The 56,390-nt window shown below is 58.1% G+C and carries 44 protein-coding genes and 1 pseudogene (1 of these 45 running past the window's edge); 20 read left to right on the top strand and 25 right to left on the bottom strand.

What is annotated here, in order from left to right; all coding sequences use genetic code 11:
- The 5 genes from ACWR1S_RS01465 to ACWR1S_RS01445 form a co-directional block, all read right to left on the bottom strand.
- Positions 1–1,130 (bottom strand): ATP-binding protein (locus ACWR1S_RS01465; RefSeq protein WP_454562182.1); only part of this gene is annotated, 1,130 nt, incomplete at its 3' end.
- Positions 1,131–1,322: 192 nt separating this feature from the next.
- On the bottom strand, positions 1,323–2,288 hold the full coding sequence (locus ACWR1S_RS01460; RefSeq protein WP_454562181.1) for a TniB family NTP-binding protein: 966 nt from the start codon (positions 2,286–2,288) through the stop codon (positions 1,323–1,325).
- Entirely contained in the window at positions 2,285–4,219 is a 1,935-nt protein-coding gene (locus tag ACWR1S_RS01455; RefSeq protein WP_454562180.1) for an integrase, read from the bottom strand. The genes ACWR1S_RS01460 and ACWR1S_RS01455 overlap by 4 nt, the downstream gene beginning before the upstream one ends.
- 1,228 nt (positions 4,220–5,447) lie before the next feature.
- Complete coding sequence (locus ACWR1S_RS01450) at positions 5,448–6,191, bottom strand: SDR family NAD(P)-dependent oxidoreductase (RefSeq protein ID WP_034154032.1); 744 nt, start codon at positions 6,189–6,191, stop codon at positions 5,448–5,450.
- Between the two features lie 12 nt (positions 6,192–6,203).
- Positions 6,204–6,611 carry a DoxX family protein gene (locus ACWR1S_RS01445; RefSeq protein WP_077572855.1) on the bottom strand — a complete coding sequence of 136 codons (408 nt, stop codon included), beginning with the start codon at positions 6,609–6,611 and terminating at the stop codon, positions 6,204–6,206.
- Positions 6,612–6,707: 96 nt separating this feature from the next.
- Between ACWR1S_RS01445 and ACWR1S_RS01440 the strand changes: the two genes are divergently transcribed.
- Positions 6,708–7,088 (top strand): winged helix-turn-helix transcriptional regulator, encoded by a 381-nt coding sequence (locus ACWR1S_RS01440; protein WP_034154307.1) that lies wholly within the window; start codon positions 6,708–6,710, stop codon positions 7,086–7,088.
- Between the two features lie 640 nt (positions 7,089–7,728).
- Here ACWR1S_RS01440 and ACWR1S_RS01435 read toward each other — a convergent pair.
- Together ACWR1S_RS01435 and ACWR1S_RS01430 are read right to left on the bottom strand one after the other, a co-directional pair.
- Positions 7,729–7,842 (bottom strand): annotated as a pseudogene (locus ACWR1S_RS01435) (isocitrate lyase/PEP mutase family protein); the annotation flags it as partial.
- A 260-nt stretch (positions 7,843–8,102) separates the two neighbouring features.
- A complete protein-coding gene (locus ACWR1S_RS01430) occupies positions 8,103–9,032 on the bottom strand; it encodes a LysR substrate-binding domain-containing protein (protein ID WP_034154034.1) in 930 nt (309 codons plus the stop codon).
- Positions 9,033–9,261: 229 nt separating this feature from the next.
- Between ACWR1S_RS01430 and ACWR1S_RS01425 the strand changes: the two genes are divergently transcribed.
- Positions 9,262–10,548: a dicarboxylate/amino acid:cation symporter gene (locus tag ACWR1S_RS01425; RefSeq protein ID WP_077573066.1), complete on the top strand. Its 1,287-nt coding sequence runs from the start codon at positions 9,262–9,264 to the stop codon at positions 10,546–10,548.
- Between the two features lie 10 nt (positions 10,549–10,558).
- The gene (locus tag ACWR1S_RS01420) at positions 10,559–12,058 is read left to right on the top strand and encodes a cysteate racemase (RefSeq protein WP_034154035.1); all 1,500 of its coding nucleotides are present in this window, start codon (positions 10,559–10,561) and stop codon (positions 12,056–12,058) included.
- Positions 12,059–12,188: 130 nt separating this feature from the next.
- Here the strand turns inward: ACWR1S_RS01420 and ACWR1S_RS01415 are convergent, their stop codons facing one another.
- Both ACWR1S_RS01415 and ACWR1S_RS01410 read right to left on the bottom strand, forming a co-directional pair.
- Positions 12,189–12,845: a dTMP kinase gene (locus tag ACWR1S_RS01415; protein WP_034154036.1), complete on the bottom strand. Its 657-nt coding sequence runs from the start codon at positions 12,843–12,845 to the stop codon at positions 12,189–12,191.
- Positions 12,846–12,902: 57 nt separating this feature from the next.
- Complete coding sequence (locus ACWR1S_RS01410; RefSeq protein WP_371041998.1) at positions 12,903–14,084, bottom strand: XylR family transcriptional regulator; 1,182 nt, start codon at positions 14,082–14,084, stop codon at positions 12,903–12,905.
- Positions 14,085–14,259: 175 nt separating this feature from the next.
- On the opposite strand from ACWR1S_RS01410, the gene xylA reads away from it, so the two are divergent.
- The 4 genes from xylA to ACWR1S_RS01390 all read left to right on the top strand — a co-directional run bounded on the left by xylA (position 14,260) and on the right by ACWR1S_RS01390 (position 19,575).
- Complete coding sequence (gene xylA / locus ACWR1S_RS01405; RefSeq protein WP_454562179.1) at positions 14,260–15,576, top strand: xylose isomerase; 1,317 nt, start codon at positions 14,260–14,262, stop codon at positions 15,574–15,576.
- A gap of 149 nt (positions 15,577–15,725) precedes the next feature.
- Positions 15,726–16,727 carry a D-xylose ABC transporter substrate-binding protein gene (gene xylF / locus ACWR1S_RS01400; protein WP_064118124.1) on the top strand — a complete coding sequence of 334 codons (1,002 nt, stop codon included), beginning with the start codon at positions 15,726–15,728 and terminating at the stop codon, positions 16,725–16,727.
- Positions 16,728–16,881: 154 nt separating this feature from the next.
- Complete coding sequence (gene xylG / locus ACWR1S_RS01395; RefSeq protein ID WP_454562178.1) at positions 16,882–18,438, top strand: D-xylose ABC transporter ATP-binding protein; 1,557 nt, start codon at positions 16,882–16,884, stop codon at positions 18,436–18,438.
- Positions 18,439–19,575: a sugar ABC transporter permease gene (locus ACWR1S_RS01390; protein WP_454562177.1), complete on the top strand. Its 1,137-nt coding sequence runs from the start codon at positions 18,439–18,441 to the stop codon at positions 19,573–19,575. It begins immediately after the preceding gene.
- Positions 19,576–19,585: 10 nt separating this feature from the next.
- Here ACWR1S_RS01390 and ACWR1S_RS01385 read toward each other — a convergent pair whose 3' ends face one another.
- Positions 19,586–20,509, bottom strand: coding sequence for a LysR family transcriptional regulator (locus ACWR1S_RS01385; RefSeq protein WP_454562176.1), 924 nt, complete (start codon positions 20,507–20,509; stop codon positions 19,586–19,588).
- 94 nt (positions 20,510–20,603) lie between these two features.
- Positions 20,604–21,803 (bottom strand): MFS transporter, encoded by a 1,200-nt coding sequence (locus tag ACWR1S_RS01380; RefSeq protein ID WP_454562175.1) that lies wholly within the window; start codon positions 21,801–21,803, stop codon positions 20,604–20,606.
- Positions 21,804–22,098: 295 nt separating this feature from the next.
- On the opposite strand from ACWR1S_RS01380, the gene ACWR1S_RS01375 reads away from it, so the two are divergent.
- The 5 genes from ACWR1S_RS01375 to ACWR1S_RS01355 all read left to right on the top strand — a co-directional run bounded on the left by ACWR1S_RS01375 (position 22,099) and on the right by ACWR1S_RS01355 (position 28,578).
- Positions 22,099–23,379: a c-type cytochrome gene (locus tag ACWR1S_RS01375; protein WP_454562174.1), complete on the top strand. Its 1,281-nt coding sequence runs from the start codon at positions 22,099–22,101 to the stop codon at positions 23,377–23,379.
- On the top strand, positions 23,376–23,849 hold the full coding sequence (locus ACWR1S_RS01370) for a (2Fe-2S)-binding protein (RefSeq protein ID WP_454562173.1): 474 nt from the start codon (positions 23,376–23,378) through the stop codon (positions 23,847–23,849). The genes ACWR1S_RS01375 and ACWR1S_RS01370 overlap by 4 nt, the downstream gene beginning before the upstream one ends.
- Positions 23,846–26,080, top strand: coding sequence for a molybdopterin cofactor-binding domain-containing protein (locus ACWR1S_RS01365; RefSeq protein WP_454562172.1), 2,235 nt, complete (start codon positions 23,846–23,848; stop codon positions 26,078–26,080). Before ACWR1S_RS01370 ends, ACWR1S_RS01365 begins: the two co-directional genes overlap by 4 nt.
- A 170-nt stretch (positions 26,081–26,250) precedes the next feature.
- Positions 26,251–27,363, top strand: a complete 1,113-nt coding sequence (locus ACWR1S_RS01360) for an alkene reductase (protein WP_454562171.1) — start codon at positions 26,251–26,253, stop codon at positions 27,361–27,363.
- Positions 27,364–27,618: 255 nt separating this feature from the next.
- The gene (locus tag ACWR1S_RS01355; protein WP_454562170.1) at positions 27,619–28,578 is read left to right on the top strand and encodes an EamA family transporter; all 960 of its coding nucleotides are present in this window, start codon (positions 27,619–27,621) and stop codon (positions 28,576–28,578) included.
- A 126-nt stretch (positions 28,579–28,704) separates the two neighbouring features.
- Here the strand turns inward: ACWR1S_RS01355 and ACWR1S_RS01350 are convergent, their stop codons facing one another.
- The 7 genes from ACWR1S_RS01350 to ACWR1S_RS01320 all read right to left on the bottom strand — a co-directional run bounded on the left by ACWR1S_RS01350 (position 28,705) and on the right by ACWR1S_RS01320 (position 36,925).
- On the bottom strand, positions 28,705–30,195 hold the full coding sequence (locus ACWR1S_RS01350) for an aldehyde dehydrogenase (protein WP_454562169.1): 1,491 nt from the start codon (positions 30,193–30,195) through the stop codon (positions 28,705–28,707).
- Position 30,196: 1 nt separating this feature from the next.
- A complete protein-coding gene (locus ACWR1S_RS01345) occupies positions 30,197–31,099 on the bottom strand; it encodes a dihydrodipicolinate synthase family protein (protein WP_454562168.1) in 903 nt (300 codons plus the stop codon).
- 132 nt (positions 31,100–31,231) lie between these two features.
- Positions 31,232–32,548, bottom strand: coding sequence for an NAD(P)/FAD-dependent oxidoreductase (locus ACWR1S_RS01340; protein ID WP_454562167.1), 1,317 nt, complete (start codon positions 32,546–32,548; stop codon positions 31,232–31,234).
- 126 nt (positions 32,549–32,674) lie between these two features.
- Positions 32,675–33,733, bottom strand: a complete 1,059-nt coding sequence (locus tag ACWR1S_RS01335) for a GlxA family transcriptional regulator (RefSeq protein ID WP_454562166.1) — start codon at positions 33,731–33,733, stop codon at positions 32,675–32,677.
- A gap of 87 nt (positions 33,734–33,820) precedes the next feature.
- Positions 33,821–34,843: a glycine betaine/L-proline ABC transporter substrate-binding protein ProX gene (gene proX, locus ACWR1S_RS01330; RefSeq protein WP_185057871.1), complete on the bottom strand. Its 1,023-nt coding sequence runs from the start codon at positions 34,841–34,843 to the stop codon at positions 33,821–33,823.
- 43 nt (positions 34,844–34,886) lie between these two features.
- Entirely contained in the window at positions 34,887–35,840 is a 954-nt protein-coding gene (gene proW / locus ACWR1S_RS01325) for a glycine betaine/L-proline ABC transporter permease ProW (protein ID WP_077572874.1), read from the bottom strand.
- Positions 35,841–35,890: 50 nt separating this feature from the next.
- The gene (locus ACWR1S_RS01320; protein WP_454562165.1) at positions 35,891–36,925 is read right to left on the bottom strand and encodes a quaternary amine ABC transporter ATP-binding protein; all 1,035 of its coding nucleotides are present in this window, start codon (positions 36,923–36,925) and stop codon (positions 35,891–35,893) included.
- A gap of 367 nt (positions 36,926–37,292) precedes the next feature.
- Between ACWR1S_RS01320 and ACWR1S_RS01315 the strand changes: the two genes are divergently transcribed.
- From ACWR1S_RS01315 to ACWR1S_RS01300, 4 genes are all read left to right on the top strand, one after another.
- Complete coding sequence (locus ACWR1S_RS01315; RefSeq protein ID WP_007913217.1) at positions 37,293–38,252, top strand: LysR family transcriptional regulator; 960 nt, start codon at positions 37,293–37,295, stop codon at positions 38,250–38,252.
- Between the two features lie 141 nt (positions 38,253–38,393).
- Positions 38,394–39,767: an MmgE/PrpD family protein gene (locus ACWR1S_RS01310; protein WP_454562164.1), complete on the top strand. Its 1,374-nt coding sequence runs from the start codon at positions 38,394–38,396 to the stop codon at positions 39,765–39,767.
- An 81-nt stretch (positions 39,768–39,848) separates the two neighbouring features.
- Positions 39,849–41,084, top strand: coding sequence for an aromatic ring-hydroxylating oxygenase subunit alpha (locus tag ACWR1S_RS01305; RefSeq protein ID WP_454562163.1), 1,236 nt, complete (start codon positions 39,849–39,851; stop codon positions 41,082–41,084).
- Between the two features lie 140 nt (positions 41,085–41,224).
- Positions 41,225–42,376, top strand: a complete 1,152-nt coding sequence (locus ACWR1S_RS01300; RefSeq protein ID WP_454562162.1) for an MFS transporter — start codon at positions 41,225–41,227, stop codon at positions 42,374–42,376.
- A gap of 38 nt (positions 42,377–42,414) precedes the next feature.
- On the opposite strand, the gene yddG is transcribed toward ACWR1S_RS01300, so the two are convergent.
- Positions 42,415–43,359 (bottom strand): aromatic amino acid DMT transporter YddG, encoded by a 945-nt coding sequence (yddG, locus tag ACWR1S_RS01295; protein ID WP_454562161.1) that lies wholly within the window; start codon positions 43,357–43,359, stop codon positions 42,415–42,417.
- 279 nt (positions 43,360–43,638) lie between these two features.
- On the opposite strand from yddG, the gene ACWR1S_RS01290 reads away from it, so the two are divergent.
- Complete coding sequence (locus tag ACWR1S_RS01290; protein ID WP_454562160.1) at positions 43,639–44,982, top strand: MFS transporter; 1,344 nt, start codon at positions 43,639–43,641, stop codon at positions 44,980–44,982.
- 42 nt (positions 44,983–45,024) lie between these two features.
- On the opposite strand, the gene ACWR1S_RS01285 is transcribed toward ACWR1S_RS01290, so the two are convergent.
- Complete coding sequence (locus tag ACWR1S_RS01285; protein ID WP_454562159.1) at positions 45,025–46,140, bottom strand: aromatic ring-hydroxylating dioxygenase subunit alpha; 1,116 nt, start codon at positions 46,138–46,140, stop codon at positions 45,025–45,027.
- 84 nt (positions 46,141–46,224) lie between these two features.
- A complete protein-coding gene (locus tag ACWR1S_RS01280) occupies positions 46,225–46,836 on the bottom strand; it encodes a dTMP kinase (protein WP_454562158.1) in 612 nt (203 codons plus the stop codon).
- Between the two features lie 127 nt (positions 46,837–46,963).
- Here ACWR1S_RS01280 and ACWR1S_RS01275 point away from each other — a divergent pair, with 127 nt between their 5' ends.
- Both ACWR1S_RS01275 and ACWR1S_RS01270 read left to right on the top strand, forming a co-directional pair.
- Positions 46,964–48,097 carry an alanine--glyoxylate aminotransferase family protein gene (locus ACWR1S_RS01275; protein ID WP_454562157.1) on the top strand — a complete coding sequence of 378 codons (1,134 nt, stop codon included), beginning with the start codon at positions 46,964–46,966 and terminating at the stop codon, positions 48,095–48,097.
- A gap of 111 nt (positions 48,098–48,208) precedes the next feature.
- A complete protein-coding gene (locus tag ACWR1S_RS01270) occupies positions 48,209–49,021 on the top strand; it encodes a DUF1206 domain-containing protein (protein ID WP_454562156.1) in 813 nt (270 codons plus the stop codon).
- Positions 49,022–49,077: 56 nt separating this feature from the next.
- Here ACWR1S_RS01270 and ACWR1S_RS01265 read toward each other — a convergent pair whose 3' ends face one another.
- The 3 genes from ACWR1S_RS01265 to ACWR1S_RS01255 all read right to left on the bottom strand — a co-directional run bounded on the left by ACWR1S_RS01265 (position 49,078) and on the right by ACWR1S_RS01255 (position 52,258).
- Positions 49,078–50,199 (bottom strand): SMP-30/gluconolactonase/LRE family protein, encoded by a 1,122-nt coding sequence (locus ACWR1S_RS01265; RefSeq protein ID WP_454562155.1) that lies wholly within the window; start codon positions 50,197–50,199, stop codon positions 49,078–49,080.
- A gap of 186 nt (positions 50,200–50,385) precedes the next feature.
- A complete protein-coding gene (locus ACWR1S_RS01260; protein ID WP_454562154.1) occupies positions 50,386–50,895 on the bottom strand; it encodes a nucleoside deaminase in 510 nt (169 codons plus the stop codon).
- A gap of 31 nt (positions 50,896–50,926) precedes the next feature.
- Positions 50,927–52,258, bottom strand: a complete 1,332-nt coding sequence (locus tag ACWR1S_RS01255; RefSeq protein WP_454562153.1) for a nucleobase:cation symporter-2 family protein — start codon at positions 52,256–52,258, stop codon at positions 50,927–50,929.
- Positions 52,259–52,472: 214 nt separating this feature from the next.
- On the opposite strand from ACWR1S_RS01255, the gene ACWR1S_RS01250 reads away from it, so the two are divergent.
- Positions 52,473–53,387 carry a LysR family transcriptional regulator gene (locus tag ACWR1S_RS01250; RefSeq protein ID WP_454562152.1) on the top strand — a complete coding sequence of 305 codons (915 nt, stop codon included), beginning with the start codon at positions 52,473–52,475 and terminating at the stop codon, positions 53,385–53,387.
- Positions 53,388–53,438: 51 nt separating this feature from the next.
- Here the strand turns inward: ACWR1S_RS01250 and ACWR1S_RS01245 are convergent, their stop codons facing one another.
- A protein-coding gene (locus tag ACWR1S_RS01245) for an efflux RND transporter permease subunit (RefSeq protein ID WP_454562151.1) crosses the window boundary here: on the bottom strand, positions 53,439–56,390 show its 3' portion. The gene runs 138 nt beyond the window's last position; 2,952 of the gene's 3,090 nt are visible here — the last part of the coding sequence; its start codon lies beyond the right edge, outside the window — the gene reads right to left on this strand; the stop codon is at positions 53,439–53,441.

Genomic DNA, 56,390 nt, shown 5'->3' with positions numbered 1-56,390 from the left:
CTCGCTAAGGTGTATCCAGTGCTGTGACTTAGCCCCATAGCCTGCCTGGCGACCCAGGATGAGAAGGACTCGTTATCAACCACTGGGTGGTGATGCCGCAATTCGGTTTCCGGTGGTTTTGAGTGCCATAGCGCCAACGCTTGCGTGGTGCTGCAACCTCTCCCCACATCCCTCCTATTGCGGCCTACGCTGTCATCTGCCGCACAACGTTCAACCACAACTGCGGCCTGGGGCACTTCCGCTTCAAATGTCTCGGACGGTATGGTTTGCCCACCTGCTCCATGGCTAATCTCAAGATTGGCGGACTCTTCTTCAGCACACGAAAACATAGCTATAGACTGCTCGACATCTACGACATTCAGTGGGATCTCCTCCATGACCTTGTGAATCAGCGCTGTGACCGCAAGTCCTATGTACCCGCCCGACCAATCATAAATAGAATCTAAACCGAGGCCTTCAACACGACGAGGGGGGCACGGCGGCAAGACATGAAGCGCGACATCGATAATGAACCGACCAAAATCCGAATAAGATTGCATCGGTTCGAGCTGTATCGTCCTACAGCCCAAAGACGCGTCCTTAAACGCAATCTTCAGCCATTCAACCGAGTTGGCAGCGCCGAATATCACGATTCGCGCTAGCTGATTAATTCGCAGGAGTTGGAGAATCACCGCCGCGTTACCTGCCTGTGCACTCTCGTCAAAACCATAAATATCCGCGTCATGGACGATGAAGCATTCGTAGCTCCGTGCCTCCAGCACTGCAAGCTGCAGTGCATTCAGACCCACTGTTGCTGACCCCGTCTTGGCATCAACCAGCGGCGGAATTCGCAAAGCTACATCCAGATTCGCTTTGAAATTACCTGGTTCAAAACTTGAAATCTCATCTATGGCTAACACATTCTGATCAACTGCACGCAACCGCAGGGCTAACTGGTTGGCCAAGGCAGTGGCGCCACATCCAGGGGAACCCACTACGAGCATTACTTCCCGCAATGCCTCCGCTACACCTTTGCCAACTCCCTCGCATTCTGAGGATTCTGCGGACGTACAAAACCGATAGCACTCGTTCAGAGCTTCTTCATTGCCAGAAGCTCCAGACCAATACGCATCGGTTTCATCGTGGATCAACGCTCACCTCCTGTCCCGCTGCAGCAGGTACGGTAATCGCGATTTTATTTCGTTGTGGGACTGAGGTGTAGTGCGGTCTTGGCATTTCAGTGAAGCGGTCTCCGCTGTCAAGAAAGCTAGACTGCACAGCTCGTTCGGTAATGCTGCAAAAACCGATGACGGGCAACATAACCTTTACCTCAACGCGCGCACTTAATCTGCAGGCGCGCTGTTCAAAATCATCGTAGGTCGGATCTCCAACCTATCCAGTGCCTCGTTGACACCCTGCATGGCATTCCACGCTTTTAAGATGCTATCTGCATTGACATATTCCTGGCCGCTCTCGACCTCCATCCGGCAAGCCTCCCTCAAAATCTCCACAACCGCTCGGCGCGAGCGATATTCCACCCGGGTACGATTTACGACGGTTACCGTAATCGCGAAGTCATAAAGGTTCTTCAAAAAAGCCATGTTGACGACCGATTTCTGCAACAGCGGCATGTAACACAGGTACCCGTTCACGAAGGATTCTCCTTCGAAATCGTTATTCCAAGCGGTTAGTTCTGATTTTCGAAGGCTGAACCGACTCAAAAGTGTCGCATCCTCTCCATAAACGTCCCTAAGACCTTCAGCAGTTCCGCTCATAATCATATTCATCTGCCAAGCGGGCCCGGCAAGCCCCTTAATCGCGCCGTGCTCGCGATTGACCCGCTTGTCCGTGAGTGTCTGGCGAAGCAGCGGGGCTTCATCAATAAATACAGCTCGAACGTTATTCTCCCTTATCAGACTCTGAGCTAGCGCAACGTCGCGATATGACAGGTTAAGCGGTCGCTTGTAGAATTGCTTACCCACTTCCGCGAGGAAAAGCTTCATGATGCTTAGGTTCGCAATGTTCTCCACGAGATCGATGTAAATTATCTTGCCAGGCCATTTTGAATTCGGCTTGAAGCTTTGAGTCTGCCAGCGCTGACCTAATGACGATTTGCCGACGCCTGGATGCGCGATCAAGGACATACCGGCATTAGAGGTGCACCTAGGTAAAGCCACTAAACGCTGAGCGTTGAGCTCCGCTGCCATCGCCGACGGATGCATAAGGAAAAGCTCTCTCATGCACGCAAGCGCCCGATCTTCGCGTGTTAGGTCTAAGAGCTCTTTGGTCTTTTCGGTAAGATGGTTCATAAGTCGTCATCTCCCATCATGGGGGGCGCAGGGCCACGCTGTACCGATGCTGAACCTCCATCTGATGTCACCGCGGCGTTGCTGGCTCTGGGCTCTTCAGTGGTGGCAGAAGGCAAAGACTGAGAAGAGTTTGTGATCAAGCCCGGAGACAATGCATTCAACGCTCGTTCTTGGAGTGCACTAGATTCTTCGAGCCTTCTGAGCTCCCCATCTGTAATAAGAGTTCTCATCAACTTCCGCTGCGCATTGACATAGACCAACCCAAGAATCGTCAATTCATTCCTACGCTGGCCATACTTCCGTCTTACATCCCACTCCCACATCGTCTTAGGGATATTGCCACACCCTTTATTGATCAATGCTATTTCTACCCACTTGGCCTCGTACTCAACCCAGGCGCGATGGATATTGTTATGGTCTATTTTAATCCTTACCTGCCTTCCGACCTGATTTTTATAAGGGCCAGCCGTGTAAAGTAATTCAGTTGTCAGTATTCCCTCACGCCGCACCGAAACGTGACGCTCATGAAGGATATCTATCCAAAAGTGCTCAGGATCCGCTAAAGTCCTCGGAACCTTTATGACGCCATCATGCACTCCGAAGCTTTTCAACCAGCGTTGATTGGAGGTAAGACGATCACCACCAGACCACTCATGCCAGATACAAATTTGAGTTATTATCAATATGAAAAGATCTGTGATGGAGTACCTAGCCATGGCTTGTGGGTCTTCGCCACGTGCAATTTTTCGATTTGACGCAATAGCCCCGTTGAGCCTTTGCATGAATAGGGGATTTATTTTACCGAATCCACGCTCAACTTTACCGCCACTTTGAGGCCGCATTCTTCTCTGAGGAGTGATTCCGTGCTTATCAAGACCAGCCAGAACAGTTTTCGCGTTTAGATCCCTACCTCCGTCAACTCGGTAGTTCTCTCCCGCCCCATACTGCATCCAGACGAATGTTCCGGCCAACCCGTACTCTTCCAACAGCACGTCTTTGGGCTGGACGGCCATTAGCATTGCATCAGCTAATGTGTTTCTCGAAGGTGCACGGTATGAAAGAGCGAATCCCAAAAACGAGTCGGTATGATCATCCACAATCAACGTTAAGTTTGGTCGCCCCAACCACTTTCCGGTTTCGGGGTCGATCGCATGGCAATCAAGTGGACTATTATCTGCGTGAATTAGCTGTAGGGCATGCGTAGTGACTGCTCCCTGCTCAAAGGTATTAAATTTATCGCGTGCAGCCTTTGAGCCTTTGTTGTTCGCTAACGCTTCGCGATCAGAAACACATTTTTTATAACGCCTTCTTATAGTCGCATCAGAAGGAGCAGCTTGGTTAAGATCGAAAAGCCGTGCTCGAGCTCCATTAACCATTGCTTGCACCGTGCCCCCGGGGCCTACAGGATCTTCTTGGCTCGCTATAACCATGACGTCTTCAACTTCTTGGCTGAATCGGGTTGCGCCCTTGCGCCTACCTGGCTTACCCGGAACCAGACTCTCCCAATTGGGCCATTTGCGGTACCTAGCCAACAAATCATTGAGCACCGTGAGCTTCACCTTCAGCTCAGTCATGGCCCATTCTTTGTCAGTCTTGGTAATTTTTTCAGCTTTCTCAGCTTCATATAGAGGCTTGATAATTCGTTCCCGCATTCTTGCGGTGAGAATCTGATCGTCATCGTATCGGGATACAGGTTTAGACACTTCAGCCAGGAGGTGCTGTTGTGTGTCATGAGCAATAACTTCCGCCCGAATGCGCTCGCTAATATCTGAGGAGATTTTTAGGAGACTATCCCGATGCGCCTTCCATGGCGGTTCTATTTTTCCTGAGGATTGAATAAGGTAGCTATCAGTTTTGACGTCAAAGTCCAGCACGGTGAAAATCCCATCGCGCTCTTTCAGAAACACGCTTTCCCCTACTACGTAGTCCATTAGTAATGACTACACGCAGTGTCGGAATTTATGTTTTGATTCATCCTGTTTGGCGACGCCTTCAAGCCTCGATCGCACCACCTTCAACGTAGGAGGTGCAAGACCTTTCAGCTCGCAAGCGTGGCACACGTGCCTCCAGCAATCGACCGTGGTATACGAGGGGAAATTCCAACGGTCAAACTCTTTCTGAATTATGTAAGTTTTCAGCGGCATGAGCCGGTAACTGGCAAAGGTCTCATCGATAATGCTGATGTACTCCTCAATTGCCGACTCATTCTGGCAAGCGCTAGGGGGAGATGTGATGCGGTCTTTATGATGAGCGAGCCGGAACTTCCTCACTTCCTCATCCATGTGATCCTCGAAAAGGCGCCATCCCCTATCCAAGATATGCACCCGCGAAGGGCTTAGGGAAAAGCAATGCCCATCCGACAGCCTGCAGAGCTTGACACTGTCACGCGGCGGCCGATGGATGCTAACAACCACCAGTAGTTCAGGGCCTAAGTCCGAGGTTGCGAAAGCTCCTACGTATGTCATACATCCTCACCCTGTAAAAAATTTAACTGGAAGAATGATGTAAAGCATAGACAACGATGGTAAAGACACGCCACCGCTTGTCCAAATTACCGGAGATATGTAACTTATTGATTTATATAGGAGTGATTTCATTAATCTCCGTTTTTTTTGGAAAAATAAACGGTGATATCTGATAGCTTTTATTTGGGACTTTATTTTTCAGGAGCTTACGAATCGGACGGGGGTATAAGGAAATGGACAACAGTTGTCACCGGTAACTAAATGCGCTTACCGCATACGCATCCCCTCTCAATGCCTTTAAAAATGACCAAGACTCTTGGCCTGAAAAGAAAAAGCCGATCATTGGCTGAGCCAGCCGACAGTTGAAACCGGTGATTGCTCGCGATTGCAACTGGCTCACAGTGCGCAAACATTCGAACCATTCCTGATCCAAACAGAACCACTCAAGCGATAATTGGCGTCTGAATGAATCGGTCAGCCGACTCCATGTAGGTCGCCAGGTCGATTATTTGTCGAAGGGAAACTATGGTGCAACCGCTGCGCTTGCGGACCCCATTTCGTATCACGAGCTATGTTCGATCCCAATCGCAGTCTCAAGTATTCTGGCCCGGCCAATACAAGGTCATCAGAGTCAACTGTGGATCTTGCTGGGGACGAGTCACTCGAGCAATGGCAATCGTATTTGAGGTAACTGTTATCGAGCGCTATCGATGATTTGACCTCCGTCCGGGGTAAGGCTGTAACCGGTCAGGAATTGTGCATCCCTGCTGGCGAGGAACAGTACGACCGGCGCAATATCCTCCTCAGGTGATCCATAACGGTTAAGTGCGTTGGTTGGCGCGGGCGTACTGGCATCAACCCCCCAAGTGTCAGCGACCGGCATGACGTTGTTAACAGTAATGTTGTCAGCGCCCCACTCCCTTGCTGCCGAGCGAGTAAGAGCACGGACTGCCTCCTTCGCCATGTTGTACGGTGCATAACCTTGCAAGCCAATCACACCTGCCAGCGATGCAAAGTTAATGACACGCCCTTCCCCACTGGCTTTGAGATGTGGGTAGCAGGCTTGCATCGTCCGTAGATAGGCAATCGGCCCCATCTCCAAATTGCGTTGCAACTGCTCGGTCGACAAGTCGAGAACGGAGGATGAGACCACTGAAGGGTCAAAGGCATTATTCACAAGAATATCGATGCGCCCATATTCAACCACGACCTTTTCCACGGCGACACTGATCTGACTCGGGTCGGACACATCGCAGACTACTCCGAGGGCGGTACCGCCATCAGCCTGGATCTCAGCGACAACACCAGCCACATTCTCAGCCGTCCTTGAAACAACGGCGACATTTGCACCTTCTTTTGCAAAGAGCTTTGCGGTAGCGCGACCGATACCACGACCGGCTCCGATGACAATGGCTACTTTTCCGTTTAGTCGGGACATTACGATCTCCAGTTATTTAGAGGTTAATGAGTGAGCTGCAGCTACTTGCACGTATGGTGACGGCACGTCACGAGCGGCATTTTGGGTGACAAAAGAAGTGATCAGCAGCGCGAGACAGATAGCCGCCGGTAAGGCTCCGCTAGGCTTGCGGACATTTAAATGCGCGAACGCTGAGAGCAGTAGGTGATAAAGCATGCCGGCGTAGGCGAGATCACTAAGCGAGACGTTAATGCGTAGAAGGATGGCAACCACGGCCAGGATCTTCACCGCAATGAGCAGCGGCATCAGGGTGGCGGGATATCCAAGGTCGGCAAGTGCTTGACGAACCCATTCCCTTTTGACCAGGTACATCGTCGCCGAAGCCAAATACAACATCGACAGAAGTGTTGTGCTGATCCAGTAAATGTAGATTTCAATCATGAGACTTTTCCTAAGCAGGCATTGATGCGTCGACTTAGGTCTACGATGTCGCCTAATATGAAAAGCTACAAGTAGGATGAAAAAGTGGTGCTTAGTATGGAAAACCAGACTATTGATGACGATCAGATCAACATGCATGAGGAAATGCGCCGTGCATTCGCGCTCCTCTCAGGCAAGTGGAAGCTGGAAATCATGTGGTTGTTGAACCAGCGAATCTATCGCTTCGGAGAACTGCGTAAAGCGATCAGCGGTATCACTCAGCACATGCTGACAGCACAGCTTCGTGAGCTTGAAAACGATGGCCTGGTATCGCGAACAGTCTTCGCAGAAGTCCCCCCACGCGTCGAATATGAGATGACGGCAAAAGCCCGTGCGCTAGGGCCAACGATGGAGGCACTCGCGCTATGGTGGAGTGAGTATGGTCAAAGCGTACCGGTGAAACCAAGCTCACGGGGTCGTAAACCTAAAAGCGGTTGAGCCTGAGTGTTTCGCCCGATTGACCTTCGAATTGCTCTGAAGCAGGTATGCGCAAGTCGCGACCAATACTGCGTTTCCTGCCCTGGTCAATCTACCTCGTCCCTCTACACGGTAAGCACTTCCAATATTTACATAAGGGGCCATGTGCGCCTTGCACCGGGTCTAGATCTGGAAACGGCAGTTCGTCAATCTTCACCAGTTGCGACTTGCTTGGTGCCGCGCGACAGATGTCCGCGTGCTGTGCCGCCGGGCAAGCAGAGACCACCAGAAATACGAGTACAGGTAGGTTCGGATTGTTGGGAATACAGCCATTGTGCTCAAGCATCAGAATTTGCATAGAAACAGCTCCTGCTTGTGAGCCGAACATTGCCAGGTCTCTGGAGCATGACAAAGCTCGCTAGCAGTTAAAGTCATCTGCCGTACTCATCATCGAGCAGGCAGAAACACTCAGGGCTTCAAGCACTTATTTGAAAAGAAAAAAGCTCCCGGATCGCTCCGGAAGCAAACTGCTGAATACGCAACTGAGGGTGACCAAACCGCATGAGTGCGAGTGCTCTTCTCGGCACGCAAATCATGCCTGCGGATTCAAGCAGGAGGAAACTTGTCGGCAGAGCAACAGGAGCTGATCAGGAGATTTTCATCACTCCTGAACATCCATGAAGTCCCTGGCCCAATTCAAATATGTTTCCGGCAATGTGTAGGTATAGGCCAGCTCGGTTGCGCTGAAGTTTGATGTGCTGCGAGTGAGCTGGCGTGACAGAAGCCGTCTGAAAACAGTTACCGGACGCCAGCAGCACGCGAAACGAACGGCGTAATGCTTGATGGGAAACTCTGGGCATGATCGCTCCTCACTATGGCCTTCATCGTGGGAACGATCAGTGCCAACTCAAAAGTGCGGCGAGACTATCACGCAGAAAACTGAGGGTGATGACGTTTCAGAATGGTTCGATGCGCAGATGTCATTACCCTTGCTTGAGGGTACGATTTCACGTGATTCGAACCTTGGTGCTTCGATCAACTGGCTGCTTTGCCATGAAGATCGCGGGAGGCGCTTTCGAGTGTTTTCCATAAGCTGCGCATCGTAGGATTCTCATTAGTTATGGAGCAGTAGGAACGTATCTCCAGTCGTGTACTCCATTCATCACCACCCGCTCTCACCAACTGACCTCGCTGAAGCTCGTCAATTACAGCACTCTGTGGCAACCATGCAACGCCGTATCCCTCTATCGCCATTCGCATCAAAAGCATCGCCATGTCCGCTTCATAGCAGCGTTCCAACACGCTCACAGATGGCCCATTTTTGATGACGATGTCTGCAACGCGTCCTAAGAAAGTGGTGGCCGTGTAGGCGAGGTGTGGAACAGCTTTGATTGACGTGCCAGGTAAGCGATACCGCGGTTGCCCTTTCTTGTCAGGTGCACACAATGGAATGAAGGCGTCATGTCCCAACGTCAGGCTGCCGAACTTTGCTGGATCTAAAAGTATGGGCGCCAAAGGGTGGTGATAGACGATCATCAGATCGCACCCCCCTTCCTCCAAGGCGATGACCGCGTCATGAATGTTCGCGGCGACGACTCGCGCATTAAACTGTTCATTATGCTGCTGAAACTGAGTTAGCCACTTCGGTAAAAATGTCATCGACAAGCTGTGGCCGGCGGTCACCTGAATGGAGCGCCCTGGCATCCGCTCTACCTCCCGCAGACTCGAACGCAACCTCATTAGTCCCGCCAATGCTTCGCGGCTTTCCTCACAAAATGTGCGACCAGCCGGAGTCAGTTGGACAGGATAGGTACCACGATCCACCAACTCTGCGCCCACCCACTCTTCAAGCGACTTTATGCGCCTCGACAACGCCGACTGGGTCACACAGCGAACCTCGGCAGCCCGAGAGAAATTCTTCCACTCCGCGACCGCTAAAAGATCATCCAGCCATTTGATTTGCATAACCACACCTCATGTCCCGAGTGAGCAGTCTACGGCCCCGGAGTCAGCGCAAAGCAGCGGTTTCGAAAACTATTCCAAAAACGCATGAGCCTATCGGGATTACTCATCATGCCCCTGCAAACCCGACCATAGAATCGAAATCGTAGAAGCGAGGCCGAAGAGCTTCGACCGAATGACACTTGTCTCCTGCCAAGTAAAAAAAGCAAAAAAACCACTTGAGGATAGCTCCGTGAAGAAAAATAAACTTCCGCGTCGGATCGCAATTGGCATCGCCTTAGGCGTGCTTGTCGGTTGGGCGTGCCATCACTTCGCAGGGAGCGAACAAAACGCCAAAGAGATAGCGTCTTACTTCTCGATGGTCACTGACATCTTTTTACGCATGATCAAGATGATCATCGCTCCTCTGGTGTTCGCCACCTTGGTCGGCGGAATTGCCAGCATGGGAAACTCTCGCTCCGTTGGCCGCATTGGCCTAAGAGCCATGGTCTGGTTCGTCACCGCTTCGGTGGTCTCGCTGGCAATCGGCATGGGCCTGGTGAACCTGTTTCAGCCTGGCGCAGGACTGAACATGGAGGTCGTCCAGCACGCGGCGAGTCCCGTTGTAAACACCGGGGATTTCAGCCTCAAGGTTTTCATCAGCCACGTGTTTCCACGCAGCATCGCTGAAGCAATGGCCAACAACGAAATCCTGCAAATCGTGGTCTTCTCGTTGTTCTTCGGTTTTGCCTTGGCGGGTGTGAAGCGAGCAGGTTACACAACGATAGTCGATGGCATCGAAGAGCTGGCCAAAGTGATGTTCAAGGTCACGGACTTCGTCATGGCCTTCGCGCCCATCGGTGTATTTGCAGCCATCGCATCAGCTATCACCACTCAAGGCCTCGGATTGATTGTTGATTACGGCAAGCTAATTGCCGAGTTCTACCTGGGCATTGTGATTCTGTGGTGTGTGTTGTTCGGTGCTGGCTACCTGTTCTTGGGCCGCTCGGTATTTACATTGGGTAAGCTGATTCGCGAACCTGTTCTGTTAGCGTTTTCTACTGCCAGTAGCGAGTCTGCATATCCCAAAACCATGGAGGCACTAGAGAAATTTGGTGCGCCAAAACGCGTTTCCAGCTTCGTTCTACCGCTGGGCTACTCATTCAACCTTGATGGTTCAATGATGTATCAAGCGTTCGCCATCATGTTCATTGCCCAAGCCTACAACGTCGACCTGAGCTTCACACAGCAACTGCTAATCCTTCTGACGCTGATGATCACCAGCAAGGGGATGGCAGGTGTAGCGCGAGCATCGGTGGTTGTGGTGGCGGCGACGTTACCCATGTTCAACCTTCCCGAAGCAGGCATTTTGCTGATCCTCGGCATTGATCAATTCCTCGACATGGCCAGAACTGCCACCAACGTGGTTGGCAATAGCATTGCAACTGCAGTGGTTGCCAAATCAGAGCCACATGAAGAGGCTGAAGACGAGCCCGAAAACGCATCTGCAATCCCTACCCAAACTGTAGCCAGCGCTTGAGAGCATAAAGATGAAAGGTAAATCGAAGCCGTCCAGCAAGTCATCGTTTGCTCGCAAATTAGGTATCGTCGGCGGACTTGGATCACTGGCCGGCGGCGACCTTTTCTACAAGTTGGTGAAGTCCCGAGCGGTTTTGGAAGATCAAGGCCGCTACCACTTCCTGTTTGAGCAACACCCCTTTAAAGACGTCCTGATGCCCCTTGATCAGGGTGCCAACATGAGCTCCAGAAAGTTCTACGTGTTCCAGGTCTGCCAGACATTCGAGGCCAGCGAAGTAAACGCAGTATTACTGCCTTGTTTCGCCAGCCACACGTTTCGTGAGGAGATCCAGGAGGAGATAGGAATACCTGTCTTGGACATGATGACGGCATTGCGCAAGCACATCGATCATGTCGCGGAGCCTGGTACCACGTTGGGCATCGTCGCTTCGGACTATGTCAGGCACTCCGGGATGTTCGAGCGCTATTTTGGCACCGACTTCAAGCTGGTCTATCCCCGTGACACCGAGCAGTCTGGGTTAATGGACGCCATGTATGGGGTCAACGGCATCAAAGATGGACACCTTGATGGGGTGCCAGTGGAGTGCGTGTATCAGGCATGCCTCTCACTTCAGGATCAGGGTGCCACGATAATTCTGCCCGGCATGACTGAGCTCTCATTGGTCTGCGGTGATCTTCAAAGACGTGGCCTGACTGTCCTGGATATCAACGAGATTTATGCGACTTTTGCCACCTTGGAAAAACGCCAGTCAACCCGCCCGCCATTTAAGCTTGGGATAGTAGGCGGAGTTGGGCCGGCGGCAACGGTCGACTTCATGGGTAAGGTCGTGGCAAACACCCCCGCAGGCCGCGACCAGGAGCACATCAAAATGGTGGTAGAACAAAACCCCCAGATCCCTGATCGCACGGCCAACCTGCTGAATGACGAAACTGATCCAACGATGGCGATGTACGCTACATGCAAGCGGCTGGAAAGCGCTGGCGCCAATGCCATAGCCATTCCTTGTAATACCGCTCATGCATTTGTTGAGCGCATCCAGGCACATCTTCGTGTGCCTATCGTGAATATGTTGACTGAGACAGTAGAGGCAATCGTGCACAGATATGGCGCAGGCAAAACCGTTGGCCTGCTTGCTACTTCCGGCACGATAAAAAGTCAGGTGTATCACGAAGCAGCGCGACGGGCTGGACTTCAAATCATCATCCCTGGCGCGAACTACCAAACGCTGGTGATGGATTCGATCTACGGAGATCACGGAATCAAGGCGGGTTTTACGGAGGGCATTTGTAGGGATCAGTTACTCACCGCCGCAGAGCATCTATGTGAACTGGGTGCAGATGTACTCATCCTGGGGTGCACAGAGCTTCCATTGGTGCTCCAGCATAGCGAATCCTACATGATCAAAAATCATGAGGTTGCATTGGTCGACCCGACAACCATTTTGGCATTGAAGTGCATCGAGCTAGCCCAAGAAAATACAGCAAAGCCAAGTCAGCCAAATGGCCTTTAGAGCTGGAAAGCCTGCTCTCAATTCCAATTCCTCATCTAGCAAAAAGGCCCTTTTCGGGCCTTTACCGAAAGGTGACCTTCTACCGCCGAGAGCACCGAAGTGGCAGGCCGTGTCCACTGAACTTCAAGGTCTACGCGATACCCTGAGCGCCAAGACTGGCATCCACTTCGACGTTCAACCCAAGCACCTCATAGACCCGAGAAACCACCAGCATCGTCGCCTCCTCAACCGTTCCTTCATTACGGCACAACATCCAACCATGATCCTTGACCGCTTGCTCGAACATTTCCGTACACGCCACATGCTCTGCGTGCTTCTGGATCACAGTGCCGCCCAGTCCTCGTGATCGGTTGGCAGCTCTGGCCCATGAAATATCCGGATCGGTGACGACGCCGACATGCAGATCTGGCACCTGCACGCCTCGCTCCATATTCAATTGAAGAATCTCGGCAAACGGGATGGTTTGGCGAAACGCGGCATCCGAGGGATACCAGCGATCAATCAGGATGATGCTGTCCAGCGGCTGCTTCGTCAGAACGTTCTGGGAGATCCAGCGACGGCTATCCGCAAGGCGCTGACACACAGCCCATTCGAGATCCCGGCAAGGATTTCTCGCCAGAGTGTTAACCAAGGCCATGGTTTCCCCCCTGAACGGATCGCTTTTTCTCTCGCAAAGCCGGATGACTTTCTGGTTGCCCGCCCTCAGTACTTGCGTAACGGCTTCCAACAGTGTGGTTTTGCCGGTGCCTTTGGGCCCATCCAGAGAAACGAACAGCGGACGATTCATTGTTCACGCAACAATCAAGACATTGATGCCCACTCTAACCTCATTTCCGGTATTCCATCAGCGCATCCCTGCCCCTTGCTGATACTCCCGCGGCGTACAACCAAACTCCCGGCGAAACACCGTGTGCAAATACTGCGCAGACTTAAACCCACAACTGCGCGCAACGTCGGCGATCACCGAGTCAGTATTTTTCAATCCGCTGGTGGCCGCTGCCAGTTTGAAACGCAGGATCTCGTCATGCACGCTGCAGCCTCGCTCGGCGCGGAAATGCGCTTCGAGTGATGAACGCGACACACCGACATACGCCGCCACCTGCGCCGTTTTGATGCCCTGGCAAGCGTATTGACGGATGAACAGCAGCGCTTGCATGACGTAGGGATTGCCCAAAGGCTGGTGCAAGCTCGACACCTGCACGTTGACCGCATCGGGAGGAATCAGGATTTGTGTACCGGTGGACGGCATGCCATGGAGCATCTGATGGAGTAATTGCGCGGCGGTACGGCCCATGGTTTCTGTGCCCTGGATGACTGAGCTCAGCGGCACGCGGGTCAGGCTGCGGGTCAGCGGATCATTGTCAATGCCGATCAATGCCACCTGCTCCGGCACGGCAATCCCGGCGGTCAGGCAGGCTTGCAGCAGTTGCCGGGCGCGGGCGTCGCTGACGGCGATGATGCCGATGGGTTTGGGCAGGCTTTGCAGCCAGGCGATCAGTTGTTCGACGGCGCTGTCCCACAGCGGTGCGCTGGTGCCCATGCCGCGATAGATTTCGCCGTGCAAGCCGTCGCGTTTCATCAGTTTGCGAAAGGCTTTTTCCCGCTCCTGTGCCCAGCGATTGGCCTGCGCTTCCGGCAGGCTGAAGCAGGCAAAGCGCTGCAGTCCCGCCTCGATCAAATGTGTGTAAGCCAGCGTCATCAGCGCGTTGTTATCGGTGGCGACATACGGAATCGCTTTCGGATAGGCGCGTTTGTCCTCGTACGAGCCCCCTACCGCCACCACCGGCAACTGGATATCGGCCAGTGCCTCGCCAATCAGCGGATCATCGAAATCGGCAATGATCCCGTCGCCCTGCCAGCGCTCGATGCCTTTCAAGCGACAGAGAAAATCCTCTTCCAGGAACAGATCCCAGGAGGCGCGGGTGCTGCTTAGGTAGTTGCCGATGCCACTGATGATGCCACGGTCGTAGATCTTGCTGCCGTTGAACAACAGGGCGATGCGGTGAACAGGCGGTACGGTTTTCATTGTTCTTATGTTTGTCCCGGGCCCCTTTTCACAGAGGCGATTGACACAGACTAGGCGCCTGACCGGAGAAGCTCAATACGCAAAATCGCACCCCGTGTTGATGTTTTTCATAATCAGCAGGGTCGGGGCCGTTGCTAGTATCGAGACACCGCCAAGAACAACAAGGACAAGGTCCATGCAGTATTTCCCCGATGTCGAGCCGATTCGCTTCGAAGGCCCAAACAGCGATTCCCCCCTCTCCTTTCGTCACTACGACGCCGACAAACTCATCCTCGGCAAACCCATGCGCGAACACCTGCGCATGGCTGCCTGTTATTGGCACACGTTCGTCTGGCCGGGTTCCGATGTGTTCGGCGCGGGGACGTTCAAACGGCCATGGCAACACACCGGCGACCCGATGGAAATGGCCATCGGCAAGGCGGCAGCCGCCTTCGAATTTTTCTCCAAACTGGGTATCGACTATTACTGCTTCCATGACACCGATGTCGCCCCGGAAGGCAGCTCTCTGAAGGAGTACCGCAACCACTTCGCGCAGATGGTTGATCACCTCGAGCAACACCAGGAAGCCAGCGGCATCAAGTTGCTGTGGGGCACCGCCAACTGCTTCAGCAACCCGCGCTTCGCGGCAGGTGCCGCGAGCAACCCGGACCCGGAAGTGTTCGCCTGCGCCGCTGCTCAGGTGTTCAGCGCCATGAACGCGACCCATCGTCTGAAAGGCGCCAACTACGTGTTGTGGGGTGGTCGCGAAGGCTACGAAACCCTGCTCAACACGGACTTGAAACGCGAGCGCGAACAACTCGGCCGATTCATGCGCATGGTGGTCGAGCACAAGCACAAGATCGGTTTCACCGGCGACCTGTTGATCGAACCCAAGCCGCAGGAACCGACCAAGCACCAATACGATTACGACAGCGCCACCGTGTTCGGCTTTCTTCAGCAGTTCGGGCTGGAACACGAAATCAAGGTCAACATCGAGGCCAACCACGCGACCCTCGCCGGGCATAGCTTCCATCACGAGATCGCGACGGCCGTCTCGCTGGGCATTTTCGGCAGCATCGACGCCAACCGGGGTGATCCGCAGAACGGCTGGGACACCGATCAATTCCCCAACAGCGTCGAAGAAATGACCCTGGCCACCTATGAAATTCTCAAGGCCGGCGGCTTCAAGAATGGTGGCTTCAACTTCGACTCCAAGGTTCGCCGGCAAAGCCTCGATCAGATCGATCTGTTCCATGGCCACGTTGGCGCCATGGATGTTCTCGCCCTGTCTCTTGAACGCGCCGCGGCCATGGTGCAGAACGACAAACTGCAACGGCTCAAGGATCAACGCTACGCCGGCTGGCAGCAGCCGTTCGGGCAGGCGGTGCTGACGGGGGACTTCAACCTTGAATCGTTGGCCGAGCACGCGTTTACCAACGAGTTGAACCCGCAAGCCGTCAGCGGCCGCCAGGAAATGCTCGAGAACATCGTCAACCGGTTTATCTATCGCTGATCACACAGAGAGCCTGCGGGCGCCTTCACGCGGTGACATTTCTACGACAAATCTGTGCCTGCGGCGTCTGCGGATTCTCTACAGTTTTACCAGCCCGATACTCATCGTCAGGCCGTGTCTTTCCAACAACAATAAAAGGACGCCCCACTATGAAGAACGTAAAACGCACGCTATTGGCCACTGCCCTGGCGCTGCTGTCACTGCCGGTGATGGCTGACGCTGCCCACCCGAAAATCGGTTTCTCCATTGATGACCTGCGCCTGGAGCGCTGGTCGCGTGACCGTGACTACTTCGTTGCGGCAGCAGAAAAAATGGACGCCAAGGTCTTCGTGCAGTCGGCCGATGCCAACGAGCAGAAGCAGATTTCGCAAATCGAAAACCTGATTTCCCGGGGCGTCGATGTCATCGTCATCGTGCCGTTCAATGCCACGGTGCTGACCAACGCGGTGGCCGAAGCGAAGAAAGCCGGGATCAAAGTTGTGTCCTACGACCGGCTTATTCTTAACGCTGATGTCGACGCCTACATTTCCTTCGATAACGAAAAAGTCGGCGAGATGCAGGCCAGCGGCGTGCTGAATGCCGCGCCCAAAGGCAATTACTTCCTGCTCGGTGGTGCGCCCACCGACAACAACGCCAAGATCCTGCGTGAAGGCCAGATGAAAGTGCTGCAACCAGCCATCGACAAGGGCGATATCAAGATCGTCGGCCAACAGTGGGTGAAGGAATGGAACCCGACCGAGGCGCTGAGCATTGTTGAGAACGCCCTGACCCGCAACGACAACAAAATCGACGGCATCGTCGCCTCCAACGACGCCACGGCAGGGGGCGCGATCCAGGCACTGGCGGCGCAGCAACTGGCCGGCAAGGTGCCGATTTCCGGGCAGGACGCCGACCTTGCTGCAGTCAAACGCGTGATCGCCGGCACGCAAACCATGACCGTGTACAAGCCATTGAAACTGATTGCCTCCGAAGCGGCCAAGCTCTCGGTGCAACTGGCGCGCAACGAGAAACCGGCCTTCAGCTCGCAGTACGACAACGGCAGCAAAAAAGTCGACACCATCCTGCTCACGCCCACCCCGCTGACCAAGGACAACATCGACCTGCTCGAACAGGACGGCTTCTACACCAAGGCGCAAATTGCCGGGAAGTGATCTCCGGTAATGCGAAAAACCCTTGTGGGAGCGAGCTTGCTCGCGAAGACGGCAGCACATTCAGTATCGATGCCAGCTGAACCACCGCTTTCGCGAGCAAGCTCGCTCCCACAGGTTTCGTGGTGTGTGAGTCTTTGCTATACGAGCCCTGTCCATGTCCGACTATCTGCTGCAAATGAACGGCATCGTCAAAACCTTCGGCGGTGTCAAAGCCCTGAACGGCATCGACATCAAGGTCCGGCCCGGCGAGTGCGTTGGCCTGTGCGGCGAGAATGGCGCCGGCAAGTCGACGCTGATGAAGATCCTTTCGGCGGTCTACCCGCACGGCACCTGGGACGGTGAAATCCTCTGGGACGGACAACCGCTCAGGGCGCAATCGATCAGTGAAACGGAAGCCGCCGGCATCGTCATCATTCACCAGGAACTGACACTGGTGCCCGATCTGTCGGTGGCCGAAAACATTTTCATGGGCCATGAGCTGACGCTGCCCGGCGGGCGCATGAATTACCCGGCGATGATCCACCGCGCCGAAGCGCTGATGCGCGAATTGAAAGTCCCCGACATGAACGTATCGCTGCCGGTTTCGCAGTACGGCGGCGGCTATCAACAACTGGTGGAAATCGCCAAGGCCCTCAATAAAAAGGCCCGTCTGCTGATCCTCGACGAGCCTTCATCGGCCTTGAGCCGATCGGAAATCGAGGTGTTGCTGGACATCATCCGCGACCTCAAAGCCAAGGGCGTTGCCTGCGTCTACATCTCGCACAAACTCGATGAAGTGGCCGCCGTGTGCGACACCATTTCGGTGATCCGCGACGGCAAACACATCGCCACCACCGCCATGGCCGACATGGACATTGCGCAGATCATCACGCAGATGGTCGGGCGGGAAATGAGCAACCTCTACCCCTGCGAGCCACACGACATTGGCGAAGTGATGTTCGAGGCCCGGCACATCACCTGCTACGACGTCGACAACCCCAGGCGCAAACGGGTCGACGACATTTCCTTCGTGCTCAAACGCGGCGAGATCCTTGGCATCGCCGGGCTGGTCGGTGCCGGCCGCACTGAACTGGTAACCGCGCTGTTCGGCGCTTACCCCGGCCGGCACGAAGGCGAAGTGTGGCTTGACGGGCAACCCATCGACACGCGCACGCCGCTCAAATCCATCCGCGCCGGCCTGTGTCTGGTGCCGGAGGACCGCAAACGCCAAGGCATCATTCCGGATCTGGGCGTCGGTCAGAACATCACCCTCGCTGTGCTGGACAACTACTCGAAACTGACCCGCATCGATGCCGAAGCTGAACTGGGCTGCATCGATCGGGAAATCTCGCGCCTGCACCTCAAGACCGCCAGCCCTTTCCTGCCGATCACCAGCCTGTCGGGTGGTAATCAACAAAAAGCCGTGCTGGCGAAGATGCTGCTGGCCAAACCCCGGGTACTGATTCTCGATGAGCCGACCCGAGGCGTGGACGTCGGCGCCAAATATGAAATCTACAAGTTGATGGGCGCGCTGGCCGCCGCCGGCGTGTCGATCATCATGGTCTCGTCGGAACTGGCCGAAGTGCTCGGCGTGTCCGACCGTGTGCTGGTGATCGGCGAAGGCCAGTTACGTGGCGACTTCGTCAACCATGATTTGACGCAGGAACAGGTGCTCGCCGCCGCCCTCAGCCAGCCTGGCAGCCATAACAATAATGATCGGAAATCCGCGTAAATGAATCAGGTCAAACAACTGTTCACCCGCTACAAAATGCTCGCGCTGGTGTTTGCCGTGGTGCTGATCTGGCTGTTCTTCAGCTGGCAGACCGAGGGTGGATTCCTGACCCCGCGCAACCTCTCCAATCTGCTGCGGCAAATGTCCATTACCGGCATTCTTGCCTGCGGCATGGTGCTGGTGATCATCAGTGGCGAGATCGATTTGTCGGTTGGCTCATTGCTCGGCCTGCTCGGTGGCCTCGCGGCGATTCTCGATGTGGTCTACCACATTCCGCTGCTGGCCAACCTGAGTCTGGTCGCCTTGTGCGGCCTGATGATCGGCCTCGCCAACGGCTACATGGCGGCTTACCTGCGCATCCCCTCCTTCATCGTTGGTCTGGGCGGCATGCTGGCTTTTCGCGGGATTTTGCTGGGGATTACCGGCGGCACGACCATCGCGCCGGTATCGCCGGAGCTGGTTTACATCGGCCAGGGTTACCTGCCCCACGCAATCGGCACGGGCCTGGGCATTTTGCTGTTCGCGCTGACGGTATTTCTGACCTGGAAACAGCGGCGCAATCGCGCCCTTCACGGCCTCGCGGCGCATTCATTGCTGCGTGACGTCATCCGCGTGTTGGTGATCGGCGCCGTGCTCGCCAGTTTTGTACAGACGCTGAACAGCTACGACGGCATTCCAGTGCCGGTCCTGTTGCTGCTGATTCTGTTGGGCGTGTTCAGCTACGTCACCAGTCAGACTGTGTTCGGCCGGCGCGTGTATGCCGTGGGCAGCAACATGGAAGCGACACGCCTGTCCGGGATCAATGTGCAGGCGGTGAAGCTGTGGATCTTCGGGATCATGGGCGTGATGTGCGCCCTCGCCGGCGTGGTCAACACCGCGCGCCTGGCTGCCGGTTCACCTTCGGCCGGCAGCATGGGCGAACTCGACGCCATCGCCGCGTGCTTTATCGGCGGTACTTCCATGCGCGGCGGCTCCGGTACGGTGTACGGCGCCCTCCTCGGCGCGCTGGTCATTACCAGTCTGGATAACGGCATGTCGATGCTCGACGTCGACAGCTACTGGCAGATGATCGTCAAGGGCAGCATTTTGGTGTTGGCGGTTTGGGTGGATGTGAGTACGCGAACCGGCCGCCGTTGAGCCACAGGGATCACGCGGCAGGCGTGGTCACGGCCGCCGGGCTGAGAATTTCCATCAGGAAATCGATAAACACGTTGATCCGGCTGGACCCACGGTGATTGGGTAAATACAACGCGTTGATGCAAGTACTGGCACTGCCGGGATTGACCTCGTACTGCTCAAGCAATCGGGTCAACCGGCCGGCTGCCACGTCGTCGCGCACCAGCCAGTCGGCCAGCAGCGTCACTCCGCCGCCGCCGATGGCGGCTTCGCGCAGGATGTCGGCGTTGTTGCTTTGCAAACGCCCATGGACGTTGAGCTGAATGGGCGCGTCTTCATTCTGAAAGGTCCAGTGCTGGTGTGTGCCGCGGTAATCGAAACGCAGGCATTGATGCTCCAGCAAATCCCGTGGATGACAGAGCGCCGGGCTACGCGCCAGATACGCCGGACTGGCCACCACCCAGCGTTCGAACTGCCCCACGCGTTTGCTGACGATGTCTTCGCTGACCACCGATGATCCCAGCCGCACCGAAACATCGATCTGCTCGCTGAGCAGGTCGCTGACCTGATCGCTCAGCGATAGACTGATCTCCAGACCGGGATGCCGCTCCAGCAAGCGGCTCAGGTGCGGCGCGATCAGGCGTCGGCCGAACTCCACCGGCACGCTGATACGCAGACGGCCCTGCGCTTCGGCGCCACGATCGGCGACAACGGCATCGGCTTCGTCAATCGCGTCGAGAATCGCCACGGCTTTTTCGAAATAGGTCTGGCCGGCAATGGTCACGCTGGTGTTGCGCGTGGTGCGATTGAGCAGGCTCGCGCCCAGTTCGTGTTCCAGCCCCGCCACTTGCCGTGTCACTGACGACGTTGAAATCCCGAGTTTGCGCGCTGCCGAGGAATAGCCCCCGCAGCGCACGGTTTCCACAAACATCTTCAGTGCCAGCAACTTGTCCATAAGCGGGGTCCGGTCGAGAGGGAACGCGGATGATTGTGCATCACTGTTCCCCTGTCGTCTTGTACCGCCGTGCTTGAACATAGTCGCCGGTTGCTCAGACATCGCTCTTGCGGCTCAGAAACAACCCGAGCGCCAGCGCTGGCAGCAGCGCCACCGCGACGGCGGACAGGTTCCAGCCGAAGTGCTCGTACAGCGGACTGGCGACCAGCGACCCCAGCGCGCCGCCGACGAAAATGCTGGTCATGTACACGGCGTTAAGGCGCGCACGGCTGTGGGGATCGAGGGCGTACACCTCTCGCTGGCCGAGCACCATGTTCAATTGCACAGCGAAATCCAGCAGCACCGCGCACACCACCAGCCAGACATAACCGCTGCCCGGAAGTGCGGCGATCAGCAGCGAAACCGGCGCCAACAGCAACGCGACCAGTGTGCCGCGCCGACCATGCCCGGCATCGGCCAGACGCCCGGCGATCGGCGCGGCAATGGCACCCACTGCACCGACCAGCGCAAAGATCGCGACTTGTGCCTGAGTGAAGCCGTGGTGACGCATCAGTTCAATCGGTGCAAGGGTCCAGAACAGGCTGAAACTGGCAAACAGCAGCCCTTGATACAGCGAGCGCTGACGCAACAGCGGATAACGCCGGGCCAAGGCAAACACCGAACCGATCAGCGCGGCATAGGTGGCTTTATGCGTTGGCAACCGACGCGGCAGCGCCACGGCGGTAATCAGAGCGATGACCGCCATCAGGGCCGCTGCGCTGTAAAACACCCCGCGCCAGCCGAACACTTCAACCAACAGACTCGACAGTGGCCGCGACAACAGAATGCCCAGCAGCAGACCGCTCATGATATTGCCGACGACGCGGCCACGGCTCGCTTCGGGCGCCAGGTGTGCCGCTAGCGGCACGAGGATCTGCACGGCCACCGAGGTCAGACCGATCAGTAACGACAACACGAGGAACATCGACGGCGAATGAGTCAGGCCGGCGCACAACAACGTGACGCTGGCCGCGAGGGTGAAGCCGACCACCAGCCGGCGGTTTTCCATCAAATCGGCGAGCGGCACCAGCAGCAACAGGCCCAATGCATAACCAAACTGCGTCAGTGAAACGATCAGGCTGGCATTGGCGCTGGACAGACCGATTTGCGGTGCAATCAGTTCGACGATTGGCTGCGCGTAATAAAGATTGGCCACGACCGCGCCACAGCAAAATGCCAGGAACGCGACCATCAGGCCGGAAAGTGACGCTGGCTGTTCGGCGCTGGCCGCAACGGCTGGGTTGCCCGTGAGCATGATGACACCTCATTGAGTTCAGGAAAGTGCTGCCAAGGCTACGGCCCTGTAGCGATGCGCAGAATCCACGCGGCGAGCAACGCAGTGATGCGTCCGGTGCAACGGCGCAGGCGTTGCTTCTCGCGCAACGCGCTATTGCGCGCGCCGCTGATTCTCCGGCGCTGGTGGTTTCTCTACGCTTTGGCCTCTGGCGCTGTCGTCCCCAGCGGCGCCCTCCCCCGGCTGTTACAAGGAGCGTTGTCATGATCCGTATCCCATCCGTCCTGCCATTGCCTGCCGCGTTGTTCTCCGTCCCATGAACCGCCATTTGCTGAAGTCCAGAACGCTATGGATCAGCGTGGCAGTCGTCGCCGTGCTTGGCATGATCGGCGCCGTTTGGCTGATGTGGCGCCCGCCAATTGCGCCGATCGAGCGCCCGACGATGTTCGAGACTGCGCAGTTGCAACGCGGGGCGCGGGTGGTGGAGGCCGGCGATTGTGCGGTGTGCCATACCCGCCCCGGTGGTGAATACCTGGCCGGCGGGCTGCCGCTGGTAACACCGTTCGGCACGCTTTACAGCACCAACATCACTCCGGATGCGCAGACCGGTATCGGCCAGTGGTCACTGCCAGCCTTCGAGCGGGCGATGCGTCAGGGCATTGCTCGCGATGGTCACTTCCTCTATCCGGCGTTCCCCTACGTGCACTACCGGCGCATGAGCGCAGCAGACATCGCCGACGCCTATGCCTATTTGATGAGCGGCCCCGCCGTGCGCGCGCCGGCCGAGCACAACCAGATGAACTTTCCGATGAATATTCGCCCGTTGGTGGCGTTCTGGAACCTGCTGTTTCTACACGGTGAGCCCATGACGCCGCTGACGCAGCGCAGCGAGATGTGGAACCGCGGGCGTTATCTGGTCGACGGTCCGGGCCATTGCGCCGGCTGCCATTCGCCGCTGAACCTGATAGGCGCGGAAAAATCCTCGGAATACCTACTGGGCGGCAGCGTCGACGGCTGGCACGCGCCAGCGCTGGTCGGCATGGGACAACGCAGCAACCCGTGGAGTCGCGAGCAACTGATCGGCTATCTGCGCGCCGAGATCGTTGATGGCCACGGCACGCCCGCCGGCCCGATGCGTCCGGTCAGCTTGAGTCTGGCCCGCTTGCCCGCCAGTGAGGCCGAGGCGATTGCCGAGTATTTGCTCAGCCTGGAAAACCCGCACCCACTGACGCAGACGTCGCCAAAGACGCCTGCCAGTGAAGCGGCAGACCACTCGACCGGCGCCCTGCTCTTCAACAGCGCCTGCGCCGGTTGCCATGGCTCGGCGGCGCCGATGCGCACCATCGATGGTCGCCCAGGCCTGCAAAACACCTCGGCGCTGCAAGCGACCAATTCGCGCAACTTCCTCAAAACCGTGCTCGAAGGGCTACCTGCCACACCCGGATCGCCCGGCCCGCTGATGCCAGCATTCGCCGCCAGCCTGGACAACGCGCAACTCGCTGCACTGGCTACGTACCTGCGTCAGCAAGCGAGCCCTGATCAACCGTGGGCCGACCTCTCTTCCACTATCGAAGCATTACGTCAGGAGACGAAATGAGCCAGATCACTCTCAACGTCAACGGCGCCGCGCAACCGCTTGAGCTGGAGCCGGACATGCCGTTGCTGTATGCGCTGCGCAATCACTTGAACCTCAACGGCGCCAAATACGGCTGCGGTCTCGGCCAATGCGGTGCCTGCACGGTGATCGTCGATGATCAACCGGTGTTCGCCTGCCTGACGCCCTGCGCCGGTCTCGAAGGCAAAAAAATCCGCACCGTGGAAAGCCTCGGCAGCGCGGAAAAGCCCGGCCCTCTGCAAGCGGCGTTCATCGAGAAACAGGCCGCGCAATGCGGTTACTGCATTGCCGGCATGTTGATGCGCGCGCAGGCGTTGCTTGAACGTAATCGACACCCGGATGAGGCGACCATTCGCGAGCACATGGCCGGCAACCTGTGCCGCTGCGGTACGCACTTGCGCATCATCGAGGCGATCAAACACGTGGCCGGGCACAGCGGGAGCCTGACATGAGCGAGTCGAATGGTTTGCAGCCGAGCCGACGCGCCTTCCTGCGCGGTGGTGCATTGCTGATGGCATTCACCCTGATGCCGTTGGCGCGACGTGTATTGGCGGACACGGAAGTCGATACGCTCGGCACCGTGGTCCTCGCGCCCGATCTCCCCGGAAGCCTGCGCACCAACCCGTTTCTCGACGCCTGGATCCGCATCGGCGCCGACGGCATTACCGTCTACACCGGCAAGGTCGAATTGGGCACCGGGGTAAAAACCGCGCTGCTGCAAATCGCCGCCGAACGTTTGCAGGTGCCAGCTACCGCCATCAACCTGCTCACCGCCGACACCGCGCTGACGCCCAACGAAGGCTACACCGCCGGCAGCCACAGCATTTTCGACAGCGGTACCGCGTTGTATAACGCCGCCGCCCAGGTACGCGAAATGCTCGTCGAGGCCGCCGCGCGCAGTTGGCAGGTCGATTCGGCACTGCTCAGCACCCGTAACGGTGTGATCGAGGGCCCGACCGCTCAGCGGATGAGTTACGCCGACGCGGTCAAGCATGTCGATGTGCATCAATATGCCAAGGCTCAGTCACCGGCGATGGCCGCCGCTGACTTCAAACTGATCGGCCATTCGTTGCCGCGCCTCGACATTCCGGCGAAGGTCAGTGGTGGTGCGGCCTTCGTCCAGGACATGCGTCTGCCGGGCATGCTGCATGCGCGGGTGATCCGCCCGCCTCGTCCGGGCTGCACGCTGCAAGCATTCGATACGGCGTCCATTGAGGCGTTGGCTGGCGTGGTCAAGGTGATCCGCGACGGCAACTATCTCGCGGTGCTCGCCGGTGATGAGTGGCAAGCGATCAAAGCCATGCGCAGTGCCAGCGCAGTGACGCGATGGAGCGAGGGCGAAGCGATTCCCGAGGCGGCCGAGATTCATGGCCTGCTCAAACGTCTGCCCTCACGGCGCTATCCGATCAGCAACAGTGGCACGCCGAGCGGCGCGGCCGATACGCGTTTTCAGGCGCGGGTCACCAAGCAGTATTTGATGCATGGTTCGATCGGCCCGTCTTGCGCGGTGGCCTGGTTCAAGGACGGCGTTCTCACCGTGTGGACCCACACCCAAGGCGTTTACCCACTGCGCGCCGGCATTGCCGAAATGCTCGATCTGCCGCCTGAGCGGGTGCGCTGTATTCATACCGAAGGCTCAGGGTGTTACGGCCACAACGGCGCCGATGATGCCGCCGCCGATGCGGCATTGATTGCCCTGCGCGTCCCCGGGACGCCGGTGCGCGTGCAATGGATGCGCGAACAGGAAAATCTTTGGGAGCCGTATAGCTCGGCGATGGTCACTGAAGTCGACGCCGGCCTCTCCCGAGGCCGCCTGCAGGATTGGGCCTACGAACTCTGGACCACACCGCACAACGAACGCATCGTCAACGCCGGGCGTCTGCTGCCGGCACGCTTGCTCGCGCGGCCTTTCGCCTCGGCGCCCTCCGTGCCGATCGCCCAGCCCGAAGGCGATGGTGATCGCAATGCGGTGCCGCTGTACGACCTCAACTCGACGCGCATCAACATGACCTTCGTCACCGAAATGCCCTTTCGCACCTCGGCCATGCGTTCGCTGGGTGCGCACATCAATATCTTCGCCATCGAGGCGAGTATCGACGAGCTGGCGATCAGGGCCGGCATCGACGCGGTCGCCTTGCGTCTGGCCCATCTCAGCGACCCGCGTGCTCGCGCGGTGGTAGAACGTGTGCGTGATGAGATCGGTTGGCCGCAAAAAAGCAGCGAGCCCGGCGCGGGTATCGGTTTCGCCTTTGCTCGCTATAAAAACATCATGGGTTACTGCGCCATCGCGGTGAAGCTGCGCGTGCATCCGCAGACCGGCGAGATCCGCATCGATCACGTGGTGACGGCGGTGGATGTCGGCCAGATCGTCAGCCCCGATGGCCTGCGCAATCAGGTCGAGGGCGGCATCGTGCAGTCCGCGAGCTGGACCCTGTACGAAAAAGTCGCCTACGACGCGGGGGGTATTCGCAGCTACGACTGGAGCGGTTATCCGATTCTGCGTTTCACGCAGCTGCCGAAAAAAGTCGATGTGCATGTGCTCGACCAGCCGGGAGAGCCCTTTCTCGGTGCCGCTGAAATCGTCCAGGGGCCAATGGCCGCCGCCCTTGGCAACGCCGTCGCCAACGCCACTGGCCGGCGCTGGCTGAACCTGCCGCTGACGCGCTCAAACCAATCCGCCTGAGCCACGCCCGTGTTTATCGCTGATGAGCACGGGCGCCATTGCGCCGTGCGCAAAACAGCGTAGCGCCGGTCACTGATTATCAGCTCCGCTGAGCGCGGTTAAGTTAGCGGCACTGGTTTGCGGCACCGCTGCCGCGCTTGAATTCCTTATATTGAAATCCGGAGCTACCCATGACTCGTCGTCTGTTCCAACCCCTCGCACTCGGTCCTTACACCCTCGCCCACCGCGTGGCCATGGCACCGTTGACGCGCTCCCGCGCCGGCCAACCGGGCGATGTGCCGACGCCGATGAACGCCGAGTACTACCGCCAGCGGGCCAGTGCCGCGCTGATCATCACCGAAGCCACACAAATCTCCCGGCAGGCTCAGGGTTACGCCTGGACGCCGGGCATCTACAGCCCAGAGCAGGTCCGCGCGTGGCGTGACGTCAGCGCGGCGGTGCATGAGGCCGACGGGTTGATCTTCATGCAGCTGTGGCACGTCGGCCGGGTGTCCCATCCGAGCTTTCAACCCGATGCCGGCCTGCCGGTTGCGCCCAGCGCGCTGCCGGTGCCGGGCAAGACGTTTATCGTCGATGAAAACGGTAACGGCGTCTGGGGAGACGTGCCGGTGCCGCGTGCGCTGGAAACGGCGGAAATCGCCGGCATCGTCGAGGACTACCGCGTGGCCGCGCGCAACGCATTGCAGGCGGGCATGGACGGTGTAGAGATTCATGCTGGCAACGGTTATCTGCTCGACCAGTTTCTTAACAGCAACAGCAACCAGCGTGACGACGCCTATGGCGGCAGTGTGGCGAACCGCGCGCGGTTTCTGCTTGAAGTGGTCGCAGCCGTCGCCGAGGAAGTCGGCGCCGAGCGCGTCGGCGTGCGCCTGACGCCGATGGGGCGCTTCATGGGCATGGGCGACGACACTCCGGAGGCCACCTTCGGCCACCTCGTCGAAGCGCTCAACCAATGGAATCTGGCCTACCTGCACCTGGTCGAGCCGGCAATGGTCGGCACAGTCAAAGATGAGAACTTCGATCCGCGCTGGGACGCGATCATTGCCCAGTTGCGCAAAACGTGGAACGGCGTGCTGATTCTGGCTGGCGGCTATGACGCGCAATCTGCCGAACAGGCACTGATTGCCGATCGTGCCGACATCATTGCGTTTGGCCGCCCGTTCCTGGCCAACCCGGATCTGCCGCGTCGGCTGCATGATGGCCTGACACTCAACGTGCCAGACCCAGGCAGCTTTTTCGGCGGGGATCAGCGTGGGTATATCGATTATCCATTTCATGCTTGAGCAGAAGCAGACCACCCGCCTGTCATGAATGTGTAAATCCCTGGAAGCAGGGGCCGATACGCCCCTGCCCTATTAAGTCATACGATCTCTACGCTTAATCAAATACGTAAAAATCCACCTTAACGCCGAGAATATGCGTAGCTGTGCGCTTTCAGGTCTATTGCCCGACGTCGCCGAATGCGATAAAACGGGTTAGTTGTACGACAACTAATAAAAACCAAGTCGTTCGAACGGCTAACAATCCTGAGATCTGCCATGCCTCGCCCTACCGCTGCGCAAACCGTACCGCCGCCCTTCCCCCGCTATCTGGCTGTGATCATTCTGTTGTGCATGGGCTGTGCGTTTGCCGGCAATCATGTGGCGGCACGAGTCGCCTTTGATGATGGCGCGGGGGTGCTGCTGGCGATTTTGATGCGGTCCGGCGGGACTTTGTTGGTGCTCGCCATCCTGGTGCTGTGGCAAAGACAAAGCCCGCGCTTGCCGGCGGGTGCCTGGCGCTGGCAACTGTTGCTGGGGTTGCTGATCACTGCGCAGAGTCTGTGCCTTTACTCTGCTGTCGCACGGGTGCCGGTGGCGCTGGCCCTGCTGGTGGCGAACGTGTTCCCTATTCTGCTGGCATTGCTCACCTGGGCGCTGGGTGGCCCGCGACCGAGCGCACGCACCGCGACGTTGATGGGTTTGATTCTACTGGGCCTGGTGTTTGTGCTGGATGTCCCCGGGCGTCTCTCGACCACGACGGACGTCAGTGCGCAATGGCTGACCGGCGTCGCGCTCGCATTCTGCGCCGCCAGCGTGTTCGCCTGCGCGCTGTGGATCACCGACCACAAACTGTCTCAGGTACGCGGCTCGGTGCGCAGTCTGCTGACCATTTTCATCGTGTTCAGCAGCGTCAACCTGGCAGGACTGACGGGCGCCCTTCCTGGCGGATTGAACCTGCCCGCCACCTCGACCGGATGGCTGGCCCTCGCCACCCTGGTGGTGCTGTACGGCACAGGTTTTATCGTCCTGTTCATTTCGGTACCTCGCCTGGACATGCCGCGCAATGCGCCGGTCATGAACATCGAGCCATTGGCAACGTTGCTGATGGGCTGGATTGTGCTGGATCAGATGCTCAGCAACGGACAGATTCTCGGCGGGGTGATTGTGGTCACGGGCATCGTTTTGCTGACTTATAGTAAATCAGTGGTCAAGGCTGAGGTTAAAGTCAGTGCGTGAGGGGTTCTCGCCAGCGGTTGTTCACGGTCGAGTTGTGCTGCTACTGGCTCAGCTCATGGAATGGGTAACTCGCCCCGCCACTGAATCCAGTGTCGGGGCGATGCGACTTCTGCCGTCAAAGCACTATCAGGATGCATCAATCCAGATGGTTTTGATTTCAGTGTACTGGTCGTGCGCCCAGATCGATTTGTCGCGCCCGCCAAACCCCGACTCCTTGTAGCCGCCGAATGGCGTAGAGGCGTCGCCCTCACCGAAGCAGTTCACCGTGACAATCCCGGCGCGAATCCCGCGTGAGAGTTTCAGGGCATGGCGCAGGTTGCCGGTGTAAGCCGATGCTGCCAGGCCGTAGGCCGTGTCGTTGGCCAGCGCAATGGCTTCGTCAACGGTCTGGAACGTGGTGACGCTCAGTACCGGGCCGAAGATCTCTTCCTGGAACAGACGGCTATCGCGACTCACGCCGTCAACGATAGTGGGTTCGACGAAAATATCCTGGCGGGTTTTGCCGCCCACCAGCACGCGTAGGTTTTCGTCGCGGGCCACATCAAGGTAGGAGCGCACCTTGTCGAAATGCGCCTTGCTGATCATCGAACCCAGGCGGTTCTCAGGATCCAGTGGATCGCCCATTTTCCAGTCGCCCAGATGCACCTGGACACGCTGCAACAGTTCATCCTTGATCTCGGCGTGGACGATCAAGCGCGATGAGGCCGAACAGTTTTCCCCCATGTTCCAGAACGCACCGTTCACCACATGCTGAGCGACGAGGTCGATGTCTTCGACATCATTCATCACCACGGCCGGGTTCTTGCCGCCACATTCCAGCACGATGCGCTTGAGGTTCGATTCGCTGGAATATTTCAGGAACAGCCGCCCGGTATCGGTTGAACCGGTGAAGCTGACCATGGCCACATCCGGGTGACGCCCCAGCGGCTCACCGGCCTCCTTGCCTCCCCCGGGCACGACGTTGAACACGCCGGCGGGAATCCCTGCCTGATGCGCCAGTTCGGCGACGCGCAAGGTGCTCAAGGTGGTTTCCTTGGCCGGTTTGACCACGATCGAACAGCCTGCAGCCAGCGACGGGCCGATTTTCCAGGCGAGCATCAGCAGCGGGAAGTTCCACGGCAACACCAGGCCGACAACGCCGATCGGTTCGCGCACCACCATGGTCACCGCACCCGAGCCGACCGGTGCCGTAGCGTCGTAGATCTTGTCGATCAGCTCGGCATGCCAACGCAACGTATGAATCGTTTCCGGCACGTCGATGTTCTGGCATTCACGAATCGGCTTGCCACTGTCCAGGCTTTCCAGCACTGCCAGTTCATGGGCGTTGTCTTCCAGTAATTGGGCGAAGCGCAGCAATACCGATTTGCGTGCGGACGGCGCCAGTGAATGCCAGCGTGCGTCGTCGAAGGCTTCCTTCGCCGCCGCTACGGCCTCGTCGACATCATCGGCGTTGCACGCGGCAACCTCAGTCAGCACCTGGTCGGTAGCCGGGTTGGTCGTGGTGAATGTCTTGCCTGAACGCGACGAGCAAAACTGGCCGTTGATGAACGCTTGATTGCGAAACTCGAGCTTCGCAGCCAGTTCACGGTATTGCTCTTGACTCAGCAGGTCTGCCATTTCAAGCCTCCTCGACGATACGCGCGACGTTTTTCTGCAGGGTTTTGATCACGCCTTCCAGCGTCTGCTTCTCGGAAGGCTCCAGCGGTTGCAGTGGCGCACGGACCCCGCCGGCACGCAGGCCACTAAGTTCGCTGCCATGTTTGATCGACTGCACAAACTTGCCGCTCTCGAGGAAATCCATCAACGGCAGCATGGCCGACATGATCCTCCGGCCTTTATCGAAGTTCTTTTCCAGCACGCAGGCTTCGTAAAGCGCGATGTGTTCACGCGGGATGAAGTTCGAACCGGCGCAGACCCAGCTGCGCGCACCCCAGGCGAAGAACTCCAGCGCCTGATCATCCCAGCCACAGGACAGCTGGATCGACGGATGAGCGTGAGCCAGACGGTGCAGGCGGCTCATCTCGCCCGAACTTTCCTTGATCGCGGCGATGTTCTTGCAGCCGGCGATGGCTTCGAAAAACTCGTCGCCCATCGCCACGCCCATCCGCGACGGATAGTTGTACAGCATGATCGGCAGCCCGGCCGCCTTGTCCACGGCGAGCACATGGGCGGCAATTTCCTTCTGCGTCGGCAACGCATACGGTGGCGAACCGACCAGAATCGCGTCCGCTTTCAGGGATTTGGCCTTTTCGGCGAAGTACACCGAGTCTTCGGTACGAATGCCGCCGGTGCCGATGACCAGTGGCAAACGTCCGCGGATCACCTCTTTGGCGCGCTCGGCCACGGCCACCCGCTCCTCGGCGGTGTGCGCGTAATACTCGCCGGTGGAGCCGCCAATTACGATGCCGTGAACCTTGGACTCGATCAGGTATTCGAGCACGTCGGAGAACGCCGAATAGTCGATCTGGCCATCCGCGGACAACGGGGTAATGGCAGGGGTAAAGATTCCGTCAAAGTTCATAGCGTTTTCTCCAGTGGTTCAATGTTCAATCCGTACACCCGACGGCATGCCGGGCAAACTGTGGTTATTGGCGGCGCAAGCCTTCAGGACGGCAGCAGAGCGACGAGGTGTAAGCGACTAGTCAACGCAGACTCAGCTTTCTCTCCCGGCGCGGTACTGCCCCCACTTGAGGTTCATGTTCACCCCAAGCGAAAGAAACGGTTCTGGCGGGTTGCTGTTGGGCCCCGGCGCCTGCAACAAGAAATCAATCAGCGGGTCACGCTGCCCCGCCAGCCAGTCCGCGAGCAACTTGCCGGTGACGGTTCCGCGCGTGACGCCCAGACCGTTGCATCCGAGCGCGCCATAAACATTGGGCGCCAGTTCACCGAAGAAGCCGTTGTGGTTGCGCGACATGGCCAAGGCGCCGCCCCAGGTGTATTCGAACGTCACGTCCGGCAACATCGGAAAACGCTGATCGAATGAAGCCTTGTGCCGACGTACAAAGCGTTCGTTGTATTTGCTGTTGCTGCGACCATCCGGGTTGAAGGTAAAACTGTTGCGGATCAGCAGGCGGTTATCCGGGGTGCGGCGCACCGTGGTGCCGAACGGATCCGCGGGAATGGCGCCCCAGAACGGTTTGCCGCCCAGGCGCGCCTGTTCCTCTGCAGTCAGCGGCCGGCTGATGCTCGCGTAGGTGTAGATCGGCAACATGCGCCCTTGCAGGAAACCGAAACGCATGCCGAACGAGTTGTTCGCCAGAATCAGCTTGTCGGCAGTGATACTGCCGTGGGCGTGTTTTAGGAGCGTCTTGGCGCCGTATTCCACTTCCAGAATCGGGGTGCGCTCATACAGCGTGACGTTCGATGGCAGATGGTCGGCGAGGCCTTTCACCAGTCCGGACGGTTGCAATAACACCGCGCCCGGCGTGAACAGCGCCTTGCGGTAAAACCGCGTGCCCAAGTGTTCGGGCAACTCATCGGCATCAATCATTTGAAAAGGCTGATCGAGTTTTTCCAGGCCCCGGCGATAGGCATCGAGGACGGCGATACCACGGTTCTCCACCGCCGCCTGATACTTGCCGCAGGCCTTCATCTGGCAGTCGATGCGGTATTGATCGACCAGCTCGCGAAGTAGCGATTGGCCGGCCAGATTGAGTTTCAAACTGGTGCGTGCCAGCGCGATGTCACCGATGTAATCCTCAGCGCCAATGTCATGGGGAAGATCAATGGCAAAACCGGCATTGCGCCCCGACGGCCCCAGTCCGACTTCCTGCGCTTCGATAAGCACCACTTCGTCGTCGGGAAAATTCAATGCCAGTTGTCGCGCGCACGCCAGTCCTGTGAAGCCGGCACCGATAATCACCCACCGCGCTGAACGGTGCCCACGGTGCGCCGGCTCGGGACTGCGTGGCTTGCTCAAATGAAACCAGCCACAACTATCATCATCGGCGGGTAATGAACTGACTTTCATAGTGTTGAACCGTTAATCGTTGAAGTTGCAAAACGCACGCGGCACAAAGCAAACGCACGCAGTGGCGTTGATCCGGAAACTTGCAAAACTGGCACTGGCGCAAACAGTGACGATTGACTGTTTGTTTTAAAAACCGGCCGCCACGGCATAACGGCCGCTGCTGGCATAGTCACTCGAGTAGTAATAATCCCTGAAGGTCATGGGCGGTAAGCCGAACAGGTCCTTGAAGCGTTTATAGAAGTGCGGATAGCTGACAAACCCGGTGGCCAGAGCCACATCCGTCAACGAGCGATCACTTTGCACAATCAATTGCCGAGCCCGGGTCAAACGCAGTTCCAGGTAATAACGATTGGGTGCCGCATTCAGATAGCGGGCAAACCGTCTTTCCAGTTGCCGGCGTGACACGCCGACCTGGCTGGCGATTACGTCGATTTCCAGCGGTTCCTCAATGTTCTTTTCCATCAAGTCGAGCGCGATATTCAAAGGCTTGGGAATCGCTGAACAGCGAAGGCTGTCGGCAGTCTTCGGTTGAAGATGTCCAGACTGGTGAACCCGTTTTATTTCATCGACCAGTGCCGCATCGTTGCGCGCACCCAGTTCCTGCATGATCGCCAAGGTCATATCCAGCGCCGAATGAGCGTTGGCGCAAGTGGCTCGGCGCTGTGTGCAAATAAACTCGCGAGTCGATACTTTCAACTGCGGGAAATACTCATGGATCAGGCCGCCGCTGTCGCTGTGACAGGCAAACTCGCAAGCCTCCAGCAAACCGGCATCGGCGAGATAAAACGCGGCATTCCAGCAACCGGCAACGATCCCTTTGCTCGCGGACCTCTTCAGCACTCGGCGCAGCACTGGCTGCGTGGCAAGCCTCACACGCTGGCCTCCGACGACAATCACCGCATCATGATTGAAGCCTTCCGCGACCAGCCTTTGCGAAGCCAGCGACACGCCGATATCGCTTTCAACCAACCCGCCCTGCAGTGAGTAGGTCGACACCTTGTAAATCGTTTCGCCATTGATCAGGTTTCCAGTGGCCAGGGCATCCATCGCCGTTGAAAGGGTCGTCAACGAAAAATGATCGAGCAGGATGAACGCCACCCGCACGACATGTTCATGGCCCGACATCACGGTGGATGGGCGAAAGCCGATGTTCTGTTGTTTCAACGGACTCTGGAACGTTTCCATCTTGCCTCACCCGCTCATCTTCACTGAAACGACAACCTGGTGGTTTGGCGTCTGGCACGGTCCGCCGCCAAACCGTGGCCGAACCGATTACTTCGCTGCCGCCCGGGCGTCACTCAACCAACCGTCATAGGCTTGCTGGTTGGCCTTGATCCATTCCGCGGCATGACGCTTGATGTCGGCCAGCGACTTTTCACCGTTCTGCATGCGCAGGTTTTGCGCACTTTCAGCGGCCGTCGGGATGCTGACTTCAGAGAGGAATTTGCGCGCCACCGGGTTCTTCTCGGCGAACTCTTTGCTCATGACGGCATTGATCGTGTCAACCGGAAAACCGAGGTTCTTGCCGTCATGGAAGGTGTCCTTGCTTTCCTTGCCATCTGGCAGCGAGGTGAACGGCACCGGCAACCAGACCACGTCACGCCCTTCTACCAGAACACTGGCGATCCATTGCGGAACCCAAGTGAAAAACAGCACGGGTTTGCCTTGCTGGAAGCGCGCAATGGTGTCTGCCATCAACGCGAAGTACGAACCGCGGTTGTCGACCACGGTTGGGCCCAAGCCATAGGCTTTCATGTGGTGTTCGACCATGATCTCGCAGCCCCAGCCCGGGTTGCAGCCCGTCAGATCAGCCTTGCCGTCACCGTTGCTGTCGAAGAGTTTGGCGATTTCGGGTTTCTTCAGGTCCGACAGATCCTTGATCTGATAAGCCTCGGCCGTCTTCTTGTCGATCATGTAGCCCTGCAGCACGCCTTTCATGATTTGCCCGACTTTGACCATCACGTCATCGCCGCCGGCCTTTTCATAAAACGCTTGGTGCAAGTGTTCCCATTCATGCACGGTGAAGTCCGCATCGCCGTAAGACAGCGCGAGAAACATCGCCGGGTAGTCGACTTCTTTTGGCTGCTTTACGTCGTAGCCCAGTTCCTTGAGGCCTGCGATCACTACCTCGCCGCGAAAGCGCTCTTCGGCGATCGTCGGGAAGATCGGCGTAATCGAAACACCGGCACCGGGTTTGTTCGCATCGGCTGCGTAGGCCGCCGAACACAGCAAAGTCCCAAACACTGAAGCCACCAGGCTCGCAACCACGCTCTTTTTGAGATTTGTCAGTTTCATGTTTCACCACGCTTGGAGTTTTTAATGGGGTGAGCAGGCCAACTCAATTCGTCACTGGACGTGCAACGTTCTTCTTTTTCTTCAGTTTCATGACCAGCCCCACCGGGCCGCTTTCATACCAGCGCTGACCGGTGGCCAGGTCGCTGCTGCGCTCACCCATTGCCTGGGTCAGTCGATCAAGGAATACCGCGAGCAACACCAGGCCGGCACCGCCGACGCTGGCCAGACCCATGTCGAGGCGGCCGATGCCGCTCAACACCATCAAGCCCAGACCGCCCACCGAAATCATCGAGGCGACCACCACCATCGACAGCGACAGCATCAATGTCTGGTTGAGACCGGCCATCATCGTCGGCGCCGCCAACGGCAACTGCACCTTCATCAGCATTTGCGTAGCCGTGCAGCCAAACGCTCGAGCGGCTTCGACCTTGTCCGCAGGGACTTGGCGAATACCAAGGTTGGTCAGCCGCACCAGCGGCGCCACGGAAAAGATGATGGTGACGATTACACCGGGGACGTTGCCGATACCAAAGAGCATCACCACCGGCACCAGGTAGACGAACGCGGGCAGTGTCTGCATGGCATCCAGCACCGGGCGGATGATCATTTCCGTGCGATCACTGCGTGCACACAAGATGCCCAGCGGTATGCCGATCACTGCGCAAAACAATAGCGAGGTCAGCACCAGGGCCAGCGTGACCATCGCATCGCTCCACACACCGATCAATCCAAGCCCGGTGAGCGTTGCAACACTGAAGATGGCAATGCGTTTGCCGCCAATCTGCCAACTGATCAGTCCGGCGATGATGATGAACACCGTGGGCGGAACCGACAGCAGTCCCCACTGGACACCGTCGAGCACTTGATCGACCGGCCAGCGGATCGAGCGAAACACTTCCCTGAAGTTATGCACCAGGTATTTAAGGGCGGTTTCCACCCACGAGCCCAACGGAATATTCAAACTTTGGAAAGGATCTAGAAAGTTGAAGTCTGACATGGTGCTACCTCGCCCTCAGAAGCGGTAAATCAATTCTGATTATTCGCAGTTCAGCTATTACACAGACAGCTCAGAAGATGGCCTTGCGAAATCGAACCTTTATAAAGCCCAACTTCATCCACCACCGGCATGGGAGTTGCCGAGGCCGCAACCAGATGAAAGATGTCGCGAAGGGACGCATCCGCTTTAATCGGCGTTTGCCCACCCGGTATATAAACGACATTGCAATCCTGTTGCGCGATATCACCCGCTTTCAGAATGCGACTGGTGTCGAAGCCATTAAAGAAATCGCGAACATATTTATTCACCGGGTTGCACAGAAGTTCACGCGGCGTGCCGATTTGCACCACCCGCCCGCCTTCCATGATCGCAATGCGGTGACCGATGCGAACCGCTTCTTCTATGTCGTGGGAGATGAAAATGATCGTGCGATCCTGCTCGGCCTGGAGCTTGATCAGCTCGCCCTGCATCTCGCTGCGAATCATCGGATCGAGTGCCGAGAAGGCTTCGTCCATCAGCAGAATGGCGGGATCATTGGCCAGCGCGCGGGCCAGGCCGACACGTTGTTGCATGCCGCCAGAGAGTTGGTGAGGAAAGCTGAGTTCCTGCCCTGAAAGCCCGACCTGCTCCAGTGCACCCATCGCGCGGCAATAGCGCTCTTTCTCGCTGACCCCGCTGATTTCCAGGCCGAAGCTGACGTTGTCGATGACGCTCATGTGCGGCATCAATGCAAACGACTGGAAGACCATGCCCATGTCTTTGCGGCGAACCTGCAACAAGTCCTTGTCGCCCAGGCCGGTGATTTCCTTGCCATTGAGAAAGATCTGCCCGGACGTCGGTTCGATCAGCCGGTTGAACAATCTGACCATGGTCGATTTGCCCGAGCCGGATAAACCCATGATGACGAAAATCTCACCACGGCGAACCGAGAAGTTGGCATCAAAAACACCAATCGCCTGACCGGTCTTTTTGAACACTTCAGCTTTTGATGCGCCTTCTTTAACCATTTTCATGGCAAGTGCTGGCTGCGTACCGAAGACTTTGAAAACATTCTTTACGCAAATGATCTCGTCGGAACTTGTCATACCTTGCCTCCTTCGCATCGTGCATCTTTCGCATTAAGCGACAGGCAAACGAGCAAAAATAATTGTAAGCGGCAGCGGTAATGAATAGATGTCTTCACGACGGGCTTCCTTTTATTATTTTTGAGGTCCCAGGAAAAAGGGATGTTTCAAATCTATTAGCATCACCCCGCTTAATCCAACTACATTTACAGGGGCAATTCGATAACGTCGGGTTATCGGTTGCGACGACAGCCACAGCCGAGTGCCGCGTCAGCACCATGAGCGACCGGGTCTATCCCCGCAGCGACGCTCGCGTAGCCCTCCCCGCACGGTTCCGTTACCCTCCTCGCGCTTCGATGGGGAGCTGTATCGTTAGGAGAGTGTACGAATGAGCAAGCATGTCGACCCTGACACCATCCTGCTGAAAATGCCGTCCTTGAGGGCTGTGAAGGCATTTGTGGCCGCGGCCAAATACGAAAGCTTCACCCGTGCGGCGGAGGCGTTGTGCGTTTCGCAAGCCGCCATCAGCCGGCAGATCCGCGAACTGGAAAGCTATCTGGGCGCGCAACTGTTCACCCGGGTAGGCCGGGCGGTGGAACTGACGGCCGCCGGCGCGGTGTTCTTCGATGCCGCGCAACTGTCGTTCGTCAACATCGCCCAGGCTGCCGAACGCATCCGCAGCAGCCAGTCGACCAAGAAGGTCCTCACCGTCTGTTGCTCGCCGGCCTTTTCCGCATTGTGGCTATCGAATCATCTGCAAGAGTTCTTCGCGCAGTGCCCGGACATCGAACTCAACCTGATCACCACGCAGAACTTTCTGACCATGGAACCCGGTGTGCAGCCCGACATCTTCATCACCAAGATTTCGCGCATCCGTGACGGTTATAGAAGCTACCCGTTGTGCCACGACGTGATTTACCCGGTGTGCACCCCGCAGTATCTGGAGAAACACCCGGAAATTTCGACGATCGAAGGCGTGCGCGATTCGGCCCTGCTCAACCTGAGTCCCTATGGCCGCTCGCAAGTCGCCGAGCATGTCGACTGGGGCGTGTGGCTGGCGTTTCAGGCCATCGATATCGATGATCGTCCGCCGAACAGTCCGCAGATCTTCAATGCCAACGACTACAACCTGCTCATCAGCATGGTCCTGACCCATCAGGGCATCGCGTTGGGCTGGAATCACTTGGTCACGGGATTGGTGCAGCAAGGTCTGTTGGTGCGACCGATCGAGCAGCAGGTGCAATTGCGTAACAGCTGGCACTACCTGAGCTGTCGCGAAAGCTCCGAAAACGAAGACGAACTGCGGCGTTTCCGCGAATGGATTCTGGCGAAGTTTCCCCGCCGTTAATCCAGCCTGCACAAGCGTCGGGTGATTTGGTTATCAATAGCCCGCCGAAAATGTTGCTAGAGCGGCACCCTCCCCCTGGCTCATTGTTGAGCTGCGCCGACCATGATCGGCTCGGCTCAACTCACAGGAAGGGATTGTTGAATGTCACTCTTCGAATTCTGTCGCGACTTTGATTTCCTCGATGCCCCGCTCAAGACTCGAGCAATCGTGCAGGACAGTCTGCTGGATATCGTCGGCGTCATGGCCGGCGCGGCCAGCAATGACACCAGCAGCGCAATGCGACGTTTTGCCGAACGGCATTACCCGGCGGGCGCTTATAGCAGTCGCCTGATCTTCGGCGGGCAGCGTGTCAACGTGCTCGGTGCGGCTTGGGCCGGAGGTTTCAGCGCTGACAGCCTCGACGCCCATGAGGGCCACTTCAAATCCAAGGGGCACGCCGGTGCCACCGTGGTTCCCGCCGTACTGGCCCTCGCCGATGCGCTGCATCATCAAGGTCAGTCGATCAGTGGCCATGGGCTATTGACTGCCCTGTGCATCGGGTATGAAACGGCGCTGCGGGCCGGTTCTGCCTTGATGGCGACCTCGCCGACTTATCACGCATCCGGCGGTTTTTCCGCGCTGGGTGTGGTCTGTGCCGGGGCGCGCTTGCTGGGCTTGGATGAGCCGACCTTTCGCCACGCCTTGGGCATCGCCGAATACTTCAGCGCGCGCTGCCCGATGATGCGCGTGGTGCAAGCGCCGACGATGCTGCGAGATGCTCACGGTGCAGGCGCATTTGCGGGTTTGAACGCGCTGTTCATGGCCCGGGAAGGCATCACCGGCGCGCCGGCAGAAACGGTTGAAGACGTCACCGTCGCTGAATACTGGACCGACATCGGTGCACGCTGGGAGATCGACAGTCAGTATTTCAAACCCTGGCCGGTCTGCCGTTGGGCGCAACCGGCGCTGACCGCCATGCTCGAACTGCAGCGGGAAAACCCTGAGCTTGATGCGGACTCGATTGAAACCGTTCGGGTGGAAACGTTCTACGAGTCGATGTGTTTGCAAGGGCATACGCCAAGTGACGCCGATCAGGCGCAGTACGCCCTCGCCTTTCCGCTGGCCGCACTGATTGTCAGGGGCAAAGTCGGTCCGCTAGAAGTCACCGGGGCGGCGATTTTTGCCGAAGATATTCTCGCATTGAGCCGCCGTATCGAAGTCGTTGAAGCCGCTGATATCTCCGCTCGCTTCCCCGACGAAATCCTCTCCCGATTGACCATTACCCTGAAGAACGGTGCGGTGCTGGTGAGTCCGGTCACTGCCGCGCGCGGGGATCCCGAAACGGCCCTCAGCGCTGAAGAGCTGAGTCAGAAATTTGATCTGTTCGCCAGCGGTCTCGGTGTAGAACGCAGTGCCGAGGTGAAAGCGGCGATCAAACACATCGCTCAATCCAGTTGCGCCATTACTGCTCTTGCGCCGATTTTTCACGCCGTTCCGGCACACCAGTCAAACCCCATCGATAACGCCAACGCATGAATTGCCCACAGCAAATGTCGTTTGTGACGGTTGTCTTCGGCCATATAGGCTGAGGACCATGTCGTCTATGGGAGGATAACAATGAACAATAAAGAAAGCGTTTTTGACCTGATCGCTCAGCGCAAACCCTGGCACTCGCTGCCGGGCGCTCTTTACAGCAATGAGAGCGTTTACCGCCAGGATCTTGAGCAGATCTGGCACAAGGACTGGATCTTCGCCGGCCACACCTTTGAAATCACCAAACCGGGGCAGTATTTCACCCTGCAGATCGGTGACTATCCCGTCGCAGTGGTACGCGGCAAAGACGGCGAGGTCCGGGCATTCCATAACGCCTGCCGTCACCGTGGCGCGAAAATCTGTGAGGCCGATCACGGCAAAGTGGCGAAGATGGTTTGCCCCTATCACAAGTGGACGTACGAGCTGGATGGCAACCTGTTGTTCGCCGGCAACATGGGCCAGGATTTCGACAAATCCCAATACAGTCTGAAAAACGTTCACTGCGAGATCGTCGATACCTACATTTATGTCTGCGTGGCCGCCAAGGCTCCCGATTTCGAAGGCTTCCGCAAAGCCGTCAGCCCTTTCATCGCGCCGCACTATCTTGAAAACTGCAAAGTGGCGTTCGAGTCGAACATCGTCGAGAAAGGCAACTGGAAACTGGTCTTTGAAAACAATCGCGAGTGCTACCACTGCGACGGCTCACACCCGGAGTTGCTGCATTCGTTCGTCGATAACCTTTCGGTAGGCGGCGTCAGTGGCGAAGACGATCCAGAGCTGTCGGCCTACTGGTCCAAATGCGAGAGCGCCGGATTGCCAAGCCGTTTGGTGATGGACATCAACGGCCAGTTCCGCATGACCCGTATTCCCCTGTCATCCGGTGCCCTCAGCTACACCATGGACGGCAAACCGGCCGTTGCCGGTCGCCTCGACAAGACAACTGAAGCGGACATCGGCGCGCTGCTGTACTTCCACTATCCCTCCACCTGGAATCACTTCCTCGGTGACCATGCGCTGAGCTTCCGCGTGCTGCCGATCAGCGCCACCGAAACCTTGGTCACCACCAAATGGCTGGTACCTGACAGCGCAGTGGAAGGCGTTGATTACGATATCGAGCGCCTGACCAAAGTCTGGATTGCCACCAACGATCAGGACCGCACGCTGGTCGAGGGCACTCAGCGTGGCGTGACCTCGCCTTCGTACGAGCCGGGGCCTTATTCGGAAACCGCCGAGACCGGCGTTTGCCAGTTCGATGACTGGTACTGCGCGACCATGATGGATCGGCTCAAAGGCCCCATTCCGTTGAAGTCTGTGGGCTGATCCGGGTTCTCCTCATACGCTCCAACCCTCCTCCCTTCAGCATCCCGACGGATGCTGGAAGGGAATCTTTCGTCTCGAAAAGCTGTTATCCGGCTCTTCGCCAAAAAAGCCGGGAGACACCGATAAGGATGTCCGCCTCAATGAACACCTCGACATCATCCGTGGCGGCTTATGCAAACTACGGCGAACGCGTGTCGACGCGCATTGTATTTTTGATCACCGGCATTGTCATGTCGGCCTGGGCGCCGCTCGTTCCGTTGGTGAAAGCGCGTACCGGACTGGACGACGGCGGACTGGGCCTGTTGTTGCTGGGGTTTGGTATCGGCTCGATCGCCGCCATGCCGTTTGCCGGTTACCTGACTGCACGTTTTGGCTGTCGGCCAGTGATCATCTGCTCGACTGTCGCGTTGTGTTCGGTGCTGCCGATGCTGAGCCATCTGACATGGCTGCCGGGATTGGCGCTTGCGGTGCTGGGATTCGGCGCCAGCATGGGCATGCTCGATTGCGCGATCAATATTCAGTCCATCATTGTTGAAAAGAACAGCGGCGAAACCCTGCAATCCGGTTTCCACGGGCTCTACAGTGTCGGCGGTATCGCCGGTGCCGGGGCCATGACGGCGATGCTCAGCCTGGGTCTGAATCCACTGCTGTCCGTGCTTTGCCTGGTGGCGATTATCCTCGCCGCGCTATACAAGGCTGCGCCAAGTTTGTTGCCCTATGGCACCGAGAGAGACGGTCCGTTGTTGGCGCTGCCACGGGGGATCGTGCTGCTTTTGGGTTGCCTGTGCTTCATAGTTTTCCTGACGGAAGGCGCCATGCTTGACTGGAGCGCGGTTTTTCTCGCCTCGCAACGCGCAATGGAACCCAGCTACGCCGGTTTGGGTTATGCGAGCTTCGCGGCGGCGATGACCATTGGGCGCCTGACCGGAGACGCCATCGTCAGCCGACTGGGTGGCGTTCGCGTGGTGGCGCTAGGCGGGATCTGCGCGGCGGCCGGCATGTTGGTTTCGCTGGTGTTCGAGAGTTGGCAGGCGTCCTTGCTGGGTTATGCCTTGGTCGGCATCGGATGCTCGAACATTGTTCCGGTGCTGTTTACCGCGGCGGGTCGGCAACAGCGTATGCCGCAGCGCACCGCCATTCCGGCGATCATTTCGATGGGCTACGCCGGCATTCTCATGGGGCCGGCGTTTATCGGCATGGTTGCGCATCTCAGTACGCTGGTGGTCGCGCTGGGTGGCTTGGTTTTCCTGTTGTTGTTTGTCAGCTACGCCGCAAGATTTTTGAAGACATAACGCACTGGCAGCATTGATGGAAACGAGGATTGGCATCTTCAGTGAGGGGTATCGCCCACATTGACCTTGATCGGTGTTGTCTGGGGTACGTCGCGCTGCCGGGTCGCATGCCAACACAGTAGCGACCCCGCCGTCACCAGCACGGCGCCCTGCCAGAATTGCATCTGCAAACTCACGCCCAGCCACAGCGCGGCGAACGCCGACGACAGCACCGGCGCGGAGTAGGACGCGGTCGCCAGCAAGGTCAGGTTTCCCCGCAGAATGCCGATGTTCCACAGCGCGTAACCGCCGGCCATGGCGATTCCGGCTGCCAGCAGCTCCAGGGCGTTTTCCCAAGTGAATGGCGGAATCTGTTCCAGGCTCACGTACCACTTCACCCACAGCACCACAGACGTCAATACGAAAAACAGCACCACCAGATTCTGCCCACCTGCATAGCGACGCGTGACATTGCAATACAGCGCAAAGGTGATCGCACAGGTCAATGCCAGGCTGTAGCTCAACGGGTTGGACTGAACATTGCGCACAATTCCCGGCAGCGGCAGCGATAAACCCTCGCCACTGACCACCCACAAGATGCCGAAAATCGCCAGCGCGGAGCCGGGAATGATGAACCAGCGGGTTTTCTGTCCGTTCATGACGATCGCCAGCACCACGGTCAGGCACGGCCACAGATAATTGACCACGCCCAGTTCAATGGCTTGATGACGATCACTGGCGAAACCCAGCGCCAACGACAGGCACACCTCATAAGCGACGAACAATGCGCTGCCGAGCAGCAGATAGAGCCTTGATGTCGAACGAATCCGCGGACGGCCGAGGAACACCAGCAACAGCATGGCACCCAGCGAATAGATCAGCGCAGCGCCCCCCAGCGGGCCGAAGTGCTCGCTGACGCCTCTGATCAATCCGGCAGCGGTACTCCACAAAACGATCGCCACCAAACCACACGCTGTGGCAGCCCGCTCACCTTTGATCAGCATCATGACTCCTGGCACAAAATGGCAACTCGACCGCACAGGCTAAACAGCGCAAGAGGATCAATAAAGGAACATTTTTGCCGTGCAAAGGATGAGCTGTCGTTATGCCACGACCTGGACTGACCTGCGTCCAACTGTCGCAGCAAACAGCCATTGGAGAATTGCGCACAAGCCTTAGAATCCGCGCGCTCTTGCAGTCGCCGGATCTGGTGACCGAAACGTATCCAACCGCCCTGTCCGTCTGGCGGGCGCCCACACCACACACCCCGACTTGGCAATCGCATGCGCAGAGGCGCACGTTGCGCTGTTCGTTCTCTAGAGGTTTTTATGTCTCCGCGTTTGCTGGCCATGGCGCTGGCACCCCTGCTCGGGTTGTTCATTGTTGCACTGGGCAACGGTTTTCTGTCTTCCCTGACCACCCTTCGACTGGACGCTGCCGGCGCGTCAGCGACGATGATCGGTGTCGTTTCCTCGGCCTATTTCATCGGTCTGACCCTGGGTGCCGTGTTCAATGACCGCTTGATTCTGCGCATCGGCCATATCCGCGCCTACGGCAGCTTCGCTTCGCTGATCGCCGTGACCATCCTGCTGCAAGGGTTGTTCTATGACACTTGGGGCTGGTTCGCCCTGCGCTTGATCAACGGTTGGGCCACGGTCGGTGTGTTTCTGGTGATCGAAAGCTGGCTGCTGCTGGCGGGCGACGCGAAGATTCGCGGGCGCTTGCTCGCGCTGTACATGATCGTCTTGTACGGCGCTGGTGTGCTGGGTCAGGCAACGTTGGGCAAGATCACCGGGCTCAGCGACAGCGCACCTTTCATGGTCGCCGGCATGCTCGCTTCGTTGTCGGTGCTGCCGATCGTAATCCTGCCGCGCGTGTCGCCGCTGCTTGATCAGGTCGAGCCGCTCAAGCCACGGCAACTGCTGGGCGTGACACCGACCGGGCTGGTCGGCTGTTTCGGTTCAGGTGTGACCATCGCGGCGATTTACACCTTGCTGCCGTTGTATCTGCAACGCAGCGGTCTGAATGTCGGTGAAGTCGGCAGCATGATGGCCTGGACGATTCTTGGTGCGATGCTCCTGCAATACCCGGTCGGGCGTTGGTCCGACCGCAAGGATCGCTTGCAGGTGCTGACGATTCTGACGGTGGCGTGCACGGTGTTGTCGCTGCTGATCGTCCTGCTGCCGTTGTCCGCGACGATGCTCGCGGTGATGTTGTTTCTGCTCGGTGGCGGTGTGTTCGCGCTGTACCCGGTTGCCGTCAGCCACGCCGCCGACCGCGCCCCGGCCGAAGCCTTGGTGCCGATGATTCAGGGCCTGTTGCTGATCAACTCGCTGGGCTCGGCGATCAGTCCGATGATGATTTCGCCGGTGATGAACTCGTTCGGTGGCAATGGGTTGTTTTGGGTATTTGCGCTGGTCAATCTGTGCATGGTCACCTTCTTCCTGTGGCGCCGTGGCAAACGCCCGATTCCGGCCAATCCCGCGCCGTTTGCAGCGGCAGCCACCTTCTCGCCGACAGGTGCGGAGCTGCGGGTGACCGAAGACTTGCGTCAGGCGGTGCAGGAGCATCCGCCGATGGTTGATGCACTGAGCGGCGAGCCTTCGCCGCAGTGCGAGACGCGCTGAGGGTGGCGCCAGTCTGTGCCAAGCGCAGGCTGGCTCGCGCCACTATTGGGATTCGTGGGTGATGTCCACGAGCGGAATCGGCTCGATCGCCCAAGCGCGAATTTGGCGACGTTCAGGGCTGGGCACTGCGCAAGCCTTGCGTCCGGTGAACGTTCGCGCAAGACGCTCTTCATCAATGCGCCAGCCGCGCTGTTCCAGTGCCTGCACGTCTTTGCGAAAGGCAATCTGCAGCGCATCGGATTTCAACGAAACCTCCTGCTGAAAAGAGTCCGGCACACGTTCCGGCCGGACGTTTTTCAGCACGGCGTGATCTTGTTCGAAGATACGGATATTGCTCGCAATGAACCTGCGATCCAGCAGTCGTGAGCGCAGAAACGTTCTGCCCATCATCCACCAGGTGCGCGTGCGATTGGCGTCAATCGGCACATGCGCCGAGACGATGTAGATCCGCCAGCCGTTCGGTAACTCAAGCTCAAGCGTTGTACATGGGCCGGACAAATGGAAACCCGGAACAGTCACCACACTGACCCATTCGGTGGAGGATTTGCGCCTCAGCAGCCCTTTGCGCGCCGGCCTGCGCATGAGCATTTGCGCGCTGCCGCTCCACGTATCGCTGTCGACCTCGAATGATTCAATCTCCGGATGATCCGGATCGCCGAAGGTTGAACCATGAACAAACGGTGCATGCGCGAAGTCCAGACCGTTTTCGATAATCCGATCCCAACTGGCTTCCCAATCGAAATGTCCGGCGACCACCCGGATGGCAGGGTCATCGACCCAGTCGAGCGTGGGCAAGGGTGGACGCTCAGACTCAGGCAGATCACCTAAAAACGCCCAGATCCAACCGTATCGCTCCAGCGTCGGGTACGCATCGACGCGGGCCTTGGCGGGAATCCGCAGGTCGGGCTGCGCCGGTATCTGAGTGCACACACCATCAGCGCCAAACCGCCAGCCGTGATAAGGGCACTGCACGCTATTGCCCACTTTGCTGCCGGCGGACAGCGAGCCGCCGCGATGCACGCAGATATCCGAAAGCAGGTGAGCGACACCCGCGTCATCGCGGAACGCTACGAAAGGTTGTCCGAGCAATTGAACCGGGATCAATCCATCAGTCAACTGTGACGATGGGAGAACGACATACCAGAGGTTTGTGAGCATGGGGGGCGTGTGATCCGTCAGTACGGTTAGCTCAGATCAGAGAAACCTGAAATTCAAATTAAACCAGCGCCTGCACAGCGACAATCAGCCAAGCACTTTATAGATCTCTGCAACCACCTGAGTCGTTGCGGCTTCGATGGTTCCTTCGTTACGGCACAGCACCCAGCCATGATCGGTAACCGCCCGCTCGAACATCTCGCTACACACAACGTGCTCGGCGTGTTTCTGGATCACCGTGCCGCCCAGTCCTCGAGATCGTGCCGTTGCCCTGGCCCATGAAATATCCGGCGCAGTGACAACACCGACATGCAGATCCGGCACGCGCACGCCTCGCTCGATGTTCAACTGCAGAATCTCGGCAAACGGCACGCTATGGCGAAATGCGGCGTCAGACGGATACCAGCGGTCGATCAGGATGATGCTGTTCAATGGCTGTTTGGGCAGCACCCGCTCAGAAATCCAGCGACGGCTATCCGCAAGGCGCTGACACACCGCCCACTCCAGATCCCGGGAAGGATGTCTGGCGAGCTGGTTAACCAGGGCCATGGTTTCGCCGCGGTACGGATCGCTTTTTCTCTCGCAGAGCCGAATGACTTTGTGTTTGTCAGCCCGCAGTGCAGCGGTAACAGCCTCCAGCAATGTGGTTTTGCCGGTGCCCTTGGGCCCGTCCAGAGAAATAAACAGCGGCAGCTTCATGGTTCACGCAACGATTGAGACATTGCTGAGCACTCTAACCTCATTTGCGCAAATCAATGAGCTGATCCCTGCCCTTTGCCTACACTTGCTTGCCAAAGATGTTTACCTCTCTGCCGAAGGAGTCACCATGTCAAAGCTCTATCCGAGCATCGATCCCGAGGGATTGGTCGAGTACTCCGTGGTCTACACCGACCGCTCGCTGAACCACATGTCGCAGTCCTTTCAAGGCGTGATGAAGAACATTTCCACGACCCTGAAACAGGTCTACCACGCCGAAGCGGTGGCGGTGGTTCCGGGCAGCGGCACCTTCGGCATGGAAGCGGTGGCGCGGCAGTTCGCCACCGGCCAGCAATGCCTGGTGATACGCAACGGCTGGTTCAGTTATCGCTGGAGCCAGATTCTGGAGATGGGCAACATCCCGGCGGCCACTACGGTGCTCAAAGCGCGGCCGGTCGAGGCGGGTCGCCAGGCAGCCTACGCCCCGCCGCCGCTGGACGAAGTGCTGGCCGCCATTGCCGCGCAGAAGCCGAAAGTCGTTTTCGCGCCCCACGTTGAAACTTCCTCAGGGATCCTCCTGCCCGACGAGTACCTGCGGGCAGTCGGCGACGCCGTGCATGCGGTGGGCGGTCTGTTCGTGCTGGACTGCATTGCCTCCGGCACCATTTGGGTGGATATGCACAAATGCGCCGTCGACCTGCTGATCAGTGCCCCGCAAAAAGGCTGGAGCGCCTCGCCTTGCTGCGCCCTGGTGATGTTCAGTGCTTTGGCGCTTGAGCGTATCGAACACACGCAAAGCAGCAGCTTCGCCTGCGACCTGAAAAAGTGGCTGCAGATCATGCAGGCCTACGAACAGGGCGGACATGCCTATCACGCGACGATGCCCAGCGATTCCCTCGCACGGTTCAACGACGTGATGAAAGAGACGCAAGCCTACGGGTTCGACAACGTTCGCGACGAACAACAGGCGCTGGGCGATCGGGTGCGCGCCCTGTTGACCGGCAAAGGCTTCAAAAGCGTCGCCGCAGCCGGCTTTCAGGCCCCTGGCGTGGTGGTGAGCTACACCGATGATGCCGACATCAAAAGCGGCAAGAAATTTGCTCATCATGGCCTGCAGATCGCTGCCGGCGTGCCACTGCAATGTGATGAACCGGCCGACTTCCAGACCTTTCGCCTCGGGCTGTTTGGACTTGAGAAGCTGCAGAATATCGAGCGTACGGTCAACCTGCTGGAGCAGGCACTGGATGAAGTGATGGTTGAGTAAGCCCTCCTCTGCGCGCCGCAGATAACTAACGTTTGAGTGCCAGGAAGGCGAAATAGAACCCCTCCTGGCAAGAAGGGTCTGCTCTCCTATGCCCCTTCAGGAATACACCCCATGTCCGCGCAACACAGCCTTGTAATACTTGCCCGGGGAGGCTACGCCGCTCGGGGAGTGCTGTATTTGATCATCGGTATCTTCGCCTTGCTCGCCGCCCGCGATTCGACCCGACCCAAGGACAGCCACAAGAGCCTGGAGGCCTTGCTAGGCCAGCCATTCGGCTATTTTTTAGTTGGGTTGGTGGTGGCGGGTCTGCTCGCCTTTGCGGCCTGGCGGGTCTTGCAAGCTACGCGTGATGTCGATCATCACGGCAAAAAAATCAAAGGTCTGGTGATTCGCGCCGGCCTGTTGGCGGGAGGTCTGGTCAACGGGGCTCTGGCGTTTTTTGCATTGGGCCTGCTCATGAGCGGCATCAAAAGCTCGGGCAATGCCGGTGGGCAAACCAAAGATTGGCTGGCGCATCTTTTGTCGTGGGAATACTCGAATGTGTTGGTATATGTGATCGCTCTCGTTCCGCTCGGAGTTGGCATTGCTCACCTCATCAAGGGCTGGAAAGCGTCGTTCGAACGGTATTTTGAGGCCGACGAAGAAGTTATGCGCTACGTCCGCCCGGTCTCCCGATTTGGTCTGATAGCTCGCGGAGTGGTGTTTATAGAGATTGCATTGCTGCTGGCAATCAGCGGTTCCACCTATCAAGCCATGGATCCACCGGGTCTGAAAGAAGCGCTCGATGCGCTGCAGAATCTGCCCGCAGGCTGGCTGATTTTGATGATGATGGCCCTGGGGTTGATTGCCTTCTCGGTTTACAGTTTTTCTGAAGCGTACTGGCGCAAGATCAATATGGATGTGCCGGGCGTCTCCAGGCCGTAGGGCTTCATTGAACAGCCGAACATGCAGCGCATCCTCAGATGCGCTGCAGGCTATTTTTACAACGCAAACGTAGTCCCGCGGGTATTCACAAACAGTGAGTAGATCGAGTGACTGCTGGCCATAAACAGCCGATTACCTTCGCGTCCACCGAAGCACAGGTTCGGGCAGCGCTCCGGCAGGGAAATGTGCCCGATGGCCTTGCCCTGCGGATTGAACACGCGCACGCCGTCGAGTTTTTCCAGGTCGGCCTTGGGATCACCGTTGCCACCCCAGCCGCACCACAGGTTGCCCGCTTCATCGCATTTGATGCCGTCGATCGCGGCATATTCCAGCCCCTCGATGTGCTTGCGGCGTTCGCCCAGTGTGCCGTCCTCTTTTACGGCGATCGCCCAGATCAGCCGATTGGGCTTGGCCCGGCCTTCGACGACGTAGAGGGTTTTTTCATCGGGCGAAAAGCACAGGCCATTGGGGCCGTTGAGGTCGTCGATGACCCGCGTGACTTTTTTGCTCTCGCCGTCGATGCGGTACACGGCGTGGGGTTGGCTCGGGGTGATTTTGTGGCCTTCGTAGTTGTTGCTGGTCTGGAAGGGCGGGTCGGTGAACCAGATCGATCCGTCACTTTTGCAGACGATGTCGTTGGGCGAGTTGAAGGGCTTGCCGTCGAAGCTGTCGGCCAGCACGGTGATCATGCCATTGGCTTCGGTGCGCGTGATGCGCCGGCCTTCGCTGGTCGTGGTGGAGCCTTCGCAGACAATCAGACGCCCTTGGCGATCCCGGCACATGCCGTTGGAAAAGTTGGAGTGCTCGCGGTACACGCTGAAGGTGTCGGTGATTTCGTCCCAGCGCATGATGCGATTATTGGGGATGTCGCTGACCAGCAAATAGCGGCCATCACCAACCCACACCGGTCCTTCGGCCCAGCGCATACCGGTGGCAAGTTTTTCAACACTGGCGTTGAAAACACGTAGTTCGAGGAAGCTGTCGTCGAGGATGTGAATCAGTGGATCAGGGTAACGCTGACTCAAGGGCTCCGCGGCTTCGGCGAGTCGGGTTAGCGCGGTACTGCCGACGGTGGCGAGCGTGGCGGAAACGGCGAGGGATTTTTTCAGGAAGCTGCGGCGGGTATTGCCTTTCGCTGGGTCAAGGCTTTCAGAATTGGCGGACAGGGATGAGTCCATGTAGCGATCTCCGTGGTTTTATTTTTTTTGGGGAGACGCAGTAATACCCTGTGATAGGACATCGTACAAGTACCTCGTTGCGACGGCCGTATGGCGTATACAGCGGTGACAACCGCCAGCAGACTCAGGAATCAACGGCAGAACTGACTGGGCAATCCCCTCTCCTGAGCGCCAGCGTCGATTCATTTAATGCCAAAACCCTTTATGCGGCTCAGCCGCCTCCCCCTCCAGCATCGGCCCCAACACACTGACCTTGCGCTGCCCCTTGGCGAACACCTCGCGGCACGGCAGCGAGAACGTCGGGTTCTCCGGATGGTCACCGGTCAATCCCAGCAACGCATGCTCCGACAAGGCATAAACCACCCGCCCGATCCCCGTCCAGTACACCGCACCGGCGCACATGCAGCAAGGTTCGGCGCTGGTGTACAGCGTGCACAGTTCCAGCTCTTGCGGTGACAGCAGCTTGGCCGCTGCCGCCGCCGCCACCAACTCGGCGTGCTGAGTCGGATCGCCTTCCGGCGGCATCGAGTTGTTCCCCGCTTCGACAATCACCTTGCCGTTGCGGTCGGCCACCAATGCCGCGAACGGATGGCGACCGCGTTGCTTCGATGCCTCGGACAAGGCGATGGTCTGGCGCAGCAAGGTCAGATCAAGCTCGCTGACGCCAGCCGGGATGAGCTGAGTGAATTGATTCATGGGTAACTCCTGGGCAGTGGAAAACAAACAGTCAGTCGGCCAGTTCAGCGCCGAGGGTTTCGGTCGATTTTTTGTCGTTGTTGAGCAGGATGTTGAGGACTATGGCGGTGATCGCGCCGAGGAAAATCCCGCTGTCGAGCACCAGTTTCAGGGTCGGGCCGACGTGCTCGAACAGCGCCGGAAAGGACATCGGCAGCACGCCGACACTCACCGACACCGCGACGATGATGCCGTTGCGCGTGCCCTCGAATTGCACCCGCGACAGTTCCTGAATCCCCGCCACCGTGGTCATGCCGAACATCACGATCGCGCAGCCACCGAGCACTGGCGTCGGCACCGCGGCGATCAACGCACCGAGTTTGGGGAACAGGCCCATCAGCACCATGATTGCCCCGGCCGCGGCCACGACGAAGCGGCTTTTGACGTTGGAGAGCGCAATCAAACCGGTGTTCTGGGTGAAGGCGTTGTAAGGAAAGCTGTTGAACAAGCCACCGAGCATGGTCGACAAACCGTCGGCGCGAAACGCATTGCCGAGGGTTTGTTGCGTAGTCGGTTTGCCGGTCAATTTGCCGATCGCCAGGCAGTTGCCGGTGGTCTCGGCCATGATCACCAGCATCGCCAGGGTCATGATAAGAATCGGCACCGGCGCGAATTCCGGCGCGCCGAATGCCATCGGCGCGCTCAGCTCAAACCACGCGGCTTCGCTGACCCGATTGAAGTGAGTCATGCCGCAAGCCGCTGCGATCAGACTGCCGACAAACAAGCCGATGAGCACGCTGAGGTTGCCGAGGAAGCCCTTGCATTTGGCATAGATCACCAGCGTCACGCTGACCGTGGCCAGGCCCAGCAACAAGTTCGCGGGATTGCCGAAATCCGCCGAGTCGGGATTGCCGCCGCCCAGCCAGATCGCTGCCGCCGGCATCAGCGAGATGCCGATGATGGTGATCAGGCTGCCGATCACCACCGGCGGAAAAAACCGCAGCAAGCGGCTGAACACCGGTGCCAACGCAATGGTGATAAAGCCCGCCGCGATCACCGCACCGAAAATCTGACTGAGGCCGAACTCCTTGCCGATCATGATCATCGGCGCCAGGGCTATGAACGAGCAGCCCTGAATCAGCGGCAGTCGCGCGCCGAACTTCCAGAAACCGAGGGTTTGAATCAGCGTCGCCACGCCCGAGGTCAACAGGTTGGCGTTGATCAGCAACACCACCTGCGCCGAAGTCAGCCCCATCGCACTGCCGAGAATCAGCGGCACCGCCACCGCTCCCGCGTACATCACCAGCACATGCTGCAAGCCAAACGTGAACAACTGTCGCAGTGGCAAAACCTCGTCCACCGGATGAATGCGTTGTGTAGTCATTTCACACGCTCCTGAAGGTGCGGCATCTGTTGAGATCGCGGGCATGCTCAGGGGCGTTTGAAGGGTGGATCCGCCCCGGAGATCGTTTGACGCGGGGCCATAGTTGAACGTTTATTACGATGAAACAAATTAGCAACCATCGCTTTTTTCGATGGCACAATCAGGCTTTCGTCAGCCGCTCCAAACCTTCATTTTCGACCCGGGAGTTCACCGCTTGCGCTTCTCACTCGATCAACTGTTGATGTTCGTCCAAGTGGTCAAAAGCGGTTCGTTCTCCGCCGCCGGACGCAAACTGGGCAAGACCCAATCGACCATCAGCGCGGCGATTGCCAACCTCGAAACTGACCTGGGCGTCGACCTGTTCGACCGCAGCAACCGCAGCCCAGCCCTCACCGCCAGCGGCCACAAATTGCTCGTGCAGGCCGAAGCCGTGCTCGAACGCTGCATGACCTTCGAAGCCCACGCCGATTGCCTGTCGGACAACGTCGAGCCCAGCCTGACCCTGGCGATTGAAACGCCGTACGGCCCGATCATGCCGGCGCTCAAAGCCTTCGAAGCCGCGTTCCCCTTCGTCGACCTGATCATCCGCCATCCGGTGTACGGCGACGTCAGCGAACTGGTCAGCAGCGGCGAAGCGGTACTCGGCGTGGCGTTTTCGCAGCCCGGCTACCCCAAGGAGCTGGCGTTCCAGCAACTGGGCAAACTGATCATGCTGCACGTCTGCCATCCCGAGCATCCATTGGCGCAACTCGATGACGTCACCTTCGACGACCTGCACGTCCATCGCCGCCTGGCCTTCAGCGCCCACGCGAGCAAACTGCCGAGCAGCGAATACCTGCGCTCGACCCAGTTGTGGCAAGCGGAAAGCTATCTGGCGTTATTGGAAATGGTCCGCGCCGGGCTCGGCTGGGCCACCCTGCCCCGCCAGCTCGTTCAGCGTGAACTGGCCAAGGGTGAACTGGTGGAGCTGCAGCTCTCGGCGTATCCGCATACGGACTGGCAGATTGGTGTGGATTTGTTGTGGGCGCGGCAACGGCCGCTGGGTAAGGCGGAGCGGTGGCTGAAGGAGAAATTGCAGGGCAACAAGGTGTTTGAGCTGGATCGCAACGGACAAATCACCACGCTTTGACGTGGGGACAAAGAGGCCCGCGAAAGCGGGCCTCGATTGCAGGCGTTGTCACTACGCCAGTTTGACTGTTTCGGTCTGCGCCTCGTGCTCAGGGCGGATCTTGAACCAGATGGAATACATCGCCGGCAGGAACACCAGCGTCACGATGGTGCCGACGAACGTGCCGCCAATCAGGGTGTAGGCCAGCGTGCCCCAGAACACCGAGTGGGTCAGGGGAATAAACGCCAGGATGGCCGCCATTGCCGTCAGCAGTACCGGCCGCGCACGTTGCACCGTGGCTTCGACCACGGCATGGAACGGGTCCAGACCCTCCAGCGTGTTGTGATGGATTTGCCCGATCAGAATCAGCGTATTGCGCATGAGGATCCCCGACAGCGCAATCAACCCGACCAGCGCATTGATGCCAAACGGCTGATTGAAGATCAGCAGCGTCGGCACCACACCAATCAAGCCTAATGGCGAGGTGAGGAAGACCATGATCATCGCCGCGATCGAACGCACCTGCACCATGATGATCAGCAACGTCATGGCGATCATGATCGGCAGCAAGGGCAAGATCGCCTTGCCCGCCTTGCCGGACTCCTCGATCGCCCCCGCCTGCTCGATCCGGTAACCGGAAGGCAGTGTCTCGATGATCGGCTGCAGCTGCTTGAGGATCGCACTCGAAACATCCGGTGGTTGCAAGCCTTCGGCAATGTCGCCACGCACGGTGATAGTCGGCGTGCGGTCACGGCGCCGCAGAATCGGATCCTCCATGCGCACATCGACCTCGCCGATCTGCGACAACGGAATGCGTTGCCCCGTCGCGCCGACCAGGGTGAAACCTTTGATCTGCGCCGGGTCGAGCCGGATATTACCGGCGGCACGCCCGACGACCTGCACAGAACGAATATCCTCGCGAACCGCTGTGATCGGCACTCCGCTGAGCAGAAACTGCAGTTGCTGGGCGACCGCATTCGAGGTCAGCCCCACTGCCTGCAGACGGTCCTGATCGAGACTGAAATGCAAGGTCGGGGTCAGCGGTCCCCAGTCAGTGTTCACGGTTCTCATCATCGGGCTGTCTTGCATTACGCCGCGGACTTGCTCGGCGATGTCGCGCAACTTCGCCGGATCGGGCCCCATCACCCGGTAGGCAACCGGAAACGGCGAATAAGGACCGAACACAATTTGCGTGGCCCGCACACGGGCCTCCGGCGCGAGGCCTTCAGCCACCGCTTCGCGCACGCGCAACTTGAGGGTTTCGCGTGCCTCCTGACTGTCCGTGAGCACCACGATTTTCGCAAACGACGGATCGGGCAGTTCTGGCGCCATCGCCAGGAAGAAACGCGGCGCACCCTGGCCGATATAGGCCGTGACGATTTTTGCCTCCTCCTGCTTGTGCAACCAGGCCTCGACCTTGGCGGCCGTGGCACGGGTCTGCTCGATCGAGGTGCCGTAGGGCATTTGCACCTCGATCATCACCTCGGGGCGGTCGGAGGTCGGAAAGAACTGCTTCTTCACCAGCCCCATGCCTGGCACGGCGACGAAAAACAGCGTGACCACCGTGCCCGCCACCAGCCATTTGCGTGCGATCACGGCAGTCAGCAGCCGGCGGAAGCGGTTGTAATTCGGCGTGTTGTAGATCGCTGCGTGGCCACCTTCGACTTTCTTGATATCCGGCAACAATTTCACGCCCAGATACGGGGTGAACGCCACCGCGACGACCCAGGACGCGATCAGCGCAATGCCGACGATCCAGAACATGTTGCTGGTGTATTCGCCGGCAGTGGACTGCGCAAAACCGTTCGGCAAAAAGCCGATTGCCGTCACCAGCGTACCGGACAACATCGGCGCAGCTGTATGGCTCCAGGCATACGCGGACGCTTTGATGCGGTCGTAGCCCTCCTCCATTTTCACCACCATCATTTCAATGGCGATGATGGCGTCATCGACCAACAGCCCGAGCGCGAGGATCAATGAGCCGAGGGTGATGCGATCGAAATTCTTGCCGGTGGCGGCCATCACCACGAACACGATCGCCAGGGTCAACGGCACAGCCGCAGCGACCACCACCCCGACCCGCCAGCCCATACTCAGAAAGCACACGAGCATGACCACCAGCAACGCGACGAAAAACTTGACCATGAACTCGCCAACAGCGGAGTCGATATTGACTGCCTGGTCGGTGACTTTGGCGAGGGTCATGCCCAATGGCATTTCCGCATTGATCCGCGCAGTCTCCGCATCCAGCGCCTTGCCCAGATCCAGACCGTTCCAGCCCTCGCGCATCACGATGCCCAGCAGCAGCGCGTCTTCACCGTTATTGCGTACAACAAAGGTCGCCGGGTCTTCGTAACCGCGTTCAACCGTCGCCACATCAGAGAGCTTAAGCGTGCGCCCCTGCACCGAGACCGGTGTGTCGCGAATTTTCTGCACCTTGTCGAAAGCACCGTCGAGACGCAGAAACACCTGCGGCCCATTGGTTTCGATGGACCCGGCGGGCGTCAGCACGTTCTGACTGTTCAGCGCAGCGAAGATGTCCTGCGGCGACAAGCCGAGAGTCGCCAACCGGTCATGGGAGAACGAAACGTAGATGCGCTCGGCTTGCTCACCGATGATGTTGACCTTCTTCACCCCCGGCACATGCAGCAGACGCTGACGCATGGCTTCCGCATCACGCACCAGCAAGCGCTGTGGCTCGCCTTTGGCTTTCAAGGCGAACAGCGCGAAAGTCACGTCGGAAAATTCATCGTTAACCATCGGCCCGATCACACCGGCCGGCAGCTTGATGGCTTCGTCGTCGAGTTTCTTGCGTGCTTGATAGAACTCTTCCTGCACTTGCGAGGGCGGCGTGCTATCGAGCAACGACACCATCGTGAACGCCAGTCCAGGACGAGTGTAGGTTTCCGAGCGGTCGTACCACTTGAGTTCTTGCAGGCGCTTTTCAAGGGGTTCGGCGACCTGATCCTGCATCTCCTGCGCCGTCGCGCCCGGCCATGCGGTGATGACGGTCAACTGCTTGAC

The organism is Pseudomonas sp. AIG (genome assembly GCF_977020205.1).
The sequence above is the reverse complement of the archived record's forward strand: the minus strand, read 5'-3'. Positions and strand labels throughout refer to the sequence as shown.

What these genes read in the sequence shown, in the direction of transcription:
- ACWR1S_RS01420 (WP_034154035.1), top strand. Translation starts at nt 10,559, where the DNA reads ATGAAAGGTAAATCGAAGCCGTCCAGCAAGTCATCGTTTGCTCGCAAA.
- ACWR1S_RS01415 (WP_034154036.1), bottom strand. Translation starts at nt 12,845, where the DNA reads ATGAATCGTCCGCTGTTCGTTTCTCTGGATGGGCCCAAAGGCACCGGC.
- ACWR1S_RS01320 (WP_454562165.1), bottom strand. Translation starts at nt 36,925, where the DNA reads ATGACAAGTTCCGACGAGATCATTTGCGTAAAGAATGTTTTCAAAGTC.
- ACWR1S_RS01285 (WP_454562159.1), bottom strand. Translation starts at nt 46,140, where the DNA reads ATGCTCACAAACCTCTGGTATGTCGTTCTCCCATCGTCACAGTTGACT.
- ACWR1S_RS01360 (WP_454562171.1), top strand. Translation starts at nt 26,251, where the DNA reads ATGACTCGTCGTCTGTTCCAACCCCTCGCACTCGGTCCTTACACCCTC.
- ACWR1S_RS01305 (WP_454562163.1), top strand. Translation starts at nt 39,849, where the DNA reads ATGAACAATAAAGAAAGCGTTTTTGACCTGATCGCTCAGCGCAAACCC.
- ACWR1S_RS01340 (WP_454562167.1), bottom strand. Translation starts at nt 32,548, where the DNA reads ATGAAAGTCAGTTCATTACCCGCCGATGATGATAGTTGTGGCTGGTTT.
- xylF (WP_064118124.1), top strand. Translation starts at nt 15,726, where the DNA reads ATGAAGAACGTAAAACGCACGCTATTGGCCACTGCCCTGGCGCTGCTG.
- ACWR1S_RS01440 (WP_034154307.1), top strand. Translation starts at nt 6,708, where the DNA reads ATGGAAAACCAGACTATTGATGACGATCAGATCAACATGCATGAGGAA.
- ACWR1S_RS01350 (WP_454562169.1), bottom strand. Translation starts at nt 30,195, where the DNA reads ATGGCAGACCTGCTGAGTCAAGAGCAATACCGTGAACTGGCTGCGAAG.
- ACWR1S_RS01260 (WP_454562154.1), bottom strand. Translation starts at nt 50,895, where the DNA reads ATGAATCAATTCACTCAGCTCATCCCGGCTGGCGTCAGCGAGCTTGAT.
- ACWR1S_RS01460 (WP_454562181.1), bottom strand. Translation starts at nt 2,288, where the DNA reads ATGAACCATCTTACCGAAAAGACCAAAGAGCTCTTAGACCTAACACGC.
- yddG (WP_454562161.1), bottom strand. Translation starts at nt 43,359, where the DNA reads ATGCTGATCAAAGGTGAGCGGGCTGCCACAGCGTGTGGTTTGGTGGCG.
- ACWR1S_RS01450 (WP_034154032.1), bottom strand. Translation starts at nt 6,191, where the DNA reads ATGTCCCGACTAAACGGAAAAGTAGCCATTGTCATCGGAGCCGGTCGT.
- ACWR1S_RS01355 (WP_454562170.1), top strand. Translation starts at nt 27,619, where the DNA reads ATGCCTCGCCCTACCGCTGCGCAAACCGTACCGCCGCCCTTCCCCCGC.
- ACWR1S_RS01390 (WP_454562177.1), top strand. Translation starts at nt 18,439, where the DNA reads ATGAATCAGGTCAAACAACTGTTCACCCGCTACAAAATGCTCGCGCTG.
- ACWR1S_RS01365 (WP_454562172.1), top strand. Translation starts at nt 23,846, where the DNA reads ATGAGCGAGTCGAATGGTTTGCAGCCGAGCCGACGCGCCTTCCTGCGC.
- ACWR1S_RS01265 (WP_454562155.1), bottom strand. Translation starts at nt 50,199, where the DNA reads ATGGACTCATCCCTGTCCGCCAATTCTGAAAGCCTTGACCCAGCGAAA.
- ACWR1S_RS01300 (WP_454562162.1), top strand. Translation starts at nt 41,225, where the DNA reads ATGAACACCTCGACATCATCCGTGGCGGCTTATGCAAACTACGGCGAA.
- ACWR1S_RS01280 (WP_454562158.1), bottom strand. Translation starts at nt 46,836, where the DNA reads ATGAAGCTGCCGCTGTTTATTTCTCTGGACGGGCCCAAGGGCACCGGC.
- ACWR1S_RS01455 (WP_454562180.1), bottom strand. Translation starts at nt 4,219, where the DNA reads ATGGACTACGTAGTAGGGGAAAGCGTGTTTCTGAAAGAGCGCGATGGG.
- proX (WP_185057871.1), bottom strand. Translation starts at nt 34,843, where the DNA reads ATGAAACTGACAAATCTCAAAAAGAGCGTGGTTGCGAGCCTGGTGGCT.
- ACWR1S_RS01380 (WP_454562175.1), bottom strand. Translation starts at nt 21,803, where the DNA reads ATGCTCACGGGCAACCCAGCCGTTGCGGCCAGCGCCGAACAGCCAGCG.
- ACWR1S_RS01370 (WP_454562173.1), top strand. Translation starts at nt 23,376, where the DNA reads ATGAGCCAGATCACTCTCAACGTCAACGGCGCCGCGCAACCGCTTGAG.
- ACWR1S_RS01385 (WP_454562176.1), bottom strand. Translation starts at nt 20,509, where the DNA reads ATGGACAAGTTGCTGGCACTGAAGATGTTTGTGGAAACCGTGCGCTGC.
- ACWR1S_RS01290 (WP_454562160.1), top strand. Translation starts at nt 43,639, where the DNA reads ATGCGCAGAGGCGCACGTTGCGCTGTTCGTTCTCTAGAGGTTTTTATG.
- ACWR1S_RS01445 (WP_077572855.1), bottom strand. Translation starts at nt 6,611, where the DNA reads ATGATTGAAATCTACATTTACTGGATCAGCACAACACTTCTGTCGATG.
- ACWR1S_RS01430 (WP_034154034.1), bottom strand. Translation starts at nt 9,032, where the DNA reads ATGCAAATCAAATGGCTGGATGATCTTTTAGCGGTCGCGGAGTGGAAG.
- ACWR1S_RS01315 (WP_007913217.1), top strand. Translation starts at nt 37,293, where the DNA reads ATGAGCAAGCATGTCGACCCTGACACCATCCTGCTGAAAATGCCGTCC.
- proW (WP_077572874.1), bottom strand. Translation starts at nt 35,840, where the DNA reads ATGTCAGACTTCAACTTTCTAGATCCTTTCCAAAGTTTGAATATTCCG.
- ACWR1S_RS01335 (WP_454562166.1), bottom strand. Translation starts at nt 33,733, where the DNA reads ATGGAAACGTTCCAGAGTCCGTTGAAACAACAGAACATCGGCTTTCGC.
- ACWR1S_RS01375 (WP_454562174.1), top strand. Translation starts at nt 22,099, where the DNA reads ATGAACCGCCATTTGCTGAAGTCCAGAACGCTATGGATCAGCGTGGCA.
- ACWR1S_RS01275 (WP_454562157.1), top strand. Translation starts at nt 46,964, where the DNA reads ATGTCAAAGCTCTATCCGAGCATCGATCCCGAGGGATTGGTCGAGTAC.
- ACWR1S_RS01345 (WP_454562168.1), bottom strand. Translation starts at nt 31,099, where the DNA reads ATGAACTTTGACGGAATCTTTACCCCTGCCATTACCCCGTTGTCCGCG.
- ACWR1S_RS01270 (WP_454562156.1), top strand. Translation starts at nt 48,209, where the DNA reads ATGTCCGCGCAACACAGCCTTGTAATACTTGCCCGGGGAGGCTACGCC.
- ACWR1S_RS01255 (WP_454562153.1), bottom strand. Translation starts at nt 52,258, where the DNA reads ATGACTACACAACGCATTCATCCGGTGGACGAGGTTTTGCCACTGCGA.
- xylA (WP_454562179.1), top strand. Translation starts at nt 14,260, where the DNA reads ATGCAGTATTTCCCCGATGTCGAGCCGATTCGCTTCGAAGGCCCAAAC.
- xylG (WP_454562178.1), top strand. Translation starts at nt 16,882, where the DNA reads ATGTCCGACTATCTGCTGCAAATGAACGGCATCGTCAAAACCTTCGGC.
- ACWR1S_RS01410 (WP_371041998.1), bottom strand. Translation starts at nt 14,084, where the DNA reads ATGAAAACCGTACCGCCTGTTCACCGCATCGCCCTGTTGTTCAACGGC.
- ACWR1S_RS01310 (WP_454562164.1), top strand. Translation starts at nt 38,394, where the DNA reads ATGTCACTCTTCGAATTCTGTCGCGACTTTGATTTCCTCGATGCCCCG.